The 55,327-nt window shown below is 52.0% G+C and carries 43 protein-coding genes and 2 tRNA genes; 39 read left to right on the top strand and 6 right to left on the bottom strand.

What is annotated here, in order from left to right; genetic code table 11:
* Positions 1-352: 352 nt before the first annotated feature.
* Positions 353-428, bottom strand: a tRNA-Lys gene (locus tag PUE40_RS03205).
* Positions 429-783: 355 nt separating this feature from the next.
* Here PUE40_RS03205 and PUE40_RS03200 point away from each other — a divergent pair.
* The 24 genes from PUE40_RS03200 (at position 784) to PUE40_RS03085 (ending at position 32,330) form a co-directional block, all read left to right on the top strand.
* Positions 784-3,471, top strand: coding sequence for a zinc ribbon domain-containing protein (locus tag PUE40_RS03200; RefSeq protein ID WP_277671884.1), 2,688 nt, complete (start codon positions 784-786; stop codon positions 3,469-3,471).
* A 149-nt stretch (positions 3,472-3,620) separates the two neighbouring features.
* Entirely contained in the window at positions 3,621-6,470 is a 2,850-nt protein-coding gene (locus PUE40_RS03195) for a UPF0182 family membrane protein (RefSeq protein WP_277671883.1), read from the top strand.
* A gap of 44 nt (positions 6,471-6,514) precedes the next feature.
* The gene (locus PUE40_RS03190; protein WP_277671882.1) at positions 6,515-8,434 is read left to right on the top strand and encodes a glutamine synthetase; all 1,920 of its coding nucleotides are present in this window, start codon (positions 6,515-6,517) and stop codon (positions 8,432-8,434) included.
* Positions 8,435-8,477: 43 nt separating this feature from the next.
* The gene (gene serS / locus PUE40_RS03185) at positions 8,478-9,749 is read left to right on the top strand and encodes a serine--tRNA ligase (protein ID WP_154554563.1); all 1,272 of its coding nucleotides are present in this window, start codon (positions 8,478-8,480) and stop codon (positions 9,747-9,749) included.
* A gap of 94 nt (positions 9,750-9,843) precedes the next feature.
* The gene (locus PUE40_RS03180; protein ID WP_154554562.1) at positions 9,844-11,259 is read left to right on the top strand and encodes an aminotransferase class I/II-fold pyridoxal phosphate-dependent enzyme; all 1,416 of its coding nucleotides are present in this window, start codon (positions 9,844-9,846) and stop codon (positions 11,257-11,259) included.
* 181 nt (positions 11,260-11,440) lie between these two features.
* Complete coding sequence (gene rsxC, locus PUE40_RS03175) at positions 11,441-12,754, top strand: electron transport complex subunit RsxC (RefSeq protein WP_154554561.1); 1,314 nt, start codon at positions 11,441-11,443, stop codon at positions 12,752-12,754.
* Positions 12,754-13,728, top strand: a complete 975-nt coding sequence (locus PUE40_RS03170; protein WP_154554560.1) for an RnfABCDGE type electron transport complex subunit D — start codon at positions 12,754-12,756, stop codon at positions 13,726-13,728. Before rsxC ends, PUE40_RS03170 begins: the two co-directional genes overlap by 1 nt.
* Complete coding sequence (locus PUE40_RS03165; protein ID WP_277671881.1) at positions 13,718-14,296, top strand: RnfABCDGE type electron transport complex subunit G; 579 nt, start codon at positions 13,718-13,720, stop codon at positions 14,294-14,296. Before PUE40_RS03170 ends, PUE40_RS03165 begins: the two co-directional genes overlap by 11 nt.
* Positions 14,296-15,012 carry an electron transport complex subunit RsxE gene (gene rsxE / locus PUE40_RS03160; protein WP_277671880.1) on the top strand — a complete coding sequence of 239 codons (717 nt, stop codon included), beginning with the start codon at positions 14,296-14,298 and terminating at the stop codon, positions 15,010-15,012. The genes PUE40_RS03165 and rsxE overlap by 1 nt, the downstream gene beginning before the upstream one ends.
* The gene (locus PUE40_RS03155) at positions 15,012-15,593 is read left to right on the top strand and encodes an electron transport complex protein RnfA (RefSeq protein WP_154554557.1); all 582 of its coding nucleotides are present in this window, start codon (positions 15,012-15,014) and stop codon (positions 15,591-15,593) included. The genes rsxE and PUE40_RS03155 overlap by 1 nt, the downstream gene beginning before the upstream one ends.
* 12 nt (positions 15,594-15,605) lie before the next feature.
* Positions 15,606-16,514: an RnfABCDGE type electron transport complex subunit B gene (locus tag PUE40_RS03150; protein ID WP_154554556.1), complete on the top strand. Its 909-nt coding sequence runs from the start codon at positions 15,606-15,608 to the stop codon at positions 16,512-16,514.
* Positions 16,515-16,711: 197 nt separating this feature from the next.
* Positions 16,712-17,020 carry a thioredoxin gene (gene trxA, locus PUE40_RS03145; RefSeq protein WP_154554555.1) on the top strand — a complete coding sequence of 103 codons (309 nt, stop codon included), beginning with the start codon at positions 16,712-16,714 and terminating at the stop codon, positions 17,018-17,020.
* A 1,063-nt stretch (positions 17,021-18,083) separates the two neighbouring features.
* A complete protein-coding gene (locus tag PUE40_RS03140; RefSeq protein ID WP_277671879.1) occupies positions 18,084-19,022 on the top strand; it encodes a Ppx/GppA phosphatase family protein in 939 nt (312 codons plus the stop codon).
* 14 nt (positions 19,023-19,036) lie between these two features.
* On the top strand, positions 19,037-21,175 hold the full coding sequence (gene ppk1, locus PUE40_RS03135; RefSeq protein WP_277671878.1) for a polyphosphate kinase 1: 2,139 nt from the start codon (positions 19,037-19,039) through the stop codon (positions 21,173-21,175).
* 334 nt (positions 21,176-21,509) lie between these two features.
* The gene (locus tag PUE40_RS03130; protein ID WP_277671877.1) at positions 21,510-22,358 is read left to right on the top strand and encodes an energy-coupling factor transporter ATPase; all 849 of its coding nucleotides are present in this window, start codon (positions 21,510-21,512) and stop codon (positions 22,356-22,358) included.
* Positions 22,343-23,203, top strand: coding sequence for an energy-coupling factor transporter ATPase (locus PUE40_RS03125; protein WP_277671876.1), 861 nt, complete (start codon positions 22,343-22,345; stop codon positions 23,201-23,203). Before PUE40_RS03130 ends, PUE40_RS03125 begins: the two co-directional genes overlap by 16 nt.
* Positions 23,200-24,006 (top strand): energy-coupling factor transporter transmembrane component T family protein, encoded by an 807-nt coding sequence (locus PUE40_RS03120; protein WP_277671875.1) that lies wholly within the window; start codon positions 23,200-23,202, stop codon positions 24,004-24,006. The genes PUE40_RS03125 and PUE40_RS03120 overlap by 4 nt, the downstream gene beginning before the upstream one ends.
* A 54-nt stretch (positions 24,007-24,060) precedes the next feature.
* Positions 24,061-25,956, top strand: coding sequence for a tRNA (guanosine(46)-N7)-methyltransferase TrmB (gene trmB / locus PUE40_RS03115; RefSeq protein WP_277671874.1), 1,896 nt, complete (start codon positions 24,061-24,063; stop codon positions 25,954-25,956).
* Positions 25,957-26,464: 508 nt separating this feature from the next.
* Positions 26,465-26,538: transfer RNA gene (locus tag PUE40_RS03110), tRNA-Gly, on the top strand.
* Positions 26,539-26,618: 80 nt separating this feature from the next.
* Positions 26,619-27,500 (top strand): EamA family transporter, encoded by an 882-nt coding sequence (locus tag PUE40_RS03105; protein WP_277671873.1) that lies wholly within the window; start codon positions 26,619-26,621, stop codon positions 27,498-27,500.
* 92 nt (positions 27,501-27,592) lie between these two features.
* Positions 27,593-28,471 (top strand): DUF445 domain-containing protein, encoded by an 879-nt coding sequence (locus tag PUE40_RS03100; RefSeq protein WP_277671872.1) that lies wholly within the window; start codon positions 27,593-27,595, stop codon positions 28,469-28,471.
* 38 nt (positions 28,472-28,509) lie between these two features.
* Entirely contained in the window at positions 28,510-28,923 is a 414-nt protein-coding gene (locus tag PUE40_RS03095) for a PaaI family thioesterase (protein ID WP_154554546.1), read from the top strand.
* Positions 28,924-28,984: 61 nt separating this feature from the next.
* Positions 28,985-30,262, top strand: a complete 1,278-nt coding sequence (locus PUE40_RS03090) for an L-cysteine desulfidase family protein (RefSeq protein ID WP_277671871.1) — start codon at positions 28,985-28,987, stop codon at positions 30,260-30,262.
* Between the two features lie 46 nt (positions 30,263-30,308).
* Complete coding sequence (locus PUE40_RS03085; RefSeq protein ID WP_277671870.1) at positions 30,309-32,330, top strand: SulP family inorganic anion transporter; 2,022 nt, start codon at positions 30,309-30,311, stop codon at positions 32,328-32,330.
* A gap of 58 nt (positions 32,331-32,388) precedes the next feature.
* On the opposite strand, the gene alr is transcribed toward PUE40_RS03085, so the two are convergent.
* The gene (alr, locus tag PUE40_RS03080) at positions 32,389-33,558 is read right to left on the bottom strand and encodes an alanine racemase (RefSeq protein WP_154554544.1); all 1,170 of its coding nucleotides are present in this window, start codon (positions 33,556-33,558) and stop codon (positions 32,389-32,391) included.
* Positions 33,559-33,826: 268 nt separating this feature from the next.
* Here alr and feoB point away from each other — a divergent pair, with 268 nt between their 5' ends.
* From feoB to PUE40_RS03055, 5 genes are all read left to right on the top strand, one after another.
* Entirely contained in the window at positions 33,827-36,175 is a 2,349-nt protein-coding gene (feoB, locus tag PUE40_RS03075) for a ferrous iron transport protein B (protein WP_154554543.1), read from the top strand.
* 171 nt (positions 36,176-36,346) lie between these two features.
* Positions 36,347-36,994 (top strand): phosphatase PAP2 family protein, encoded by a 648-nt coding sequence (locus PUE40_RS03070; protein WP_277671869.1) that lies wholly within the window; start codon positions 36,347-36,349, stop codon positions 36,992-36,994.
* Complete coding sequence (locus PUE40_RS03065) at positions 36,991-38,022, top strand: lysylphosphatidylglycerol synthase transmembrane domain-containing protein (protein WP_154554541.1); 1,032 nt, start codon at positions 36,991-36,993, stop codon at positions 38,020-38,022. The genes PUE40_RS03070 and PUE40_RS03065 overlap by 4 nt, the downstream gene beginning before the upstream one ends.
* Positions 38,019-38,720, top strand: coding sequence for a CDP-alcohol phosphatidyltransferase family protein (locus PUE40_RS03060; RefSeq protein ID WP_277671868.1), 702 nt, complete (start codon positions 38,019-38,021; stop codon positions 38,718-38,720). The genes PUE40_RS03065 and PUE40_RS03060 overlap by 4 nt, the downstream gene beginning before the upstream one ends.
* 9 nt (positions 38,721-38,729) lie before the next feature.
* Positions 38,730-39,536 carry a phosphatidylserine decarboxylase gene (locus tag PUE40_RS03055; protein ID WP_154554539.1) on the top strand — a complete coding sequence of 269 codons (807 nt, stop codon included), beginning with the start codon at positions 38,730-38,732 and terminating at the stop codon, positions 39,534-39,536.
* A 64-nt stretch (positions 39,537-39,600) separates the two neighbouring features.
* On the opposite strand, the gene PUE40_RS03050 is transcribed toward PUE40_RS03055, so the two are convergent.
* Positions 39,601-40,290, bottom strand: a complete 690-nt coding sequence (locus tag PUE40_RS03050) for a helix-turn-helix domain-containing protein (protein WP_277671867.1) — start codon at positions 40,288-40,290, stop codon at positions 39,601-39,603.
* 245 nt (positions 40,291-40,535) lie between these two features.
* On the opposite strand from PUE40_RS03050, the gene PUE40_RS03045 reads away from it, so the two are divergent.
* The 3 genes from PUE40_RS03045 to PUE40_RS03035 all read left to right on the top strand — a co-directional run bounded on the left by PUE40_RS03045 (position 40,536) and on the right by PUE40_RS03035 (position 45,439).
* A complete protein-coding gene (locus PUE40_RS03045; protein ID WP_154554537.1) occupies positions 40,536-42,584 on the top strand; it encodes a CocE/NonD family hydrolase in 2,049 nt (682 codons plus the stop codon).
* Between the two features lie 84 nt (positions 42,585-42,668).
* Entirely contained in the window at positions 42,669-44,129 is a 1,461-nt protein-coding gene (locus PUE40_RS03040; RefSeq protein ID WP_154554536.1) for an APC family permease, read from the top strand.
* A gap of 38 nt (positions 44,130-44,167) precedes the next feature.
* Complete coding sequence (locus tag PUE40_RS03035) at positions 44,168-45,439, top strand: MFS transporter (RefSeq protein WP_154554535.1); 1,272 nt, start codon at positions 44,168-44,170, stop codon at positions 45,437-45,439.
* A gap of 97 nt (positions 45,440-45,536) precedes the next feature.
* Here the strand turns inward: PUE40_RS03035 and PUE40_RS03030 are convergent, their stop codons facing one another.
* Positions 45,537-46,226: a helix-turn-helix domain-containing protein gene (locus tag PUE40_RS03030; protein ID WP_206157343.1), complete on the bottom strand. Its 690-nt coding sequence runs from the start codon at positions 46,224-46,226 to the stop codon at positions 45,537-45,539.
* 317 nt (positions 46,227-46,543) lie between these two features.
* Between PUE40_RS03030 and PUE40_RS03025 the strand changes: the two genes are divergently transcribed.
* Positions 46,544-47,725, top strand: a complete 1,182-nt coding sequence (locus PUE40_RS03025; RefSeq protein WP_154554533.1) for a metal-dependent hydrolase family protein — start codon at positions 46,544-46,546, stop codon at positions 47,723-47,725.
* Positions 47,726-47,737: 12 nt separating this feature from the next.
* Complete coding sequence (locus tag PUE40_RS03020; protein ID WP_277671866.1) at positions 47,738-47,992, top strand: hypothetical protein; 255 nt, start codon at positions 47,738-47,740, stop codon at positions 47,990-47,992.
* A gap of 90 nt (positions 47,993-48,082) precedes the next feature.
* Here PUE40_RS03020 and PUE40_RS03015 read toward each other — a convergent pair whose 3' ends face one another.
* Positions 48,083-48,814 (bottom strand): FadR/GntR family transcriptional regulator, encoded by a 732-nt coding sequence (locus PUE40_RS03015; RefSeq protein WP_277671865.1) that lies wholly within the window; start codon positions 48,812-48,814, stop codon positions 48,083-48,085.
* 54 nt (positions 48,815-48,868) lie between these two features.
* Positions 48,869-49,777: an NAD(P)-binding domain-containing protein gene (locus PUE40_RS03010; protein WP_288796568.1), complete on the bottom strand. Its 909-nt coding sequence runs from the start codon at positions 49,775-49,777 to the stop codon at positions 48,869-48,871.
* 344 nt (positions 49,778-50,121) lie between these two features.
* Between PUE40_RS03010 and PUE40_RS03005 the strand changes: the two genes are divergently transcribed.
* From PUE40_RS03005 to PUE40_RS02985, 5 genes are all read left to right on the top strand, one after another.
* The gene (locus tag PUE40_RS03005) at positions 50,122-51,153 is read left to right on the top strand and encodes a DctP family TRAP transporter solute-binding subunit (RefSeq protein WP_277671864.1); all 1,032 of its coding nucleotides are present in this window, start codon (positions 50,122-50,124) and stop codon (positions 51,151-51,153) included.
* Between the two features lie 36 nt (positions 51,154-51,189).
* Positions 51,190-51,678 carry a TRAP transporter small permease gene (locus PUE40_RS03000; protein WP_277671863.1) on the top strand — a complete coding sequence of 163 codons (489 nt, stop codon included), beginning with the start codon at positions 51,190-51,192 and terminating at the stop codon, positions 51,676-51,678.
* A gap of 2 nt (positions 51,679-51,680) precedes the next feature.
* A complete protein-coding gene (locus PUE40_RS02995; protein ID WP_277671862.1) occupies positions 51,681-52,964 on the top strand; it encodes a TRAP transporter large permease in 1,284 nt (427 codons plus the stop codon).
* A 92-nt stretch (positions 52,965-53,056) separates the two neighbouring features.
* A complete protein-coding gene (locus tag PUE40_RS02990) occupies positions 53,057-53,884 on the top strand; it encodes a transketolase (RefSeq protein ID WP_277671861.1) in 828 nt (275 codons plus the stop codon).
* Positions 53,884-54,822 carry a transketolase family protein gene (locus tag PUE40_RS02985; protein ID WP_277671860.1) on the top strand — a complete coding sequence of 313 codons (939 nt, stop codon included), beginning with the start codon at positions 53,884-53,886 and terminating at the stop codon, positions 54,820-54,822. Before PUE40_RS02990 ends, PUE40_RS02985 begins: the two co-directional genes overlap by 1 nt.
* The last annotated feature ends 505 nt before the right edge of the window (positions 54,823-55,327 follow it).

Genomic DNA, 55,327 nt, shown 5'->3' with positions numbered 1-55,327 from the left:
GAGAATCGGCCGGGCATCGCCCATGTTGGCGCCCGTTTGCCGGCAAATCCTTATGCCTCGGTTACGGGGCGCCAACATTTTACCCTGAGAATCGGCCGGGCATCGCCCATGTTGGCGCTCTTTTGCCCGCAAAGCCTTGTGCCTCCGTTACGGGGCGCCAACATTTTACCCTGAGGCTCGGCCGGCAGCCGGCAAAGTTCGCGCTCGGCTGCCCGCAAAGCCAATAAATTCGGTTTTCATGCGCGAACCCCGGTGCCGAGAAGAGCAGAAAGCCGGTCCGGGCGGCACCTGCAGCTCATCCGCCGGCCGCCAAAAAACAATAAAAAAACGAGCAACCTCAGTTGCTCGTCCATGGTGCGCGATCAGGGGTTCGAACCCTGGACACCCTGATTAAGAGTCAGGTGCTCTGCCAGCTGAGCTAATCGCGCATATTCATTTTTTAACCGCTTCATGCGACTCATTTAGTATAACTCAGAAGTCTCAAGAAGTCAAGCACTTTTTTTTAAAAAGTTTTTTCAGTCGCTTCATGCGACTCATTTAGTATAGCCGGAAACGGGGGCAGAGTCAAGCACTTTTTTTATTTTTTTCAAAAAAGTTTTCAAATCTTGCACGGAAAGTTTGCAAAAGCTTTACATGCATATTGCAAACACAATAAAATCAAGCCTTTCAACCACAAATCCTGTAGAAAGCATTGAATTTTCCAAAATGCTGTTGTATAATTTTCAATGAATATTTGTAAGAGCTTATTAATTAGAGCGGATAATACATTTGGGAGGTACAATAGTGTTCTGTAGTAATTGTGGCAACAAAATTGCTGATGGTGCTAAATTCTGCAGCGTCTGTGGAGCTAAAGTGGCATCCACCGGACTGGAATCAGCAACAGAGCATCCCGTAAAAAATAGAAATCAACAGGCTGCCGGCGAAACGAAGACGGCAAAGTCAGCGGATCATGGTTTTAGCATGAATCTGGATTGGGATGACAGCGACACACACGCGCCAAAAAGAAAATCAGAAGTGGCATTCGACTGGAGCTCGGTGGTAGATGACCGAAATTCCAGAAGACGCCCGCGCAAGGAAGTCCGTTCTCCGTGGGAAGATTATTCCGACGAATTTGAAAGCGTGCCAAATCGGTCGGCTTCGTCCGGCACCTCTTCTTATCGTGCGCCGGAAAAGAAGACTTCCTTAGAAGAAGAACTTTTCGGAAAGGAAGAACCGTCCAGAGACCGTAGCCGCACCATGAATTTCATCGATGTCCTGAAGCAGGAAAAAGATGAACAGGAGCGGACGGAATACGAGAACCTGAGAAAGAATGTCCCTGCAGATTCCTTTGAAGACACCGCATATCCGGAACGGAGAGAGTCCGTTCTTCCGGAATATCAGAGAGAGCACACCCAGGGATACACGGATCTGAAGGACGACATCATCGCGGAGATGGACAAGCGGGATGGCGCGGCGACTTTCGAGGAACAGCTGGCAAAAATTCGTGCGGAGAGAGAAGAAGCTCGGAAGCAGGAAGTGGCTCCGGAAAAGCCGCAGAACTTTGTCGAGGACTCCGAGCAGGAGTTTGACCGTATTCTCAGCGGCATGAAGTCCGAGAAGAAGCGCGCACCAAAGCAGGATAATTTGGAATCCATCTTCAGCGGCGGATCCAATATCTTCGAAGACGAAGCGCCGAAGGCCCCGGAAAAAGCAGATCGGAACGCCGTTTTCCACGACTACGAAGATTCTTTTACCAGCGTGGATACACCGTCGGTGGAAGATGAATATGACAACATCCGGCTGAACCACCTGGCAGATGAAGATGAGCAGGAGCCGGAACGGGAAGCGGCAGCGAAGCCGGCGGAAAAAGGTTCCTACGATGATTTCTTCTTCGGGGAGGATGACGTGGAGCTGAATTCGGCCGAACTGGACGATGAATCCGAGGAAGAGGATGTCGCAGCGGGAATCGATCTGTTCGGCGACGACCTGACTCCGGAAGAACCGGCAAAAGAAGAGTCCGACGTGGAAGATGCCTATGCCGGATTTGACGAATATTTGGATTACGTTCCAAAGAGAAGAGCTTCTCGCGCGGCAAGAGTCGAGGAACCGGATGATTTGGATGACGATGATGAGGATTTCTCGCTTGACGACGCTGCGGAAGAGAAGACCCCGGTAAAAGAAACCCCAGCGACCGCTGAGGCGACCGAGGCTCCGGCAGCACCAAGCACCGACGAGAAGGAAGCGGTGGATGATGAAATCGCAGCCCTTCAGAAGAAGCTGGAGATGCTGCTGAAGCAGAAGAGCGGCGAAGCGGCGGAAGAAGCACCGAAGGAACCGACAGTAGAAGTAGAAGCAACTCCGGTAGAGACCGCACCGGAGGAAGTACCGGCAGCAGAGGTTTTGGCCGAGGAAACGGCGGAAGTTGAAGCGGAAACACCGGCAGATGACGCCGGCGTGGATGAATACAACGACGGTGCCATGGACTTCGACTTGGAAGCCGAGCTGGATAACCTGAGCGCGCCGAAGGAACTGGAAGCGCCGCAGGTAGAAGAGAGCTACAGCGATTCCTACATGGATGGAATCGCGGATCAGAATACCGGGGTGCAGAATGATGACGTAACGCCGGTACTGAACATTCAGGATGCAGTGAACAACGATGCGGCGGCGGATTCTGCTTTTGCGGAAAACGAACAGCTGGATTTGGATAAAGAACTGGCACAGCTGGGTTTTGACCTGGGTGTGGATACCACACCGGAAGAACCGAAGGAAGAAGAAATCTTCTTCAATGCGGAAACCATCGATACCGGTGACAACAAGGGAAGCGATACCGTGGTACTGCCTTCCGAGGATATTCTGAATCAGGCGGCAGCGGCGAAAGATCAGAACTCCATGTCCCTGGAGGATTTGGAGAACGACATCTTTGGCGGCGCACCGGATGCAGACGATTTGGAAGCTACCCGCAAAATCGACAAATTCTACACCCTGTATCGTAAGAACGAGGAATTCCAGAAACTTCTGGATGCGGAATACAGCAAGCTGCAGGGCGAGGATATCGACGACGATGTGACCGATGCCATGAACAGCATTCTGGGAACTCAGCCGGAAGCACCGGTACAGGAAGCACCGCAGGCTCCGCAGATGCAGTCTCAGATGCAGGAGGCGGCTCCGCAGGAGAATCCGTCTTCCATGAGCCTCAGCGCTGCGGTAAACGCGGCGGCACCGTCGGCACCGGCGGAAGCCGTACAAGAGACCGGAAAGAAGGCAAAGAAGAAAGCCAAGAAGGTGAAGGAAGAAGCAGATTACGATGAGAAGGGCGGAAGCGTGCTCACCGTTATCGCAATTGTTGTTGCGGTTCTGCTGGTGGTTCTCCTGGGAATCATTCTGATCCTCAACTTCGCTCCGGAGAGCGGCATTGCCCAGACGCTGAACGAGGTGATTGGAAACTACACCAACTTCTTCGCAGACGGCGGCGGTTTCGACGGATTGATGTAATAAAAGCATTTTGCGGCGGTTCACAGAAACTCGCCCCAAAGACAGAGAAAATTTAATAGAATTACATGCAGCGGTGGCGCGCCTATGACGGACGCTGTCGCTGCTTGTTCGTTTTTTTAAAGCGTCCAACGCAGCAATGGAGTGGCGATATGAAGAAAAGAGATAAGAAGCCAAAGGGAATGGACCGAATTCATCGGCCGAAGAAAGGGCTCAGTTTCGTCGTGATGGTAATCGTGGTGATTCTGGTGCTGCTCATCGGCTGCGCCGGTTTTCTCACCAACTGGATGTGGTTTGACAGCCTGGGATTCGAAAAGGTGTTCTGGACGAAGTTCCTGAGCCAACTGGAAATTGGGGTGCCGGTGTTCCTGGCAGCCATGCTTCTAGTGCGCATTTACCTGAAGAGCTTGAAAAAGCATTATTTCATTGAAGTCGAGTCCCACGAGATTCCGGATGAAAAGCGCCTCAATAAGATCTCCTGGGGGATGTCGGTGGTATTCGGCCTCCTGGTGGGACTCTCCGCCGGCGCCAGCACCTGGATGGATTTTCGGCAGTTTGCCAACGCCACATCTTTCGGCCTGAAGGACCCGCTCTTCCATCTGGACATTTCCTTCTACGTGTTTAAATTGGCATTCCTGACTAAAGCCAACAACATCGTGCTGGGAATCGTGGTGGGCATGGTGATCATCACACTGCTGTACTACGGAATCCTGATGACGGTGCGTACCCCGGATGTGTTCGAACGGGAGCCGGAAGAACCGGAGGGCTCGGAAACGCCGGAAGAGAACGCAATTCCTTTTACCCGTAAATACCGGAGTAAGCGCAGCAGCATGCGCACGCTGGATTTGAACAACAGCAATATGAGCCAGCTGCTTCACATCGCGTCGGGGAAACTGACACTGCTGGGAATTATTTTCTACTTGATGGTGGCGATGGATTTCCTGATGCGGCAATTCGATCTGCTGCACGTCCACACGGGTGCGGTGTACGGCGCGGGTTTTACGGATGTAAATGTGAAGCTGTGGGTGTACCGGCTGATTATGGTGCTTTCGATTGTCGGCGCGGTAACACTTTGTCACCACATGCACCGGAAGGAGCCGAAGAAGCTGGTGCGGATTCCGATTGCAATCGTTGTGGTGGGCCTGCTGGGCGGTGTGGTGAGTTTTGCGGTGCAGAATCTGCTGGTGAGCCCGGACGAAATCAATAAAGAAAGCAAATATCTGGAACGGAATATTTCTTATACCCGTCACGCCTATGGGTTGGACAACATCAAGGTGGAGGAATTTCCGGCAGAGCAGAATCTGAATCGGCAGGCGATTCGGAATAACTCTCAGACCATCACCAATATTCGAATCAACGATTATGAGCCGGTGCAGGATTTCTACAATCAGACTCAGAGCATCCGGCAGTACTACGATTTCAACGATGTGGATATCGACCGGTACAACATCGACGGGGAACAGACCCAGACGTATCTGGCAGCCCGGGAAATCAACGAAAGCAAAATCAGTTCCACTTGGATTAACCGCCATCTGAAGTATACCCACGGTTACGGTGCGGCGGTGTCCCGAGTGGATGCGGTTACGGCCAACGGTCAGCCGGATATTATTGTAAAGAATATTCCGCCGGAATCGGAGGCGAAGGATACCGATATTACCCGTCCGGAAATCTATTTCGGCGAATTAACCAACGATTACGTAATCGTGAATACCGATGAGCAGGAATTCGATTATCCGAACGGAAACGAGAACAGCTACAGCACGTACAAGGGGAAAGCGGGAATCAAGCTGAACCTGTTGAATCGGATTCTGTTCTCCGTACGGGAGGGCAGCATGAAACTGCTGGTGTCCTCCAATGTGAACTCCGACTCCCGGATTATCATCAACCGGAACATCAAGGATCGGGTGGAAAAATTGATGCCGTATCTTTCCTACGAGAAGGATCCGTATATGACGGTGGTGAACGGCAAGCTGTACTGGATTGTGGATGCGTACACCACCAGCTCCTATTACCCTTATTCCGAACCGTATTCCGGCGAGGTGGGTTCCACCAACTACATTCGGAATTCCGTAAAGGTTGTGGTAGATGCCTATAACGGAGATACCACCTTCTACGTGGTGGATCAAGACGATCCGGTGGCGCGCACGTATCAGAAAATCTATCCGACTCTGTTCAAGGATGTAAAGGAGATGCCGGAAGGCATCCGGAAGCATATCCGCTATCCGAATTCGCTGCTGAAGATTCAGGCCGGTGTGTACACGAAATACCACATGGATCAGGTGAAGGTATTCTATCAGGATGAAGACCTGTGGGATATCGCACACCAGATCTACGGCACAGAAGAGAAGGAAATGGATCCGAGCTACTTCATCTTTGAACTTCCGGACGAAAAAAAGGCGGAATTCATCAACATGATTCCGTTCACACCGAAGTCCAAACAGAACATGACGGCCATCATGATGGCACGGAACGACGGAAATCGGTACGGCCAGCTGCTGGTATATAAGTTCCCGAAGAACAAGACGGTGTACGGGCCGATGCAGATCGAGGCCCAGATTGACCAGAATACGGAGATTTCCAAGGAATTCTCCCTGTGGAATTCCTCCGGTTCCAAATACCGGAGAGGCGACCTGTTCGTCATTCCAATCAACAACTCCATCATGTACGTGGAACCGGTGTATCTGGAAGCGTCCAACCAGGCGATTCCGGAAATGAAGCGGGTAATCGTAGCCTACGGCGACAAAATCGCGTACGAGTCCACCTTAGAAGATGCGTTGGCGGATCTCTTCGGAGAGGACGAGAACGGCGGACAATCCCAGAGTGCATCCGCGTCTTCCGGTAAAAACAATTCCGAAAAGTCCAACACCAAGGAGTTAATTCAGAAAGCCAACGAAGCCTACGAGAACGCAGTGAACGCCCAGAAAAGCGGAAACTGGAAGAAGTACGGTGATTATCTGGACGAGCTGGAGAAGTATCTGAACCAGTTGGAAGACCGGAATTAATAATATTACGCTATATGTTAAAGAAGGGTTGAGAGGAGAGAAAAATGATAGATTTTGATTTGGACAAAATGCTTTTTACCATCCCGGTAGAGAAACACGATGAGAAGGAGATTGCGGCCATACTGGAGGCCCATCCGGAAGTAAAGTTCGTGTCTCTGACGGGCGTGGATCTGGGAAACCACAACACCGACGAAAAGATTCCGATGAAGGCATTTGTAGAGGACATGGCAAAAATTCTGTGGGACGGCGTTCAGACCGATGGATCCAGCGTAGCGCTTCCGCTGATTGCCGAACTGTCCAATGCCAGAGTGGACATCCTTCCGGACAAGGAAGTGAACTGGTACGTGGAGTACAACTTCATGAACATCGATTACAAAACCGGACTTCCGGTGGGAACACTGAGAATTCCATCCTTCCTGAGACACAACAACGAACGGATGGTAGGTTCCCGAATCTATGCGAGAAGATTGACGAAGAAGTTCCGTCGGGGACTAATGGAACTGATTCAGAACAATCCGTATGTAACGGACTACATCGGCGGATTGGATTCTCCGGAAGATATTGAAGATGTGGTGCTCACCAGCGCCACCGAACTGGAATTCTGGGTAAAGACGCCGGATGACCGGGCGGACCGGGATCAGCTGTACACCTCTCAGGAACTGAAAGAGCAGTATTGGAAGCGCACCATCGGACCGGTGGGAACGGCGATGGAACAGACCCTGGAAATTCTGAACCGCTACGGATTCGAAGTGGAAATGGGACATAAAGAAGTGGGCGGCGTCCGTGCCAAGATGGGCAACAGCGGCGATTTCGACCATATCATGGAACAGCTGGAAATCGACTGGAAGTACTCCAACCCACTCCAGGCAGCGGACAATGAAAGCCAGATTAAACATATCATCCGAGATGTATTCCGGGCCAACAACCTGGAGGTTACCTTCCTGGCAAAACCGATGCAGGGCGTTGCCGGAAACGGGGAACACACCCATCTGGGCGTGATGGCAAAGCTGAAGAACGGCAAGATGATCAACCTGTTTGAACCGATCGACCGGGAAAAGGATTTCATGAGTCCGATCGGATACGGTTCCCTGATGGGAATTCTGCGGAACTATGAAATTCTCAATCCGTTCGTGGCACAGACTCACGATGCCTTCCAGAGACTAAAGCCGGGATACGAAGCGCCGGTATGCGTGGTTACATCCCTGGGAAGAGACTGCGTAACCCCATCCCGGAACAGAACCGTATTGATCGGCGTGGTTCGGGATATGAAAAATCCGATGGCCACCCGTTTCGAACTGCGTTCGCCGAACCCGCATTCCAACACCTATCTGATTATCGGTTCCGCTTACATGCTGATGCTGGATGGAATTCGCTCGGTGCTGGAGAACAAGCGAACACCGCAGGAATTGGAGAAGGCCATCTCCAAAAAGGCGGGGGAAGAGGACATCTATCTGGAAAAGGATCGTCAGTATCGTTCCGAAGAAAACGTATTCACGTATTATACGGAAGAAGAGAGGGAACAGCTTTTCGGCAAGGCACCGGCAACGGTATGGGAGAACTTCAGAGCCTTTGATGAGCAACGAGACGAACTGGTAAAGATTACCGGAGGAGACGACACCATCGCCCTGATCATCCGTTCTTACCGGGATCAGATGACCTTGAAGTGGAGCACGGAATTCCACGATCGGTTGATTCCGAACACCATGAATTTCGTTCGCCAGTGCGTGAAGGCACACACCGAGAACAGTGCAACGGATTACGATATCATGAACTGGAGACAGGTCAACGACCTGAGACACCGTCTGGGAAAGGATTATATCGGAAAGAAATCCATCCTGTCCCAGGCAAAGCTGGCACTGGACGAAGAGAACTTCCAGCTGGCTTCCGACCTGGAATTGGAAATTCAGCATTTGACGGAAGAGCTCCGCGACCTGTATAATGATTACCAGAAGAATCTATTCTAATCACAAATAATTAATTCTGTATCAGAAAGAAGAAGGATAAAAAATGCTAGACGTTAAACGAATCAGACAGAACTTCGATGAAGTGAAAAAAGATGTAGAAAGACGCGGCAAAGGCGATTTCGGCATGGAAGACGTACGGAAGTACGACACCGAGAGAAGAGAATTGCTGGCGGAAGTGGAGCAGTTGAAAAACAGACAGAATACCGCTTCCCGAGAGGTTCCGAAGCTGAAGAAGGCCGGAGAAGATACCACCGCCCTCTTCAAGGAACTGAAGGAGCTTAGCCAGCGCATCAAAGAACTGGACGGTAAGGTCAGCGAGGCGGAGGAAAACCTTCACAATGCCCTTCTGGGCGTGCCGAACACACCGAATAAGGAAGTTCCGGACGGTATCGACGATTCCGACAACGTGGAGATTCGGAAGTGGGGTGAACCAACCGAGTTTTCCTTCGAACCAAAAGCACACTGGGATATTGGTGAGAACCTGGACATCCTGGACTTCGACCGGGCGTCGAAGCTTTCCGGTGCCAGATTCACGGTCTACAAGGGCCTGGGCGCTCGGCTGGAGCGAGCATTGATTAACTTCATGCTGAACCTGCATACCGAGGAACAGGGATACACCGAAATCCTCCCGCCGTTCATGGTAAATGCTGCGGCAATGACCGGAACCGGTCAGCTGCCAAAGTTCGTGGACGATATGTATCACCTGGAAGGTGTGGATGAATACCTGATTCCGACCGCCGAGGTTCCGGTAACCAATCTGAGAGCCGGCGAAATTCTCAGCGGCGACGAACTGCCGGTATACTACACGGCGTATACCCCATGCTTCCGTAAAGAAGCGGGTTCCGCCGGAAGAGATACCCGCGGCCTGATTCGTCAGCACCAGTTCAACAAGGTGGAAATGGTGAAGCTGGTTGCGCCGGAGACTTCCTACGATGAGCTGGAGAAGCTGACCCTGGATGCGGAAGAAGTGCTGAAGCAGCTGAAGATTCCGTACCACGTGGTACGCCTGTCTGCCGGAGATCTGGGATTCTCCTCTGCGATGACTTACGATATCGAAGTGTGGATGCCAAGCTACGGAAGATATGTTGAGATTTCCAGCTGCAGCAACTTCGAGGATTATCAGGCGCGGAGAGCGGATATCCGGTTCAAGAGGGACCGGGATACCAAGCCGGAATTCGTCCATACGTTGAACGGCTCCGGACTGGCAGTGGGCAGAACCGTTGCGGCCGTCCTGGAGAATTACCAGCAGGAAGACGGCTCGGTCATCGTGCCGGAGGTACTGCGCCCGTACGTGGGAACCGACGTAATTCGATAAAAACAACTGAAGTCACCCCGGATATTCCGACTGGTCGGAGGTCCGGGGCCTTTTGATTTTATTTTTAGGAAAACGAAAGAACGAGGGACGGAAAATGAATAGAAGAACGGTGACGGATTTTCTGGTGGAACACAAGCGCCAAGATCCCATATCCTTCCATATGCCGGGGCACAAGGGGCGAAGCCGGCTGTACAAGGAGCTTGGGTACGGCGATTTTCTGAAGAACATCATGGGCAGCGACATTACGGAGATTCCGGGGGCGGATGCGCTGACCCGGCCGGAGTCGGTGATTCGCCGGGTGATGGAGAATTATGCGGCGCTGTACGGCGTGCGACATACGGAGCTTCTGGTGAACGGGAGCAGTACCGGATTGATTGCATCTGTTTTGGCGACGGTGCCTCGGGGCGGCAAGCTGATTATGGGACGAAATTCCCACAAATCGGTGTTTTCGGCCCTTCGCCTGGGGGGCATTGAGCCGGTGTACGTAAAACCCTTGACGGATGAGAAGACCGGGCTGCAGGGGGCGATTTCCCCGCGGGATGTGGCGGCGGCGCTGCGAGAACATCCGGATGCATCGGCGGTGCTGGTGACCAGCCCCAATTATTACGGGGTGCTTTCGGAAATTGAAGATATCGCTCTGGAAGCTCACGCGGCGGGAAAGGTGCTGATCGTGGATCAGGCCCACGGTGCCCATTTGAAATTCTTTGACGAAGGCGCTCGAAAAAAGCGGGCGGCAGAAAACCTGCGGGCGGATCTGGTGGTGAACAGCACGCACAAAACCCTGATGTCTTTTACGGGGACCGCCATCCTCAACGTGTGCAGTGACCGGGTGGACGTTTCCCGAATTTCGGAGACGGTGCGGATGCTCCAGACCACCAGCCCTTCCTACATTCTGATGGGGAGCTTGGATGTGAACGAGAAAATCCTGCGCTGCGGTCGGGAACTTTTTCAGGCGTGGCAGTCCGACCTGCAGTATTTCTATGAGAATTACCGGTCCGTTACCGGCCTTTCGGTTATCGAGAACCGGGAGCTGGACCGGAGCAAAATCAACCTGAACATGAAGCCCTACGGTTTCGGCGGCGAGCGGCTGGCGGCGGAGCTGCAGGAGCAGAACATCTGGGTGGAAATGGTCCACGGGGATTACGCCATGCTGATGACCGGTCTGGGAAACGAGCGCCGGGATTACGAAAAACTGCTGGAGGCCTTGCAGTATATCAGCGGCAAGTACGGGATTACGGAAAACGAGACGGGGCGCAGCGAAGACGTTCTTGCATTTAATCTGGAGCAAGGCCCGATTCCGTCAATAAAAGAACGAATTCCGCTGGCGGAGGCGGCCGGCCGCCGTCTGTACGATTCCCTGATTCCGTATCCGCCGGGGATTCCTCTGGCCTGCCCCGGTGAAATTCTGACAAAAGAAGCGGTTCAATACCTGCAGGAGCGGGTTCGCCGGAACGAAACGGTAATCGGCGTAGATGAAACCGGATATGTGTGCGTCGCACCGGAAGTGTAAGCGGGCGAAAAGCTGCTTTTGGGGGAGAAAAATGAAGAAAAATCTTGAAAAGTGTGACAGAAACTAAACATACAAAAGTGATTTTTCCGTGAAATTTCAAGTGATTTTTGTGAAAGAGTAGTGTATAATAGTTCAGTGAATATTGTTATTACATTTTGTAGGAAAGGAAGGTTGCTTAAGGATGAGCCAAGGTAAACACTTACCTAGCATTCTGGTACCGCACCACAAGAATACCTCGAATCTCGAGACCGTGGTTATGCCGGTTCCGGATGTTGTAAAAATCTGCATGTCGCAGAGCATCGGTGCTCCTTGTAAACCTCTCGTTGCAAAGGGTGACCACGTAAAAGTCGGACAGAGAATCGGTGACACCGATGCTTTTGTCAGCGCACCGGTACACTCCAGTGTTTCCGGAACGGTTACGGATATCGTTCAGTCCCGTGGAGGCATGGGCGGAATGGAAACCCTGATTGTAATCGAGACAGACAAGAAACAGGAAGTGAGCGAGGAAGTTCAGATTCCGCACGTTACGAATCATGCAGAATTCGTTAAAGCAGTAAGAGACAGCGGCGTCGTTGGTCTCGGAGGGGCTTCGTTCCCAACACATATCAAACTGAATCCGAAGAACCTGGATGAGTGTGACGTTCTGGTTGTAAACGCAGCAGAATGTGAACCGTACATCACCGGGGATAATCGTATGATGCTTGAACAGGGTCAGGATGTTCTGGACGGAATGAAACTGATCATGAAATACCTGAATTTGAAGAAGGGTATTATCGGAATCGAAGAGAACAAGCCGGAAGCGATTGAAAACATGAACAATCTGATTCAGCAGAACGGATTTGATGACATTGAGGTGCTTGCGCTTCAGTCCAGATATCCGAAGGGTGCTGAGCGTGTTCTGGTGTATGAAGCGACCGGTAAGGTGATGGATGCAGGAGTTCTCCCGGCACAGCTGGGCGTAATTCTGGACAACGTATCCACCGTCGCAATCATTGCCGAGTTCTTCAAGACCGGAATGCCAATCGTTCGCAGAAGAATTACCGTAGACGGGGATGCGGTAGCAGAGCCGAAGAACGTATTCGTTCCAATCGGTACTCAGATTGCGGATGTAATGGAATTCTGCGGCGGATACAAGAAAGAGCCGAAGAAGATCGTAATGGGCGGACCGATGATGGGTCGTGCGACCAACTCGGACGAGAACGTTACCATGAAGAATACCGGATCCCTGCTGGCATTCGGTAAGGAAGCTGCAGAAGTAAAGGTTGAGACCGGCTGCATCAACTGCGGACGTTGTATCAGCGCATGTCCGTTCAAGCTGATGCCGGTTATTTTTGCGGAGGCATATAATAGAAAAGACGTGGAGAGACTTCAGAAGTTCAACGTTATGCAGTGCATGGGCTGCGGAAGCTGCTCCTACATCTGCCCGGCAAGAAGACCTCTCAGCTTCGTGAATACACTGGCAAAGGGTATGGTAAAGGAGGCGACAAGTAAGTAATGGAAAAACAGAAATTTCACTCTAACCTGATCGTGTCCAATGCGCCGCATATCGTTACGGATGCGGATACGACGAAACTGATGGGATCCGTTCTGCTTGCACTGGCACCGGCCTTTGTTGCGGGAGTATATGTGTTCGGAGCAAGAGTAATCCTGCTCTGCGCAGTATGCATCATCGCCAGTGTCGGTTTTGAATGGCTCTACAATTATCTTGCAAAGAAGCCACAGACGGTAGGCGACCTGAGTGCGGCTGTTACCGGTCTTCTGATCGCGTACAACGTACCGGCAAACTTCCCGCTGTGGATGGCTGTAATCGGTTGCTTCGTTGCCATTGTAGTTGTTAAACAGCTCTACGGCGGAATCGGAAAGAACTTCGTAAACCCGGCAATTACAGCAAGAATTTTCCTGTTCATCTCCTTCGCGGCAAACATGTCCACATGGCCGCTGCCAAGAATGGCGGAGACAACAGATGCGACCACCGGTGCGACTCCGCTTGGAATCCTGGCAGAAGGCGGCGCAGGTGCAAAACTGCCGTCCAACATGGATATGTTCCTGGGCTTCATCGGCGGTTCTGTTGGTGAAGTGAGTGCACTGGCACTGCTCATCGGCGGTGCATATCTGATTTGGAAGAAAGTCATTTCTCCAATCATTCCGTGTGCATTCATCGGAACTGTATTCGTCATTGCTCTGATTTACACCAAGTCCTTCCACATGGCTGTATTCCATATTCTGGCCGGTGGTGTTATGCTGGGTGCAATCTTCATGGCAACGGACTATGTTACAACTCCAAAGCTCCCATCCGGACAGATTATGTTTGGTATCGGCTGCGGAATCATCACAATGGCAATCCGTCTTTTCGGAAGCTATCCGGAAGGCGTATCCTTCTCCATCCTGCTGATGAACATCTGCACACCGCTGATCAACAGATGGAGCTTCAAGCGTTATTGTGCAGGAGGTGCGAACAGTGGAAAATAAGACAAACACATTCCAGGAATTCGTTAAACCGATCCTCGTACTGGTATGCATCTGCTTTGTGGTTACACTGGCACTTGCATTTACATATGGTGTAACCAAGCCGGTTATCGATGAAAACACTCTGAAGGCGGCAAACGAAGCCAGAAATGAACTTCTGCCGGCAGCAAAGGGTGAATTCAAGCAGTATAACGGCGACATGTACGTTCTGGAAGCAAAGAAGGTATATGTAACAGAAGTATTTGATGCAACCAACGGATCCGGCATGGTGGTAACCGCTATGTCCAACTCCTACGGCGGCATGCTGACCGCAATGATCGGTATCGACAAAGACGGTGCCATCACCAACGTGAAGGTTACCAACCACTCCGATACCGCCGGTGTAGGTACAAAGGCACAGACGCCGGAGCACCTGGGTCAGTATAAGAGCCTGAAAGCACTTGGAAATGAGAACATCAAGAGCGACAACACGGTAAAATACGTAACCGGTGCGTCCGTATCTTCCGGTGCAATCCACAAGGCTGTATACGCAGCTCTGGAACAGTATAAGAGTATGGGAGGTGTTCAGTAATGGCAAAAAAGAGCAAACTTTCCATATTGACAAATGGAATTATTAAGGAGAACCCGGTACTGGTACTTCTGATCGGTACCTGCCCGACGCTGGCAACATCTTCTTCCCTGTCCAATGGTCTGGGAATGGGTCTCTCCGCAACAGCAGTACTGATCTGCTCGAACATCGTAATTTCCCTTCTTCGGAAGATTATTCCGGATAAGGTAAGAATCCCTTGCTACATCGTAGTTATTGCCGGATTCGTAACATTGGTACAGTTCGTACTTCAGGCATATGTACCGTCCCTGTATCAGTCTCTGGGACTGTTCCTGCCGCTGATCGTAGTTAACTGTATCATCCTGGGAAGAGCGGAAGCATTCGCAAACAAGAACAACATCATCGATTCCGCACTGGACGGTGTTGGAATGGGTCTTGGATTCACTCTGACACTGGGCCTGATGGGTGCCATCAGAGAACTTCTGGGTGCCGGAACTCTCCTGGGCTACACCGTATTCGGTTCCTGGTTCACACCAATCGGATTCTTCAATCTGGCTCCGGGCGGATTCTTCGTATACGGATTCCTGATTGCAATGCTGAACCTGGCTACAAAGGGCAAAGCACTGAAGAAACAGTCCTTCAGCTGTGGCGGATGCCCGATGTACAATTCCTGCAACTTGGCAGAAGTAAAGGACGAAGTCGCAGCAGCGGCACCTGTCCAGAAAGGAGCTGAAGCATAATGGTTAATCTGATTATTATCTTTATGTCGATCGTACTGGTCAACAACTTCCTGTTGTCTCAGTTCCTGGGTATCTGCTCGTTCCTGGGTGTATCCAACAAGATGGATTCCGCTGTAGGTATGAGTGGCGCCGTTATCTTCGTAATGGTTCTTGCTGAACTGGTTACATGGCCGATTCAGCAGGTACTGAACAAGTTCGATATCGGATATCTGCAGACAGTTGTATTCATTCTGGTCATCGCAGCTCTGGTACAGTTCGTAGAGATGTTCATGAAGAAGTTCATGCCGGCACTTCAGAAGGCGCTGGGTATCTTCCTTCCTCTGATCACCACCAACTGTGCGATCCTGGGTGCGACCATCAATGCAATCAACTATGATTATACGTTTATTCAGTCTATCGTATACGCACTGGGTGCAGGCGTTGGTTACGGATTAGCCATGGTTCTGTTCGCAGGTGTACGTGAAGAAAAGCTCTGGGATGAGAGCGGCGTACCGGCTGCTTTCAAGGGTGTGCCGATGGTTCTCGTAAGTGCAACCATCCTGTCCCTGTCCTTCATGGGCTTCTCGGGATTATTCCAGTAAGGGGGCGGCAGAATGAGTAGTGCAATTTTAACACCAGTCGTTATTGTTGTAGTTGCCGGTTTCATCGCAGCACTTCTTCTGACCATTGCATCCAAAGCATTCTACGTAAAAGTAGATGAGCGTGTCACACAGGTAAGAGCGATTCTGCCGGGTGCAAACTGCGGTGGATGCGGATTTGCAGGTTGTGATGACTATGCAAATGCAGTAGTTACAGACGAAAATCAGAGCTGTTCTGCATGTACCGTTGGCGGAGCTGCATGTGCAGAGCAGATTGCAGAACTGCTGGGCAGAAATGCCGGTGCCGGCGAGAAGCAGGTAGCAAGAGTAACTTGTAACGGTTCCTGCGACGCAACCGGAAAGATTGCAGAATATCAGGGCCTGATGTCCTGTAAGGCTGCAAAGACCTATTTCAGCGGAAACGGACAGTGCCAGTTCGGTTGTATCGGACTGGGAGACTGTGCGGCAGTATGTGATTTCAACGCAATCGGCGTAATCGACGGAGTTGCCATTGTGAACAGAGACAACTGCGTTGCCTGCGGCAAGTGCGTAAAGGAATGCCCGCAGCACATCATCCATCTGGTACCGGAAAAACAGCAGGTAAACGTACTCTGCTCCTCCAAGGACAAGGGTGCTCTCACCAGAAAGAACTGCTCCAACGGATGTATCGGATGCGGTAAGTGTGCAAAGGTCTGCAAGTTTGATGCCATCACCGTTGAGGACAATCTGGCAAGCATCGATCCGGAGAAGTGCAAGAACTGCGGTATGTGCATGAGAGTGTGCCCGACCGGCGCAATCAACAGCTTCAGCCTGAAGCATGCAAAAGTAGCAATCAAAATGAACGAAAAGGAAGCAGCGGAGAAGGCAGCAAAGGTTGCTGCTGCAAAAGCTGCAAAGGAAGCAGCGGAAGCTCCGCAGGCATAAGGTCTGAAGTCACGCCCTCCGATTTTTCGGGATTAAGAAACAGAACCCATTAGATGTGCATGACGCGTCTAATGGGTTTTTTCATATGCATCCCCGTTTGAATTTGTTGTCTCTTTAAATATATGGGTAGACACCTTGAACTTTGTCCGGAATTAAGGTATAATTTCGATACTAGGGACCACAAGGAGGTTAGTGATATGGCTATTTTGAATCTTACAAAGGAAAATTTCGCACAGGAGGTGCTTCAGTCAGATAAAACAGTTTTGGTTGATTTCTATGCTGACTGGTGCGGACCGTGCAAGATGCAGGGACCGGTTCTGGAGGAGCTGGCCAATGATCGTGACGATGTAAAGGTGTGCAAGCTCAACATCGATGAACAGCGGGACCTGGCAATCGAGTACGGTGTAATGAGCATCCCGACCCTGATGATTGTAAAGGGCGGAGAAGTGACTTACAAAGAAGTGGGTTTGACTCAGAGAAGAGAATTGGACAAGATTCTTGGATAGAGAGAATCCGAAGATGAAGTAAGTATTTTGCCGGAGTAGAGGCCGGTAAAAAATGAAAAGAAATGAAAAGAAACGAAAAGGGCGCAGGATGAGGAATTCATCCGGCGCCCTTCTCTCTTGGGTGTCCACGAATATTCGTGAAGGCCTCTCTAATATGGTCGGTTTTCGGGAAATCGGAAGAAATTGACGACGGAACGCTCTCCCCCGAGGTTCCGTCGTCAATTTCCTCGCGGCCGTCGGGTAGATTAGAGTGGAATGCTAAGGGGAGAAGGTGGAATGAGGTCTTGAAAGCAGGAAATTCGTGTGAAATGAAGTGATTTTGATATTGGCGTGAAAACGGATTAGAGTAAAAAATATAAGAAAACATTAGATTGACGACAGACTATTGGAAATCGAGGATCTGTCGTCAATTTTTATGATGCAGAATGTATATTAGAGCAGAATACAGAAAGCAATGATTGGAGTTGGCGCCGTGCATTCGGCAAAGTCTTATATCACCGTTTAGGGGCGCCAACAATTTGAGCGGAGCCAGAGAGGCGGCCGGCCGAGTTGGCGCCATGCAGGCGGCAAAGCCTTATGTCACCGTTTCGGGGCACCAACAATATGAGGCGGAGCCAGAGAGGCGGCCGGCCGAGTTGGCGCCATGCAGTCGGCAAAGGCTTATGTCACCGTTTAGGGGCGCCAACAATATGAGGCGGAGCCCGTGAAGCGGCCGGCCGAGTTGGCGCCGTGCAGTCGGCAAAGGCTTATGACACCGTATAGGGGCGCCAACAATATGAGGCGGAGCCCGAGAGGCGGCCGGCCGAGTTGGCGCCGTGCAGTCGGCAAAGGCTTATGTCACCGCTTCGGGGCGCCAACAATATGAGGCGGAGCCAGAGAGGCGGCCGGCCGAGTTGGCGCCGTACAGGCGGCAAAGCCTTATGTCACAGCTTAGAGGCGCCAACACCGGCTCCGATTCCCGGGTCCGAGGCCGGTTTCGCACTCGTTTTACCTGTTCTTTACGTTTATTTGATAGTGAATATTACATTGCGGGCGTATCATTTTTATATAAAAGGAGAGAAGTATGTACGGAGTTATAGATATTGGATCAAATACGATTCGGCTGGTGGTGTTCGATTACGACGGAACATCCATTCGCCGGGTGCTGAACAAGAAGATTACCGCCGGGCTGGCCGGATACATCAATAAGGACCATGAAATGCGCAAGAGAGGCGTTCAGGTGGCGGTAGAATCGCTGATGGAATTGAAGACGGTTACCGACCAGTTCAGTTTGGATGAAATCGGCGTGTTTGCCACGGCACCACTTCGGAACATCATCAACACGGAAGAGGTTCTGGTCGAGATTGAGAAGGAAACCGGTTTCTCGGTGAAAGTGCTGAGCGGACAGCAGGAAGCGAGCTACGGTTTTGCCGGGCTGCGTCAACAGATTTCCATGGACGAAGGCGTCATGATTGATGTGGGCGGCGGAAGCAGCGAAGTGGTGGCCTTCCGAAATGACGAAGCGCAGCTCACCACCTCTATCCCGTGGGGATCTCTAAACCTGTATCGGAAATACGTAAAGGAAATCATTCCGGAGCCGAAAGAACTTAAGGAAATCGACCGTCTCATGCGGAAGCATTTCGAGAAAATCCAACTTCCGAAGCGCAGCTACCACCTGCCTCTCTGCGTGGAAGGCGGTGCCGGCCGAGCTTTTGTGAAGGTGCTTCAGCGGAAATATCCGGAAGCTGTGCATGACGGAAAGTATGGCCGAAAGTATTTACAGAAGATGCTGGATTTCTACAAAGAGAATCCGTCCCAGTTCTCGGACCTGATTCTTCGGTCCGCACCGGAGCGGATACACACTTTGCTTCCGGGAATGGCGGCGCTGAATGCGGCAGCCGATGTTTTCGGGGTAAAAGAAATCGTTACTGTGGAATACGGCGTCCGAGAGGGTTTCCTGATGGAAGAAATCCTGAAGAAAAAGGAAAACAAACCAAAATTAGAAGAGGAAACTGCAAAATAGGGGGATAGAGTAAAATGTTAAGTTGTACGCAGGAAGACCATGAAAGCGGAAGATACATGCAGAACCGGGAACTGTCCTGGCTTCAGTTCAACGAGCGATGCATGCGCCAGGCAAAGGATTCGAGCAATCCGTTGCTGGAACGGCTCCGCTTCCTATCGATTTTTACGTCTAATCTGGACGAATTCTTTATGGTCCGGGTGGGCAGCCTAATCGATATGCTGCCGCTGGGAAAGAAATACACCGATGATAAAACCGGAGAGACCGCGGAGGAGCAGCTGACAAAGATCTACGACCGGGTACGGATTCTGTACGCACAGCGAGATGCCATCTACCAGGAACTGGAGAAGGAATTCCGAATCAAAGGCGTTTTCCGTCTGAAGTATGAAGAAATGACCGCCTCCGAACAGGAATACGTGGAGAACTACTTCAGCAATTCCATCTTGCCGATGCTTTCCCCGATGCTGGTGGATCCCCAGCATCCTTTCCCGCACCTCAGCAACAAGGGCGTTGAAATCTGCGTGCGATTGCGGAAAAAGAAGGGCGAAGAATACTTTGCCTTCTTGCCGGTGCCGGTGGACCTGCCGCAGATCCTGTACCTGCCGGGTCCGGGGGTTCGGTACATCGGCATGGAAGACCTGCTTTTAGAACTGGCGGACGTGGTCTTTGACACCTACACGGTGGAAGAAAAGATTCAAATCTGCATCACCCGAAATGCGGATATCCACGCAGAAGATGAGGACTGCGAGAAAAACGAAGATTTCAGAAAAGTCATGCAGAAGCTGCTGAAGGATCGGCGCCGCTTGGCCCCTCTTCGCCTGGAAATGACCGACCATCCGAGCTCGAAAATGCTGAAGTTCCTGCAGAGCCGCCTGCTCCTCAGCGACAGTCAGATTTTCTATACCGGCGGTCCGTTGCAGATGAAGTACGCCTACGGGCTGGAAAACAAGCTGAACCCGGAGCAGAAGAAGGAGATGCTTTTTGAGCCGTACACTCCGAAAACTCCGGGGGAACTTGCCGGAAAAGAATCCATGTTCGATCGGATTCGTAAGCAGGATCGTCTGCTGTCCTATCCGTACGAAAGCATGAAGCCGTTCCTGCGCCTGCTGGAGGAATCGGCATCGGATCCGGATGTCCGTTCCATCCAGATTACCATTTACCGATTGGCGGGTAAAAGCAAGTTGGTCAAATACCTGTGCCGGGCGGCCGAAAACGGCAAGAAGGTCACGGTATTGATCGAACTCCGCGCTCGTTTCGATGAGCAGAACAACATTGACTGGTCCAAGGAATTTGAAAAATCCGGATGCACCATCATGTACGGCATGGCCAATTTCAAGGTACACTCCAAGCTGTGCCTGATTACCCGAAATGAGCGGGGGACCCTTCGTCGGTACACCCAGATCGGAACCGGCAATTATAACGAAACCACCTCCAAGCTGTACACGGACTTTTCCCTGATGACCGCCGACCCGGGAATCGGAGAGGATGCGGCGTTGTTTTTCCGGAACATGGGAATCGGAAACCTGGAGGGAAGGTACGATCACCTGCTGGTGGCACCGTTAGAGCTGCAGGAGAAAGTCATTGCGGGAATCGAGCGGGAGATGCAGAAAGGCCCGGAGGGATACCTGTTCTTCAAGCTGAATTCCCTGACGGATCGCCGCATCATCGAAAAACTGCGGGACGCTTCCTGCGCCGGCGTGAAGATTCACATGATGGTGCGCGGTATCTGCTGCCTGGTTCCGGGCATTCCGGGGGAGACGGAGAACATCGAGGTTCGAAGCATCGTGGGCCGGTATCTGGAGCATTCACGGATTTATGTTTTTGGAAAGGGTTCGACGGAAAAGATGTACATCGCCTCGGCGGACTTTATGACACGAAATACTCGCCGAAGAGTGGAAGTGGGATGTCCGATTCTGGATCCGAACGTTCGGGCAAAAATATGGGAAGTCATCCATCTTCAGTGGTCCGACAATACGAAGGCCATGAAGCTGCTGCCGGAGTGTAAGTACGAGCCGGTGATTGGTGAGGACGGTGTGAACAGCCAGGAGGAGCAGATGAAGCTGGCAGAGGAATCCCGACGCAAGACAGAAGGCGGCGAGGAAAAGAAAGAGCCGCAGAAAAACCTGTGGCAGCGCATCATCCACTGGGGAAAATAATATGGGAACTGCGGGGGTCCCAATTGCACTTTCATTAAAACAATCAAAAATACCGTAAAAGTTTGTAATTAAATACAAAAGGATTATTGACATCCCATCATGGGATGAATATAATATTACCATCGAGTCGTAAAAGGGGATAATATAGAATCGATAGTCGGGAAAGGGGATTCCCACAAGCAGAGAGGTCGTTTGATCTGAAGTCAAAGAGTCGGAGCATGCTCCGGCTCTTTGTTGTATGATGAAAGTTGGGAATCCCTTGTCGAAAAGGTGCTTTTCTTGAACACTACGGAATATCTGTGATATAATGAGCCGGTTAATGCGAGGAGGAAATATGGAACCGATTATCCGGGTGGAGAACCTGACATTTGAATACCGAAAAGTATCCCCGGAAGGACCGGCGACGTCTTTTCGTGCTGTCGACGGGGTGACTTTTGAGGTGCCGTCCGGTGAATTCGTGGCGGTTCTGGGGATGAACGGCTCCGGAAAGTCCACCTTGGCAAAGCATTTGAACGGCCTTCTCCTTCCCACTGAGGGAGATGTATGGATTGAAGGGATGAATACCCGGGAAGACGATCATATCTGGAATATCCGAAGCACGGTTGGAATGGTTTTTCAGAATCCGGACAATCAGATTGTGTCCTCCGTGGTGGAGGACGACGTGGCTTTCGGCCCGGAGAATTTGGGGGTGGACCCTGCGGAGATTCGTCGGCGGGTGGACGAAGCCCTTCAAGCGGTAGGTATGTATGAGCAGCGGCTGAAAGCGCCCCACATGCTGTCCGGAGGACAGAAGCAGCGAATCGCCATTGCGGGAGCCATCGCCATGCGGCCGAAGTGCATTGTGTTCGATGAACCTACTGCCATGCTGGATCCCAAAGGGCGCCATCAGGTGATGGACATCATTCATCGCTTGCACGAAGCGGGAATCACGGTAATCCTCATCACTCATTTTATGGAAGAGGCGATGCAGGCGGACCGGCTGATTGTCATGAAGGACGGCCGGATTACTGACGATATGCCGCCGAGAGATTTTTTTGCAGATCACGAGAGAATTCAGCGCGCCGGATTGGAAATGCCGGCCATCATTGCGCTGAGAGAAGAATTGATCCGGCTGGGATTGCCGGTGGATGCTTCGGTGCAGACCGAAGAGGAATTGATAGAGGCCATATGTCAATTACAGTAGAGAATCTTACATATACATATTCGAAGGGACTGCCCAACGAGACGCGGGCGCTGGAGGATGTCTCCTTTCAGTTGGAACCGGGGGAGTTTGCGGCGGTGATCGGCCACACCGGTTCCGGAAAATCCACGTTGATGCAGCAGCTGAACGGGTTGCTCCGTCCCGACTCCGGTAAAATCACGGTGGGGGAGGTGTGCATCACCGACCCGTCCACCAAGATGACGGAAGTGCGCCGGAAGGTGGGATTGGTATTTCAGTATCCGGAATACCAGCTGTTCGAGGAAACGGTGGCCAAGGACGTGGCTTTTGGCCCGAAGCAGGTCGGTATGACCGGCGAGAAACTGGACCGGGTGGTGGAGGAATCCATCCGTCTGACGGGACTGGATTACGAAGAAGTGAAAGAACGGTCGCCTTTCGAATTGTCCGGGGGACAGAAGCGGCGAGTGGCCATTGCGGGAGTGCTGGCCATGAAGCCGGAAATCCTGATTCTGGACGAACCCACCGCCGGGTTGGATCCTTCCGCCCATCGGGATGTTCTGGAGTTGATTCGGAGGATACATCGGAAGGAGCGCATGACCATTCTGCTGGTTTCTCATAACATGGGAGATGTTGCGGAGCTGGCGGACCGGGTGCTGGTGATGAATCGGGGGAAGCTGGTGATGAACGGAACGCCGGCGGAGGTGTTTTCTCGAGGAGAACCGCTTTGGGAAATGGGCCTGGGGCTGCCCCCGGCCACGGAATTTATGGAGCGGCTAAAGGATCGGATGCCGGGAATCGATACGGCACAGTTGAGTATTGAAGATGCGGCGAAGGAAATCTGCCGGTATCTGAAAGGCAGGAAGAAATGATTCGGGATATCACGTTAGGACAATATTATCCGGAACAGTCGGTGATTCACCGGCTGGATGCCCGAACGAAGATTCTGGGAACCCTGCTGTATATCATTGAGCTTTTTTTGGTGAATTCCTTTGCGGGGTTTGGCCTGGTGATTCTGGCACTGGGGGTGCTCATCGGAATCTCAAAAGTGCCGGTGCGATTTATTTTCAGGGGATTGAAGGCGGTGGTCTTCATCATTCTGCTGACCTTTTTGCTGAACCTGTTCATGTTCGACGGAACGGTACTGTGGCATTGGAAATTTCTCACCATCACCTATGAAGGGCTGTATCGGTCCTGCTTTATGGCGCTGCGGCTGATCCTTCTGATTATCGGGACCTCCATGCTGACCCTGACCACCAAACCCATGGAACTCACCGACGGTCTGGAGAAATTACTGAAACCGTTTAACCGGTTCGGGTTGCCCAGCCACGAGGTTGCACTGATGATGAGCATCGCCCTGCGTTTTATTCCGACTCTCTTGGAGGAGACGGATAAAATCATGAAGGCCCAGCAGGCCCGGGGGGCGGACTTCGAATCCGGGAATCTGATTCAGCGGGTGAAGAACATGATACCGATTCTGATTCCCCTGTTCGTGGGATCCTTTCGGATTGCACAGGATTTGGCGCTGGCCATGGAGGCACGGTGCTACCATGGGGGTGTCGGACGCACCCGCATGAAGGAAATTGTTTTTAGCCGAAGAGATGGGGTGGCCGGAGTTTTGCTGGCGGTCTTTCTGGGAATCGTAATCGCATCCCGGTGGATGCCGCTGCCTTAGAGGAATGTTATTGTTTTTATTAAAATTTAAATTATAGAATAGAGAGAGAACGGCGTGAGACAGAGAAAAGTTAAAAATCTGGAAGAGAAATATGCAAAGTATGAGGAGTTTCTGGTGTACCATCCGGAGGCTTGCAAGGGAAATTGGCAGGAACGGGTGCGGAAAGCGGGATGCACCGGGTTGTATCTGGAAGTGGGCTGCGGAAAGGGCAAGTTCATTTCGGAGATGGCGGAGCGGCATCCGGAGAATTTCTACATCGCGGTGGAAGGCAACCGCAGCGTGCTTCTTCGGGCCATGGAGAAGATTCGGGAGAAGGGGTTGACCAACGTGGTGTTCGTGCCGGATTTCATCGTGGATCTCACGGACTGGTTCCGGGACGAGGAAGTGGACGGCATCTATCTGAATTTCAGCGATCCGCTGCCGAAGAATTACAGTGCGAAGAAGCGACTGACCCATCGGTCCAAGCTGGTGCAGTACGAGCGAATTCTGAAGGACGACGGCATCGTGACGTTCAAAACCGACAACACCGGGCTATTCGAGTTCACCATTCAGGAGATTCTGGCCAACGACATGAAGATCCATGAGCTGACCCGGGACCTGCATCACTGCGAATACAACGAAGACAACATCATGACAGAGTATGAAGCCAAATTCAGCACTCTGGGTGAAAATATTAAAAGGGTAAAATTCGGAAGAAGAGAAGGGAGAAAGAAAATGGCAGACACGAGTTTTGCAGCGTATAACGGAAGAACGGTTCCGAAGGAGGACAAGATCTTTGGAATCAGCGGAAGAGCGAAGGCGGCCATCGCCGCAAAGGGAAAGGAGAACGTAATCAACGCCACCATCGGCGCCCTGCTGGACGATGAAGGTAAGCTGATTGTGCTCTCTTCGGTGGATGAAGCGGTAAAATCCCTCACCCCGGCGGAGTATGCGGAGTATGCACCGATTGCCGGAACGCCGGCATTTAAGGAGGCTATCGTAAAAGCAGCTCTGGGTGATTATCAGCCGAAGGGTTATGTGGGCGTTGTGGCATCGCCGGGCGGTACCGGCTCCCTGAGAAATGCCATTGCCAACTATTCCTGCCCGGGCGATAAGTTCCTGACCCACGATTGGCACTGGACTACCTACAAGAACATCGCCATGGAAATGGGCCGGGATGAAGAGACCTTCGATATGTTCGACGCAGAAGGAAACTTCAATCTGGAAGACTTCGAATACAAGGTAAATAAACTTCTGCGGATTCAGGACCGCCTGGTAATCATCATCAACACACCGGCCAACAATCCGACGGGATATTCCCTGTCCGACGAAGACTGGGACGGCGTGGTTCGCGTGCTGAACAGCACCGACCCGGCCAAGAAGGTGGCGCTGGTTGCGGACGTGGCCTATATCGATTTCGCAGGAGATGAAAAGGAAGTCCGTTCCTTCCTGCCGAAGCTGGAGGAACTGAACAGCAATATCCTGCCGATGCTGGCCTACAGCGCATCCAAGACCTTCACTTTCTACGGATGCCGCTGTGCAGCAACCATCTGCCTGGCAAAAACCGAGGAAGTTCGGGACGAATTCGTTCGGGTCCTGTCCTTCTCCGCACGGGCAAGCTGGTCCAACTGCCCGAGAGGACCGCAGGAAGTTATCGCAAAAATTTACAATAATCCGGAACTCCTGGCCAGAGTGGACGAGGAGAGAGCCGGGTTCCGGAACATGCTTCTCAGCAGAGGCCACGCTTTCGAGGAAGAAGCGGCAAAGGTGGGACTGAAGATGGTTCCGTTCCGCGGCGGATTCTTCTGCTCCGTTCCTTGTGAGGACCCGGATGCGGTAAGCAAGAAGCTGGAAGAAGCGGATGTCTTCGTAGTACCGTTCACCAAGGGCGTTCGGGTATCCATCGCCTCCATTTCCAAAGCGAAGTGCCGCAAGCTACCAAAGCTGATTCTGGAAGCACTGGAAGCGTAAGGAATTAAAGGCACGCTTATCGGTTGAATGGAATGGTGGGACACTCCGTCAGGTTATTCCATCCGGTTGCTCCGTTAGGTGGTTCTGGCAATTAGAGCTATTTTCACAAAATAAATTAAATATGCCTAGATTCTTCGGGCGACTTCACGCTTATTTGACAATTTTCCCTGATTAGCGTGAATGACTTTTCGGCTAGTTCCGGTTTCGTTGTACGATTACTCGTATGCAAAAAAACTGATGAAAAAAGTTCACGCTTTTTGAAAGGAAAGGCTCTTTCAGCGTGAACGGATGGCGGTAAGTGACGCTGCAAAATTAGAATTCCACAAAAGCGGCGAATTACATTCACGCCAAATCGTCGTTTGCTGGCAAAAAGCGTGAATCGCCTTCGAAATTCTAGGCATATGAGATTTTGTATGAAAGCTGGACGAATTAATTAGACCGGTGCAGCCGTCAAACCAAAAGGTTTGACGGCTGTTCGTAATTGGAGTATAATAAGCGAGTAAGTTTTGCGGGTGTAGTTTAATGGCAAAACTCGAGCTTCCCAAGCTCGCGTCGAGGGTTCGATTCCCTTCACCCGCTCCATAGGAAAAGGCGGTGCGCGGCACCGCCTTTTTAAATAAGCTGACTGAAGCGACGACAGGAAAACAATTTGGAGAAACCCCATGATAAATCTGATTCTGGCGATAATCTGCAGCAGCGGAAATTCGCTGATTATGAAATTCCATGAGAAGCACAGCGAGAACCGGGTGGCACTGTTACTGATGAATTATGTGATGGCGGTGATTTTCGGAGGGGCACTTGTGGTGAAAGAAATTGCCCACCTGAATTTTCACCGGATGGGCATGACGCCACTCCTGGGAATGGTAAACGGATTCTTTTACGTGTCGGCTTTTCTTTTATTGCAGCTGAGCATTCGGAAAAACGGAGCGACGGTGTCCGCGTCACTGAGCCATATGGGCTTGCTGATTCCGGTACTGCTGTCCATCCTGCTTTTTCGGGAGTATCCGGGAAGCACTCAGTGGGGCGGCGTGATTCTGGCGGTGGCTTCCCTGACGGTGGTTTCCATCCCAACCGGCGGATTTTCTGTCGGCAAGGGAAGCCGGGCGATCGGCGCATCGTCCGCAGAGGGTACTTCCTACCGGTGGCTGCTGATTCCCATGCTGGTGTGCAGCGGGATGGCGGATACCATGTCTAAGGTGTTCGAAGCCTTCTGTCCCCATGAGATGGAGGACTTCTTCATTTCCATCACCTTTGCGATGGCGTTGGTTCTGTGCATCCTGGCGTACTTCTTTAGTCACGAGCACATGAATCGGGTGGATCTGGTGTGCGGAATGCTCCTGGGAATCTCCAACTACCTGTCCACCAAATTCCTGATTCGGGCAATCTACGACATCCCGGCATTTATTTCCTACATCGTGTTCGGGCTGGGCGTGGCGCTGTTCATCAACTGCATCAATTGGACAGTGCTGCACGAGAAACTGACTCGCCGGGATTATATCGGAATGGCATTATCCATGGGGGCAATTGTGCTGCTGAATCTGTGACGAGATACTGTTCAGATTAACAATTGAAATTCTCCACCTCATGGAGTATTATACATAGGTGTATTTTGTTAAAGAAAAGGAGACTTATAAATATGTGGCATTACATTATACCGCCGCTGATCGGTGCGGTAATCGGATACTGCACGAATTACATCGCCGTGAAAATGCTTTTCCGGCCGAGAAACGAAATCAAGGTGCTGGGGCACACACTGCCTTTCACCCCGGGTGCCATCCCGAAGAACAAGCCGCGCCTGGCAAAAGCCATCGGTGAAGTGGTGGAAACCACTTTCTTCGGAGAAGAGACCATCTCCGCCCAGTTCCTTTCCGGGGAAGCGGAGGACAACGCGGTGGCGCAGATGGTGCGGGGGATGGACCGCCCTATTTCAGATCTGGGTATCAGTGTTCTGGGTTCCGAAGAGAAATACGAGAAAGGGCTGGATCGGCTGAGTGAAATCCTCTCTCAGCAGCTTCTGCAGAGCCTGCGCAGCGGGGAAACCATTCGAATGGTTTCCGACACCGTCATCGACAAGCTGGTGGACCAGTTCCGGGGCGGCATGCTGGGAATGTTCATCACCGACAGTTTCGTGGAATCGGCGAAACAGATGGTGGAGGCCGGAATCCAAGGTGAAATAGAGGATAAAGGGGAGGAGTTCCTGAATCGGATGGTTCGCAGCCAGATGGATACCTGGAGCCGCGACACACTGTCGGAAATTGCCTTTGAAGCAGGATATTCCGATGAGCGCGTGGAGCGAATTCTGCGGAAGGCCTATCGCGGTGCGGTAAAGTCCGCGGTTCCGGCGCTGATTGACCGCATCAACGTATCGGGAATGATTGAAGAGAAGGTCAACGACATGTCCAACGAACAGCTGGAAGAGTTGGTACTTTCCGTGATGAAACGCGAGCTGAACCTGATTGTCAATCTGGGCGCACTGATCGGATTGATTCTGGGATGCTTGAATCTGCTCTTCTAATAAAAAAAGAAAAACGACAAGGATAAAGGAGACCGAAAATGACATACGAAGAAATAAGGGATTACTTAAACCATAAGAATCCTTTTCCCAACAAGTTGGGTGTGGTGATTACGGAGATTCGGGAAGGATATGCCACCGCAGAGGTGCCGGTACAGGACTATATGACCAACGGCGCATCCTCGGTGCACGGCGGAATGCTTTTCACCCTGTGCGATACCACCTGCGGTGCGGCCGCCGCTTCTTATCAGTATAAGACGACAACCGTGGATACTTCTTTTTATTACCTGCGGCCGGCGCTGCACTGCAGCAAGCTGCGGGCGGTGGCAAAGGAAGTCAAGCACGGAAAGCGGATTATGGTATTCGATTTGGAAGTGTTCGACGACGAGGACACGCTGCTGTGCAAGGGAACTTTCACCATGATGCAGCTGAAGTTCCCAATCGTGAACGAATAGAAGGTTAAAAACTGTAAGGTTAAAAACTGTAAGGTAAGGATTGGATTAATGGTGAATTACAATGAACAGAGAAGACATTAAGTATCAGGCCTATGTGCAGATTCTGAAGGAGGAGCTGGTTCCGGCTATGGGATGTACGGAACCGATTGCGCTGGCCTATGCGGCGGCTAAAGCTCGGGAGGTGCTGGGCAAAATGCCGGAGCGGGTGCGCATCGGTGCCAGCGGCAGCATTATCAAGAACGTAAAGAGCGTCATCGTGCCCCACACCAATCATCTGAAGGGAATCCCGGCAGCGGCTTCCGCCGGCATCGTGGCGGGCGACGCCTCCCGGGAACTGGAAGTGATCGCGGATGTGTCGGAAGAGCAGGCGGCGGAAATTGCGGCATACCTGGGACAGACGGAATTTACGGTGGAGCACGTGGACAACGGATGCGTGTTCGACATCATCGTGGATGTTTTTGCGGGAGAAGATTCCGCCAAGGTTCGAATTGCCAACTACCACACCAATATCGTGCGCATCGAAAAAAATGGCGAAATTCTCCACTACGTACCGGTGGAGGCAGACTCGGAAGAGGGCTTGACGGACCGGACACTGCTGGACGTGCAGTCCATTTGGGATTTTGCCACTACCGTGGACGTGGAGGATATCCGGGAGGTCATCGGCCGGCAGATTGAATACAACACGGCGATTGCCAAGGAAGGTCTGGCGGGAAACTACGGCGCCAACATCGGCAGCGTGCTTTTGGCCTGCTACGGAACAGACGTGCGCACCCGAGCGAAAGCCATGGCGGCGGCGGGTTCCGATGCCCGGATGAACGGCTGTGAACTTCCGGTTGTCATCAATGCGGGAAGCGGAAATCAGGGAATGACCTGTTCCCTTCCGGTGCTGGAATATGCCAAGGAACGAAAGGCGACGGAAGAGGAGACCTACCGCGCGCTGGCGCTGTCCAACCTGATTGCCATCCACCAGAAGACCGGAATCGGCCGACTCTCCGCATACTGCGGTGCGGTGAGTGCCGGAGCGGCAGCGGGTGCGGGAATCGCTTACCTTTGCGGTGGCGGTTACAAGGAAGTAATTCACACCGTGGTCAATGCGCTGGCCATCGTGTCCGGTATCATCTGTGACGGTGCTAAGGCTTCCTGCGCGGCCAAAATCGCATCTGCCGTGGATGCGGGAATCCTGGGATATAACATGTACCTGAATGGGCAGGAATTCTATGCGGGAGACGGAATCGTCAACCGAGGAATCGAGGCCACCATTCACAACGTAGGACGTCTGGGAAGAGACGGCATGCGGGAGACCAATGAAGAAATCATCAAAATGATGATTGACGAATAGTATGAACCCTGAAAAACGAATGGAAGAAGCCGAAAAGGAGGTGGATATGTTCCTGAAAAATTACAACTGGATGAATCTCCGGAAAGATATTCCGGCGGGAATCATTATTGCGCTGGTATCCATCCCGATATCCATGGGCTATTCCCAGATTGCCGGACTGCCGGCCATCTACGGATTGTACGGATCGGTTCTGCCGATTCTCCTTTTCGGATTGTGCTCCTCCTCGCCGCAGTTCGTCTTCGGCGTGGACGCCGCACCGGCCGCACTGGTGGGGGGAATGCTCGCCACCTTCGGAATCGCCGGTGGAACCAAGGAAGCCATGGCCTTCGTGCCGGTGGTCACCCTGATGGTCACCCTGTGGCTCCTGCTGTTCGCACTGCTGCGGGCGGGACGCTTCACCAACTTCATCTCCACTCCGGTTATGGGCGGTTTTATCAGCGGCATCGGCTGCGAAATCATTCTGATGCAAGTCCCAAAACTCTTTGGCGGGACGGCTTCCACCGGAGAGCTGTTCGAGCTGTTGCACCACATCCTCCGGGAAGCGATGCAGCACTTCAACCTGCTGTCCTTCGTTCTGGGGATGTGCGCCATCGCCCTCATCCGTTTTTGCGGAAAGCGCTGGCCCAAAGTCCCGATGCCGGTGATCCTCATGTTTGCCGGAGCGCTGATGTCCTATTTCCTTCCGCTAAAAAAATACGGCGTCACGATGCTGCCGCCGGTGGAGCCGGGGCTTCCGTCCTTCTCCGTTCCGGATTGGGGTGTCCTGATGAGCGTGGACCGGCACATGGTGCTGGCCAGCATGACCATCGCACTGGTGATTGTGGCGGAAACCCTTCTGGCCACCAATAACTTTGCCATGAAAAACAATTACAAGGTGAACAACGACCGGGAATTATGGGCCTACATGCTGGGCAACTTGGCGGCGGCTTTTACCGGCTGCTGCCCGATGAACGGCAGCGTGTCCCGAACGGGAATCGCCGCCCAATTCGGGGGAAAATCTCAGATGATGTCCTTGGCAGCATCGGGAACCATGGTGCTGATTCTCTTGTTCTGCACCGGGTTTATCGGATACCTTCCGGTGCCGATTCTCTGCGCCATCGTCATCTGTGCCCTGATGGGCATCCTGGAATTCGATCTTGCGGCAAAACTTCGGAAAACCAATCGGGCGGAGTTTATTATTTTTATGGCGGCATTCTTAGGCGTACTGCTTCTGGGCACCATTTACGGGGTTGTGATCGGCGTCATCTTGTCCTTTATCGATGTGTTCGTTCGGGCGGTGGTTCCGCCGAGAGCTTACCTGGGGTGCATTCCGGGAAAGGATGGATTCTACGCCTTGGATCGGAACCGGAATGCCCGGCGAATCCAGCACACGGTCATCTATCGGTTCAGCGGAACCCTGTTCTTCGCTAATGTGGGCACCTTCCAGGAGGATATTGAACGGGCGGTAACGCCGGATATTCGGCAGGTTATCGTGGACGGAAGAGGCATTGGCAGCATCGATATCACGGCGGCGGAACGGCTGCCGGTAATCTACCGAAACCTGGAAAAGAAAGGAGTTCGCTTCTACATGACGGAGCATCCCGGCGTGGTGAATGACCTCCTGTATAAATACGATGACGAAAAACTCCTGGAGGCGGGTATGTGCCGCCGCCACGTGGAGGATGCTTTGGCGGAATGCGGGCTGGTGCGCCCGTACCCGATTGTGGCTCATGAAGGGGATGAGCAACGGATTCAGATTCCGTACATCGACGAGAAGGTGGCGGAATACGAGTGGATCTTCGGAGAAGCCGCCAACGGAAAGCTGATTGAGGCGGCGGAAGAAATTGCGGAAGCGATTGTGGAACTGGGCACTTTTGATGAACACCAAATGCTTCGGGGTCTGAGAAAACAGGCGGCGGGAAACTGGGACGAGGTGAACGACCGGGAAATCCTGCACCATGTGGCAGAGGTGCTGCACCGACTGGCAGAGGAGTCCCGGGAAATGCATCGGGATGCCCACGGCATAGAGGAACTTCAGCACGAGGTAGAGGAAAGCCTGGAAGAACACCTGCGTCATCCAAAAGAATAAAAAAACCTGCATCCGGGAGGCAATCTTGGCTTGCCGACCGCATGCAGGTTTTCTTTTTTTACATTCTTAACAGCAGTTCCTTGGAAACCACCTGCCCGTTCTCGATGAAGAGACGGGGAACCCGCTTGCTCACGCTGCAGGTCAGCTCGTACGGGATGGTGCCCGCCATTTCCGCCATGTGCTCCAGGGAATTGTCCGGTCCGAAGATGGTCACCTCGTCGCCCACATCCACACCGGGTGCATCGGAAAGATCGATCATGCACATGTCCATGCAGATTTTGCCCCGTACCGGTGCCGGACCTTCTGCCGTCATCAGAGCGTAGCGGTTGGAAAGGCAGCGCAGGAAGCCGTCCGCATATCCGTAAGGCACCACGCCGATTCGCGTGGAATGGGTAGTCTCGAAAATTCCGCCGTAGCTGATATGGGTGCCGGCCGGGTAGATTTTGATGGTGCTGACAACGGTCTTCAGGGACATTACCGGACGGAGTCCCAGCTGCTTCGCATAGTCTCCGTATCCGTACAGCAGCAGGCCCGGGCGAACCATGTCCAGATAGGTTTCCGGATATTTTGCCGTGGCTCCGGTATTGGCACAGTGGCGAATCCGGAACTCATGCCCCCATTGTTCTTCCGCGCTCCGAATCACATCGGTGAACAGCTGAAACTGGTGCCGGGTGTATTCCAGCTCATCCGCACCTTCTTCATCCGCCACCGCAAAATGAGTAAAGATGCCTTCCGCATCCAGGCCCGGAAGGTTGCAGGCATGAACGATGCCGTTTACGCCGTGCTGAAAATAATCCCCCTCGCAGAGGTATCCCAGCCGGGACATGCCCGTATCCACCTTGATATGAACCTTCAGGGTGCCGCCGTATTTCACCGCCTCCTCGCTGTACTCCAGCGCCTTGGCCTCACAGGTCACCGCCTGGGTGATATTAAAGCAGATCAGCCGATCCACCTGTTCCTTCGGCGTGTGTCCCAGAATCAGAATCGGCATGGTGATGCCGTTGAAGCGAAGCTCCAAAGCCTCGTCGATGCTGCTCACCGCCAGGTAATCCGCCCCCAGCTCCTGTAGCTTTGTGGCCACCTGCAGGGAGCCGTGGCCGTAGGCATCCGCCTTCACCACGCCCAGGAAGCGCACATCCGGCCCAATGTGTTTCCGAATCGTGTGATAATTATATGTGAGGGCGTCCAGATCGATTTCCGCCCACGTCCGTTTCAATGTTGATTTCATATTTTTGCTCCTGTGAATCATATAAAAAAATATTCTTTTCGCCAGGGCACTTCCGATTGTTTCCACAGATCGGGAGCACTCAACAACAAAATATTTTAGCACGGGAATACCGGGGCTTCAAGGGACGTGATGAAAAACCTGCGTCCGGTCCGCAACCGCTTGCCGATAGGAAGAAAAACAAAGTTTCATTGGGATAAAAGACACGATTTGACGGAAAATGTGGTATTATAAGGGAAGTGTTTTTAGTGTAAAGTAGGAGGAAGATTGTATGACGATTTGCGATTTAGAAATCGGACAGTCTGCAGTAATATCGGCTGTGGGAGGCGAAGGAGCCCTTCGGCAGCATTTTTTGGATATGGGATTGATTCCCGGAATTGAAGTCACCCTGATTAAATACGCGCCCATGGGCGATCCTATGGAACTGATGGTATCCGGCTATTCCTTGACCCTGCGTCTGGCGGATGCGGCGCAGATTGACATCACCAACGTGCACGAACATCCCGGCGGCCGGGGAGAAGTGCTGGAACCCATTCAACCCAGCAAGGACATTCCTCACCCGGGAATCGGTGAAGAGGGCAGAGGAAGAGAACGAGACCGAGATGTATCGGAAGATCATATCGTTTTCGCATTGGCGGGAAATCAGAATTGCGGCAAAACCACCCTGTTCAACCAACTGACCGGGTCCAATCAGCACGTCGGAAACTTTCCGGGGGTAACAGTGGATCGAAAGAGCGGGATGATCAAAGGATATCCCGGCACGGAAGTAGTGGATTTGCCGGGCATCTACTCCCTTTCCCCGTACACCAGCGAGGAAATCGTCTCCCGGCAGTTTATTCTGGAAGAGAAACCATCGGCGATCATCAACATCATCGATGCTACCAACATTGAGCGAAACCTGTATCTCACCATGCAGCTGCTGGAGCTGAACGTTCCCATCGTCATCGCCCTGAACATGATGGATGAGATGACGGGAAACGGCGGCTCGGTGCTGATCAATGAGATGGAAGAAATCCTTCAGGTGCCGGTCATTCCAACCTCGGCGGCGAAAAACCAAGGGGTGGAGGAGCTGGCCGAGCACGCCGTGCGCATTGCGCGTCTGGGTGAGACTCACGGCCGGGTGGATTTCTGCAATCCGAAGGATCACAACGGTGCCGTGCACCGGGCGATTCACGGAATCATGAGTCTGGTGGGCGATCACGCAGAGGCGGCCGGCATTCCGGTTCGGTTTGCGGTCACGAAGCTGATTGAAGGGGACCCGCTGGTAACGAAGGCGCTGGCGCTTACAGAGAATGAAGAGGAAATGGTGGAGAAAATCACTTGCCAGATGGAAGAGGAGTGCGGCATGGACCGCAGCGCCGCCATGGCGGATATGCGATATACCTTTATTCGCCGGCTGTGCCATCAGACGGTGATTAAACCGAAGGAAAGTAAGGAGCGGATTCGAAGCCAGAAACTGGACCGCTTCCTCACCGGCAAGTGGACCGCCATTCCGGCTTTCGTGGCCATCATGGGATTGGTGTTCTGGCTCACCTTTAACGTCATCGGGGCCTTCTTCCAGAACCTGCTGGATGAAGGGATCCAAATAATCACCCACTGGACGGATCAGTGGCTCACCGCCATGGACGTGGCGACGCCGATTCATTCGCTGATCATCGATGGCGTTTTTACCGGCGTAGGTTCGGTGTTGTCCTTTGTGCCGATTGTTGTGGTGTTGTACCTGTTCCTGTCCCTGCTGGAAGACAGCGGGTACATGGCGCGGGTAGCATTCTTTATGGATAAACTCCTGCGCCGGGTGGGACTCTCCGGGCGCAGTATCGTGCCGATGCTGGTGGGCTTCGGCTGCAGCGTTCCCGCAATCATGTCTTCCCGCACCCTGCCGTCGGAGCGGGACCGGAAGATGACGCTGCTGCTGATTCCTTTTATGAGCTGTTCCGCAAAGATGCCAATTTACGCATTCTTTGCCAACACGTTCTTCCCGAAGTACGCGGCGCCGGTGATGATTTCGATGTATTTTATCGGAATTCTCATGGCTATATTAATTGCCCTCATCGGCAAAAACACGGTGTTCAAAGGGGAGGCGGTTCCTTTCGTCATGGAGCTGCCGAACTACCGGATGCCGGGGGCGAAGAGCGTTCTGCAGCTCATGTGGGACAAGGCGAAGGACTTCCTGCAGCGGGCGTTCTCCGTCATCTTTATCGGCACCATCGTGGTGTGGTTCCTGCAGAATTTCAACTTCTCCATGAACATGGTTTCGGACCCGCAGTCCAGCATGCTGGCGGCACTGGCGGGATTCCTGGCACCGCTGTTCATCCCGCTGGGCTTCGGAAACTGGCAGATGGTAACTGCCTTGATTTCCGGTTTCCTGGCGAAGGAAAGCGTGGTATCCATGATGGCGGTGGTATACGGCGGAACCGCAGCCGTTCGTTCGGCCATCACTCCGCTGGCGGCGTTCACTTTCATGGTGTTCTGCCTGCTGTACACCCCGTGCATTGCGGCGGTAGCCACCATTCGGAAGGAGCAGGGCCGAGGAGCCGCCATCCTCATGGTCATCTTCCAGTGCATCGTGGCCTGGCTCGTTGCGTGGGCGGTGCACCTGATTGGAAGCATTCTTCTGTAAAAACAAAAAAACACTCACCGGCAGCGTCCGGTGAGTTTTAGATAGTGGGAAAAAACGGAATTTCTTAATAATTATTAAGATTTCTTTAGGATTTGCGGGAATGGTTGAAACAAAAGCGGATTATATATATAATTACATCATTGCGGAAAAGTAATTCTGAAGATATTTGTCATGATAAAAGAGAAACTGAAAAAAATTGCGCCGGAGTACTCTTGGGGATTGCTGACGGCGGTGGTTATTTTAAACTGCATAACGTATTTCGGAACTCGCCTGTTCACCTCCGGGATGAAACACCATTCCATCCAGCTGGCGGTGGATCGAATGATTCCATTCTGCCCGCACTGGATTGTAGTTTACTTTTTGGCGTTCCCCTTCTGGGTCTGTGGATTTATTCTCATTGCCCGGGAGAGCCGGGAGATGTGCCGCATTTATCTGATCGGAGAGATGATTGCGAAAACAATTTGCCTGATCTGTTTCGTGGTGTTTCCCACCACCCTGGTGCGGCCGGTCATCGATGCCGACGGGTCCTTCTGGGAACAGTTGGTGGCGATGCTGTACCGAATCGATTCGCCGGACAATTTGTTTCCGTCCGTCCACTGCCTGGAAAGCTGGATTTGCTTTCGCAGTGCACGGAAGATGAAGAAGGCGCCGCCCCGGTATCGGAATGTGGCGGCGGTGGCAACGATAATGATTTTCGCGTCCACCCAGCTGCTGAAACAGCACGTGCTGCTGGACGTGGCGGGCGCAATTGCCGCAGGAGAAATGGGGCTCCTGCTGGCGCATAAATTGTATGTTCAAAGAGAGGGTGCGACTGTATGAACAAAAAGAAAGCAGTGTGGGGTTTCCTTTCTCTGGGAATTGCCATACTGACGATAATGATGATTGCATCGGGAAGCAAGGAGTTTTCCTTGGATACCATGATGGCGTATCTGAGCCGGGCGAACAAGCTGTGGCTGGCGGCCGGCTTGCTGTGCATGTTCGGCTACATCTGGTTTGAAGGATATGCACTGGTGCACATCTGTCGGACGCTGGGATACCAAAGTGCGAAACGGCAGGGGACGGTGTACGGGGCGGCGGACGTCTTTTTTTCCGCCATCACTCCTTCCGCCTCCGGCGGACAGCCGGCCAGCATGTTCTTTATGCTTCGGGATGGAATGAACATCCCGGCATGTACCACCGCATTGCTGATTAATTTGGTAATGTACACCTTGGCGACGCTGACCATCGGCAGCCTGTCCGTGCTGTTTCACTTCAATCTGTTTCGCAGAATGTCCCTGTTCTCCAGAATTTTAATCGTGGTGGGCTGCTTCATCATGACGGGACTGTCCCTGCTGTTCTACATGCTGCTTCGCCGGGGAGAGATCTTGTACCGGCTCTGTGACCGGGTGATGGAGATGCTGGGAAAGCGAAAGCTCCTGAGCAACCTCACGAAGAAGCAGGCGAAGCTGAAAAAGAAAATGGCGGAATACCAACAGTGTTCCGATGAAATCGCCGGACACGGGTGGATGCTGATTCGTATTTTTATCATCAATCTGCTGCAGCGGCTGTCCCAGATCGGCGTGACATTTACGATTTTTATGGCGCTGGGAGAAGGGCTTCGAACTTCCGTGGAAGGATTTGTGGTTCAGGCCTTTACCGCGCTGGGATCCAACAGCATCCCGATTCCGGGCGGAATGGGCGGTGCGGACTACCTGATGCTGGACGGATTCGGAGAGATTCTGGGTCGGGATGCGGCATCCATCGAGATGCTGTGCCGGGGCTGTTCCTTCTACGTATGCATTATTACCAGTGCACTGATCGTGCTGGCAGGGTATTTTATGGGAAGAAAAAGGAGTTTGAGAAAATGATAGGATTTTACAATTACACGGTGTGGCTGACATACCTGTCCCTGATTTCGGCCGGGACGGGAATTATGATTTCTCTGTACAGCCACGCCCATCCCTTCATCGGCGTGTTCTTTCTGCTGGTCAGCGGACTGTGTGATGCCTTCGACGGAAAGGTGGCTCGGAGCAAGAAGAACCGCACGGAGATGGAGAAGAAATTCGGAATTCAGATTGATTCCCTGGCGGATATGGTGAGCTTCGGCGTGCTTCCGGCCTGCATCGGCAGCGCCATGATGCGCGTCGTGCTGCAGAATTACGAAGCGGGAGATCCCACCGGTGCGGACAAATTGCTGAGTCATCCCTACTTCTTCATCTGCTATGCGGTGATAATTCTGTACATCCTGGCCGCCCTGATTCGGCTGGCTTATTTTAACGTGGCAGAGGAAGAGCGTCAGAAGACGGAGGGGGGCGTTCGCAAATATTACGAAGGTCTTCCGGTTACTTCCGCGGCGCTGATCTTCCCGACGGTGCTGCTGTTCCAGTACGTGCTGCCGAAAGACATCACCTGGATCTATTTCCTGGCCATGGCCGTTACGGGATTCCTGTTCATCTCCAAAATCCCGGTGAAAAAGCCGGATACCAAGGGCATTCTGGCAATGGTAGGAATCGGCGCCATCGAATTCATCATCCTGATTGCTACATGGATGTATTACGAGGGGTAGAGAAGAGATATGCTGAAATTCTTATATCAGACGATGCCGGGACGATGCATCCTGAAGCTGCTGACCCGCCCGGGCTTATCCCGCTTCGTGGGCCGCTTCATGGATTCCGCCATTTCCCGTCCCATCATTCCTCGCTTCATCCGCAAAAATAACATCGATATGAACGATTATCTGGACGAGGAGTACGGCTGTTTCAATGACTTTTTCTGTCGCCGGATCCGTCCGGAGCTTCGGCCCATGGATATGGATGAGGCAGTGCTTCCGTCACCTTGCGACGGGCTCCTTAGCGCCTATCCCATTACGGACTCCCTGGTGATTCCCGTAAAAGGAAGCCGGTATTCCATCCGGGATCTGGTTCGGGACGAGGAGTTGGCACAAAAATACGAGAACGGCACCTGTCTGGTCTTCCGGCTGTGCGTGCATCATTACCACCGCTACGCCTATCCGGACAACGGCCGCAAAACGAAAAATACTTTTATCCCGGGCGTGCTGCATACGGTCCGTCCGGTGGCACTTCGGGAACTTCCCGTATTTACGGAAAATGCGCGGGAGTATACGGTCATCCGCAGCGAGAACTTCGGCGATGTGCTTCAGATGGAAGTGGGCGCCATGCTGGTGGGGAAAATTGACAACTACCATCAGGAGGCGGATGTCCGGAGAGGACAGGAGAAGGGGCGTTTCCTTTACGGCGGCTCTACTATCATCCTGCTCCTGGAGCCGGGAACCGTTGCGGTAACGGAGAAATTCTTCAAAGCCACTCGGGCCGGTGAAGAGACGGAAGTGAAGATGGGGGAAGCCATCGGCAGAAGGGAATAGCCGGAAACGGACAATAAAGCGAAAGCGCACGGGAATCCGAAGAGGGTTCTCGTGCGCTATTTTTCTATTTAATAATCAACATGTTGGTGCGTTTCAACTCCTTGATTTCCTCCGGGGTCATCAGCAGTTCGTTGCGAATCTCGTCGGTGACGGTAAGGGGTTCACGGGAGACCAGAATTTTCAAGGTAATCCCCTGGTAGTATAGGGAGATGCAGGACATGATGCCCTTTTGGCGGCGTCCCTTTTGGAAAAGGAGCGGCATGCGGATGAACACCTTGTCAAAGGGCGGCGCTTCGTTGGTGTAGTAGAAGGTAATGCTGGTATCGGAATAGGATACGGTTCCATGGTAGATGAAATCCGATTGATATTCCGAATTCTCGGCATCCGTCACAAAGTAAATCTTGGATTTCATGGACGGATGGGAGTTTTCAATCATGGCGTTCTTCACCCTCTTCTCCTCTCCGTTGTACCAATAGATGTATAACCGGTCAATCAGATGTTTTTCGTATTTCAGGATATCCGCATTTTTCAGGTCCACGTACGTGGCCGGAAGGAGTTCCGAGATGTCCACATTTAAAGCGGTACAGATTTCCACCAGAGCATCGATGGCGATGTTGACTTCACCGTTTTCGTATTTGGACAGGGACGCGGGGCTGCGATGGACGGCCTCCGCAAGTTCCGCCAATGTAATTCCTTTCATTTTTCGGCTGGCTTTCAGTTTCTGCCCCAGGGTTTCGTAGAATGATTCCTGCATAGATGTCTCCCCTCTTTATTTTAAAAACTGAGACTTTCACTTTTGGAAAGAAAGTCATGAATATTTGTGATACTTTAAAATACTTTTTGGAATATTATACCACAGGACAATATTTTTTTCACACTATGAAAAAAAATACCCGCCAATTTTGAATTTAAAGCGAGTGGGCACATTTGAACCTCCGAAAACATTTTGTTATTCTTTAGACAATCAAGGAAGAGATTATTCATAGGAGGTACATAACTATGGCTAAACAGGAATTTAAACAGAAAAGAGTAATGTCCCGGGAAGAGTTCCCGTATGAGTGGGAAGTCATTGAAAATATCTGGGTACCGATGTCCGACGGATGCAGATGTTCGGCACGTATGTGGAAACCAAAGTCCGACAAACCGCTGCCAACCATCTTCGAAACCCAGCCATACCGTAAGAGAGACGGTATGAGAGGCAGAGACGAACCGATGTACGGATACTTCGCAGGAATGGGATACAACGTTGTCCGCGTGGACATGCGCGGTGCCGGCGAATCCGACGACTGCTTCTACGATGAGTATCTGAAGCAGGAACAGGATGATGCCATCGATGCCATCAACTGGATTGCTGCACAGCCATGGTGCGACGGAAACGTCGGTATGCAGGGCAAGTCCTGGTCCGGATTCAACTCCCTCCAGGTTGCCGCAAGAAGACCGGCGCCGCTGAAGGCCATCATCTGTATCGGCTTCGTAGACGATCGGTACACACAGGATATCCACTACAAGGGCGGATGCCTCCTGAACGACAACTTCTGGTGGGGCAACATCATGCTGGCATATATGTGCCGTCCGATTGATAAAGAAATTAAGCCGGATACATGGTATGAAGAATCCATCAAGAGACTGGAAGAGATGCCGCTGTGGCCGGAAAACTGGCTGAAACATCAGACCAGAGACGACTACTGGAAGCACGGTTCCGTCAGCGTGAACTACGACGACATTCAGGTTCCGGTATTTGCACTGGACGGATATGCCGATTCCTACACCAACAGCGTATGCACTCTGATGGAAGGCCTGTCCGTTCCGAGAAAAGCCATCATCGGACCGTGGGCGCACGTATTCCAGCACGACGGAATGCCGCAGCCGGCAATGGACTACCTGGGCGAAGCAACCAAATGGTGGGATAAGTGGCTGAAGGGCATCGACAACGATACCTTGGATTGCCCACAGATCACCGTATGGATGGAAGACAGCATGAAGCCGGAAACCGTACACCCGATCTCCGACGGACGCTGGGTTGCTGTAGAAAGCTGGCCGTCCGCTGACGTAAACGATAAGACACTGCACATGACCTATGGCCACCTGCAGGATGAGAAGAATGAGAAGGAAGAAATCGTGGACCTCAGCACCGTTCAGAACCACGGACTGTTCGCCAACGAGTGGATGGGCGCCGGCGTTCTGGGTGAAAGCCCGGCAGATATGAGATGCGATGACGGAATGGCAATGACCTTCGATTCCGACGTAATCGAAGAGGACTTTGAGATCTTCGGATATCCGACATTCACCGTAGAGTTCACCGCAGACAAGCCAAACGCATTCCTGTATGCAGAACTGTGCGACATTCATCCGGATGGCGCAGCAACCAGAGTATCTTACGGTCTCATGAACCTGACACACCTGGAAGGACACGAGAAGGTGACATACCTGGAGCCGGGCAAGAAATACAAGGCAACCGTTACACTGGACGTATGCGGACACGTATTCCCGAAGGGACACAGAGTTCGTCTGGCAGTAGCAAACTCCTTCTGGCCGATGATCTGGCCGTCTCCGGAGAAGGTAACTCTGAAGCTGGATCTCTCCACCGCAGAGTTCACACTGCCAATCTTCACCGGTAAGGATACCGAAGGCCCGAACATGGAAGCGAAGTGCGCTCCGCTGACACCGATGACCGTCCTGAAGGAAGGCGTGGTAAACCGTCAGATTACCTACGATCTGCTCACCGACTCCTGGACATCCATCACCGATGGTGTAGGCGGCGTATTCGGCGAAGGAATCTATCGCTTCGATGATATCGGCACCGTAGTAGAGCACAACCTGAAGAGAATCCTGACCGTAAGCAACTCCGATCCGTCGGATGCAAGATACGAAATCATTCAGAAGATGAAGAACGGTCGTCCGGGCTGGGAAATCGACTGCGACATCGATGTGGTACAGACCGCTGACAAAGAGAACTTCTACATTACCGGATTCATGGATGCTTCCATCAACGGAGAGCATGCATTCCACAGGGATTACGATGTAACCGTTCCTCGTAACGGACTCTAGAAAACGGCTTGCATAGGGGGGGCGGACTCCGGCCTCCCCTATGCTTTATAAAGAATAAGAGATAGACAGAAAAGGAGAGGGGCTATGAAAAACAAGAAAATCACATTTTGGGAACTGGTTATGCTGAACATTTCCGCTCTGTACGGAATTCGTTGGATTGCCAGATCCACATCGGATGCGTATCTGGGACTGGGTGCGATTCCGATGTGGGTAATACTGATGTTCCTGTTCTTCGTACCGCAGGCACTGATGTGCGCGGAAATGGCAGCATCCTATCCGCACGATGGCGGGCTGGCCTATTGGGTGAAGGTGGCCTTCGGAACCAAATACGGATTCCTGGTGTCCTGGATGCACTGGACGGCTTTAATTTTCTGGTTTGCATCCTTCCTCACCTTCTTTTCGGTAAATGCCACCTACATGGTGGGACGTCCGGAACTGGCCAACAACAAATTGTTGGTGTTGGTGATGTCCATCGCCATCATTTGGATTCTGTCCATCGCCAGCATGAAAGGCATGGAATTCGGAAAGTATTTTACCAGTGTGGGATCTCTGGGATCTACGGTGCCGACGGTATGCCTGATTGTACTGAGCTTTGTGGCAATCGTTTTCCTGAAGAAGGCGCCGAGTGCTTCCGTATTCACCGTTGCGACGCTGACGCCGAAGCTGAACATGAACTCCCTGGTAGCGATTTCCAGCATTATGTTTGCCTACACCGGTGCTCAGCTGGCCGCCAACTTCATCTCGGAGATGGAGAATCCGCAGAAAAATTATCCGCGGGCAATCTGCACCGCAGCGGCGATTATCGGCGTGCTGTACGCCATCGGTTCCATCGCCATGACCATGCTGCTGCCGACCTCGGAGATTCAGTCTTCTACCGGAACGCTGGATGCACTGCTTCGTGCCTGTGAACTTCTGGGAATTCCAACCTTGTTCGTTCAGGTCATCGCACTGGGAATCGCACTGTCCGTATTGGGGGCATTGGTTCTGTACATCGCACAGCCGACCAAGATGCTCTTCGGGTTCGTGGAACCGGGCGTATTCTCGGAACGGATTACCAAGGTGAATGAGCACGGAATTCCGACCAAAGCGATTGTTTTCCAGGCCACCCTGATCTCCGTCCTGCTGATTGGCGTGTCCTACCTGCCGGGAGTGGAGGCAATCTACAACATGCTGGTGACCATGACAGCGTTGACCACGCTGTTCCCGTACGTATTCCTGTTCTTGGCATACGGAAAGATTAAGCGGGAAAAAGAAGATTTGGATGGGCTTTATGTGATGACGAAGAACAAGAAGCTGGCATCCACCGTTACATATGCCGTAACCGCATTGTGCGTATTTGCCATCATCTGCTCTGCACTTCCGATTATGGGAAACACGCAGGAAAACATCATCTATGAAGCAGAACTGATTGGCGGAAGTATATTGATTATCGTATCCGGCCTGCTGATCTGGAAGAAATCCGGATTGGAGAACAAGGTGATTCCGGTGAGAGACGTGAAACAGACCGTTCCGGAATCGGAGCCGGAAACCTCAGGGGAAAAGTAATTATTTTTAGCGACAATTAAATAAATGAGGAGAGTATTATGGGAACACAATCAAAACTGAAGAAAAACATGCTCCGGCTAATCCTGATTTCCATCGCCGGAACCATGATCTACGGATTGCCGTATTTTAGATCGTACTACTACGATGCGTATTTGCAGACCTACGGATTGACCAACGCTCAGATGGGTATGTTCGGTTCCATTTTCGGAATCATGGGCGCCTGCTCCTATCTGTTCGGCGGCGTGGTGGCGGATATTTTCACACCGAAAAAACTGATGTCCGTCTCCATGGTCCTCACCGGCTTGGGTGGTTTGCTGCACTTGCTGCACCCGAATTATCTGATGCTGGTATTCATCTATCTGCTCTGGGGCTTCACCTCCCTGTTCGCATTCTGGCCGGCACTGCTGAAGGTGCTGCGTTCTCTGGCGAATGAGGATGAGCAGAGCAAGGCATACGGCTTTATGGATGCGACAAGAGGTGTCACCAATGCGGTTCAGCTGGCGGTAACTCTGGCCATCTTCAATGCGCTGAGCAAGAAAGCCAGCGACCTGGCAGGCCTGAACGGCGTGGTAATTTTCTACTCCGCCATCTGCATCGTAATGGGCATTGGATTGTACTTCGTACTGGATGAAAGAAAGTTCGAAACCGAAAAGAAAGATGATGTCAAAGCGGAAGACGAAGAGAGCAAGTTCTCCTTTGCCATTGTAAAACAGGTGCTGAAGATGCCGGTGGTATGGATGCTGTCCCTGGTAGTATGCTGTTCTTACACCATGAACATCCTGTTCTACTACTTCACTCCGTATGCAACCGCAAACCTGAGCATGACTGCCGCTGCCGGCGCCATGGTTACCATGCTGGCGCAGTACGTTCGTCCGGTGGCTTGCGTGGTCGGCGGCGTGGCGGCAGACCGAATCGGAAGAGCAAACGTAATGTACGGAACGCTGGGCATCATGCTGGCGTCCACGCTGGTGCTGATCTTTGCGGGCTCTATGACCAGCAAGGTGTTCATCGGTATCTGCGTATGCATCTACTTCGGCATGTATGCGGCATATTCTCTGGCGTTCTCCATGTTTGATGAATGCGGAATTCCGAAGCACATGTCCGGAACCGCCATCGGTTTGATCTGCACCATCGGTTATATGCCGGAATTCATCTGCCCACTGCTGGCCGGAAAAGTTCTGGATTCGTACGGGAATGCGGGATACCATATCCTGTTCGTATTCTTAGCAGTCATGATGGTAATCGGTCTGGTGATTCTCACCGTTTACAAGCGCTACATCAAGAAGATGCACGCAAAGGGTGCGCTTTAATTCAGACAATTATATTTGAATATTCTAAGTGACCATATCAGAATATAAGCCGAAAGGACCCCGTCGATTTTCGACGGGGTCCTTTCATTCGGTGTTTCTATTTTATAATCAGCATGTTGCTGCGTTTCAGTTCCTTAATTTCTTCCGGAGAGATGAAGAGCTCCTTCGTAAGCTCCGGGGTAAAGGTGAGGGGTTTCTTGGATACCATGATTTTGGCGGTAACCCCCTGGTAGAACAGGGAGATGCAGGACATGATTCCCATTTGAGGATGGTCCTTATGGAAGAGAAGAGGCATCCGAATAAAGATCTTATCAAACGGCGGTTCCTCATTGGTGTAGTAGAACATGATGCAGGTATCGGAGTAAGTGACCTCACCGTGATAGATGAAATCCGACTGATACTCCATATGCTTCGTATCCGTGTCGAAATACAGCACGGACTTCATGGACGGATGAGAGTTCTCGATGAGTGCACTCTTTACCTTTTTTGCGTCTCCGCTGTACCAGTAGATGTACAGTTGATCCACAAAATGCTTTTTGTACTTCAGGATATCCACATTGTCCGGATCGCTGTAGGTGGCCGGCAGAAATTCCGCAATATCTACATTTAACGCGGTGCAGATTTCCACCAGAGCGTCGAGGGCGATGTTCACATTCCCGCTCTCATATTTGGAAAGGGAGGCGGGACTCCGATGAATGGTGTCCGCCAATTCCGTCAATGTGATGCCCTTCGCCTTCCGGCAGGCTTTTATTTTTTGACCGAGGGTTCTGTAAAATGATGGCTGCATAGATGTCTCCCTTCTGATGTCGATCCAAACTTTCGCTTTTGGAAAGAATTTCATGAATAAATGTGATGTATGCAAATTACTAAGGACAACTATAACACATTTGCAAATTTTTTTCATCATATGAAAAAAATAATCGAAGCATTTTTGAAAACCGTGAATGCGACCGAATTTGAGCCGGGATTTTCTCTTTGTTATTATATAGACAAGTTAAGGCGAGAGTGCTTGTTTAGGAGGTAAGGATATTATTCCGGTGACAGAAGCCGGAAACCTTAGACCGCAGAGCAAATTGATTTTACGGAAGAAAGGAGCCGACAAAGATGCTTGTATTGAGAAACGCGAGAATCATCCCGGAGCTGACCGAGGGATACGATTCGGATAGAGCGGATATCGTTATAGATAATGAAATTATTCAGGAAATTAAAGCACCGAAAACTGCAGATGCCGGTGAGGTTTTGGACATGACCGATATGACCGTGATTCCGGGATTAATCGAAGCGCATCTGCACTTAGACCTGAAGGGTACCAACACCTTCGAGGAAAACGTTCAGCCGGATGCATACCGCAGCATGACCGCGCTGAAGCTGGCACAGGATAACCTGCGTCAGGGATACACCACCGTTCGGGATGTGGGCGACCGAAACAATATTGTAATCGACATCGCCAGAGCGGTTCGGGAAGGCGCGGTGGTAGCACCGGACATCCTGGCCAGCGGAAAGATCATCTCGCCGACAGAGAAGGGAAACGACTTCTTCGGTACCATGTATCTGGAAGCGGATTCTCCGGAAGAGTTCCGGAAAGCGATTCGAAAACAGTACCAGAGAGGCGCCGACTGGATTAAGATTATGGGCACCGGAGCAATTATGAATCCGGGTGCGGAGCCGGGGCTTCCGATTATTACCGAAGAGGAATTGAAGGCTGCTTGCGATATGGCAGACTTCTTGAAGATGCCGGTATCCGTGCACTGCCACGGAACGGACGGCATCAAGATGTGCATTCGCAATGGCGTTCGTACCATTGAGCATTCCACTATTTTGGACGATGAGTGCTTGCGGATGTACAAGGCATCGAATCGGAGCTTTATGATGCCGACACTGAGCGCACCGCACTCCTTCCTGGATTGGCCGGAAGGAATGCCGAAGCACTACGTGGAGAAATCCAAGAAAATCGTCAAGGTTCTGGATGAAGGAATGAGAGAGGCCTACCTGCAGGGAATCAAGATGGGTTGGGCGACCGATGCGGGTGTCTACGAGGGCAGCCACGGCAACGGAATCTACGAGTTCCGGATTCGTGTGAACAAGCTGGGAATGGACCCGAAGGATACGTTGATTCAGGCGACCAAGTACAATGCGGAAATCCTGATGATCGACGATCGGGTGGGCACCATAAAAGCAGGAAAGAAAGCGAATTTGGCAGTATTCCGGGGAAATCCGGATGAAGATATTGAAAAATTGAATGATGTTGCACTGGTCATCAAGGACGGCAAGAAGGTTCTTGTATAACCGGGAAGAGTTATGGATGCAACCAGAGGTGTCACCAACGCAGTGTTGCTGGCTGTAACCCTGGCCATCTTCAATGCACTGAGCAAGAAGGCCAGCGATCTGGCAGGTCTGAACGGCGCAGTTATCTTCTGCCCGCTGCTGGCCGGAAAAGTTCTGGATATATACGGAAATGCGGGATACCACATCCTGTTTATCTTCTTGGCTGTTATGATGGTAATTGGTCTCATTCTTCTGACCTTCTACAAGCGTCTCGTGAAAAAGATGTAATATGCCAAGTGATAATATAATAATATAATTACCCAAAAAACCCCATCGAAATCGATGGGGCTTTTCATGTACGGTTGTATTTGTTTGGTGTTATTCTTCTTCCATTTGCAGGTTGGCCCAGTAGCTGTAGCTTCGCTTCAGGGTGTGGGCGATGGCATCCGTGTCCCGCTCTTCCAGAATCTTTAAGATTTCAAAATGGATGTCCACCAGATACTTCCGGTCATGCTCCCGAATGCACTGCTCGATGGTGCGGATTCGGGATCCGTAGGTCAGCTTGGACAGCATTTCGTTCACGGTGACAATCAGGTCGTTTCGGGTCGCTTTCGCGATGGCATCGTGGAAGGCGATGTCCGTCCGGCAGATTAATTTCGGATCCGGATTGGGTTCGTCCAGTTCCCGCTCGATGGAGACCGCAATTTGTCGCAGGTTCTCCGCATCCTCCGTATTGAGACCTTGATCCATGATAACCTGCAAGGTACCGAACTCGATGCATTGCCGGAGACCGATAAGGTCTTGGTAAGATTCTTTTTTCTGGAGAATCATACTGTAGATCAACGGATTGATGGTCTGCGGTTTGAAGGTTCGACATACAAAAGTACCTTCGGGACGGCGAATCTCCAGAATGCCGTACGCAACCAGGGTTCGTACCGCCTCCCGTACCGTGTTCCGTCCGACGCAGAAGCTGGAGGCCAGCTCCGGCTCAGTGGGAATCTTGTCTCCCGGATTAATCTGCCCGTCGATGATGGCTTCCGTCAATCGTTCCACCACGATATCGGAAGCGGATTTCATGCGAATGGGCTTCATAAAATCTGAAGCAGTCATTAATTTTCCTTTCTGTGCAGCAGTGCTGCGTTTCGCGGCAGAGGGAGAAAGAAATTAATTCTTCTTCTCTACGATGGTGTCTGCCAGCGTCTCAAAATATTTAACGTAAGCGGCGTGGTCTTCTTCCATGTGACCGTGCGCCTTCATGGTCTGCTGGATTTCATAGAGCTGAGCGGTGTAAGGAATCGGGCAATCAATGGCGTGGGCCGTGTTGATTACGTTGGTGATATCCTTGTGGTTGACTTTGATGGTTCCGCCCGGGGTGAAGTTCCGTTCCACCATCATCGGCGCCTTATCTTCCAGAGCGTAGCTTCGCGCAGCACCGCCTTCGATGGCTTTGTATACCTTCTCCGGATCCACGCCGGCTTTGGCCGCAAAGGTGAGGGCTTCCGCTACGATGGCGATGTTGTTGTTTACGATAATCTGATTGGCCAGCTTGCAGATGCTTCCGGAGCCGGAATCGCCAATCAGGGTTGCCTGAGAACTGTAGGTGTCAAAGATCGGCGCGCAGGTGTTGAAATTCTTCTCGTCGCCGCCCACCATGATGGCCAGCGTGCCGGCCTTGGCGCCGCTCTCTCCGCCGGATACCGGCGCATCTAAGAATCCGATGCCTTTCTCCTGCAGCTTCTCATAGCATTCTCTGGAATCGTTTGCGGTGACGGAGCTGTGATCTACCACAATCTGTCCGGCCTTCATGTAATCCATCAGACCGCCTTCGCCGAAAATGACGTTCTTAACGATGGATGCGTTCGGGAGAATCATCTCCACCACATCGCACTGTTCCGCCAGATCCTTATTGCTTCCGGCGGTCGCACCTTCGGCCACCAGTTCCGCAACGATCTTCTCGTTCAGGTCGGATACCATGACATCCAGACCTGCTTTTACCATGTGTTCTGCCATGGGACGTCCCATGATTCCCAGTCCAATAAATCCTACTTTCATTGTGTGTTTCCTCCTGTTGATGTTTCGTGTTTTGGATTAAAAAAACAGTACCGCCTGCAGCCATAAACCGAATTGTGTTCAACATAGGATGTTTAACACTTCAATACTAATGAAAAATTCATGCAAAGTCAATTGGAATTCTGCTTTATTTTAGAAGATGGGTTTGTTGCCTGAAACAAATTTTTCGACCAAATTATGTTTATTGTTGACTTTAGCGTAAAATGTTCGTAAAATAAAATCAACATCCTATGATAGTATGAACTAATGATGGGGTGATATCCGGATTCGTCCGGGGAAAAAACTATACCGCTTGTAGTTAATGTTGTTGGGATATCGCAGGCATCCGGCTTGCGAAGGAGGAAAAATTGAAGAGAAGAAAACTGATTGCAGTTGCCTTGATGTTGACCTTGCTCTGCACGATTTCCCTGTCCGGCTGTGCGAAGCAGAACAGCGGAGAGGTAGCAGAGAACGGATACAATCAGGTAACGCTGCTGCTCAACTGTAACGGAACAGAGATCGCCAATGATACCAGAATGGCGCTCCTGTTCAAGAAGTACGTGGAAGAGCGTTCCGATGGCGTGGTTCGGATTAAAGTATTCCCGAACGATCAGCTGGCCAGCGGAAACATGAACAAGGGTCTGGAGATGATTACCAGCGGAACTACGGATTTGGACATCCATTCCACCAGTATCATTTCCAATCTGGATAACCGTCTGATGGTATGCACTATGCCGTGGCTGTTCCAGAACTACGACCAGGCGGAGAAGACCTTCTTCGGGGATGGCGGAAAGTTCATCCAGAAGGTGGTATCCAAGAAGGGTCTGACTTACCTGGGCGCGGTTCATAACGGGTTCAAGGCGATTACAAACAGCAAGCGCTCCATCAAGAAGCCGGAAGATCTGAGCGGCCTGAAGATCCGTATTCCGGGTGGTGCGTTCTACACAGCCTTCTACAAGGCATTCGGTGCCAGCCCGCAGGCGATGAGCTGGAGTGAAGTGTTCACCGCACTGCAGCAGGGAACCATCGACGGACAGGACAACAGCTTGAGTACCTGCAATTCCGGAAACATTCAGGAAGTGCAGAAGTATATCACTATCGCAAAGTATACCTATGAAGCTTTTACTTTTACCGCGAACTCCGAGAAGTTTAACTCGCTGAACTCCAAGACCCAGAAGCTGCTGAAAGAGTGTGCGAAAGATGCGTGCCACGAAGTGGATCAGCAGATTGTGGAAGGAGAAGGAGATATCCTGCAGAAGTTCAAAGACACCGGCTGTGTAATCAATGAACTGTCTCCGGCAGACATTGAGGAATTCCGCAAGGTTGTAGAACCGGTGAAGCAGGAATACATGAAGAAGTACGGCGAAGAGGCCTGCAAGGCATTCGGCGTGACGAAGTAGTGAAACTCAGATAGAAAGTGAGGCAAGGTATATCCTATGAAAAAATTCTGGAATGAATTGGAAGACAATATATGCGGCATCCTGCTTCTGGTGATGATGCTGCTCACATGCGTCAATGTATTTGCGCGCTATGTCCTGCTCAGCTCCATGCCTTTCGTCGAAGAGCTGACCAATGCCGGCCTGATTCTCCTCAGTATTGCCGGCGCAGCGGTGGCTGCGAAAAGAGGAGCCCATTTGGGCCTGACGGTCCTGACGGAGAGATTTTCTCCGGCGGGACAGAAGGCTTGCGCTCTGTTGGGCGATGCCCTCGGCATCATCTTTGGACTGGTCATCCTGTACTTCGGTATTCGGATGTCCGGTCACGAATTCGCGCTGGGACTGAAGACCAGCGGCATGCAGTGGCCGGAAGGTGCCTTTGGTGCCATGATTCCGGTAGGCGGTGCGTTCCTGGCGATTCGCTACTGCCAGCTGTTTATCCGTACGCTGAAAAGCGATGCAACGAACTCGGAAGATAAGGAGGCATAAGAATGAGTGCAGGCTTAGTAGTATTTGGAAGCTTTGCGGTCCTCCTGTTCCTGGGAGTTCCGATTGCGTTATCTTTGGGAATGGCCAGTGTCATCACACTGCTGTATGAAAATCTGCCACTTTCCATTATTCCGGCGAATCTCTATTCGTCCACCGGCAAATTCGTTTTGCTGGCAATTCCGTTCTTCATACTGGGCGGAAATATCATGGAGAAGAGTGGAATCTCTTCCCGCTTGATTGATTTTGCGAAAACCTTGGTGGGCCACAAGAAGAGCGGTATGGCGATGGTATGCGTCATCGTTGCCTGCTTCTTCGCCGCAATTTCCGGTTCCGGTCCGGCGACGGTTGCGGCTCTGGGAATGATTATCATCCCGGCAATGACCCAGGTGGGATATGACAAAGCGTCTTCCACCGCATTGATGTCCACCGCCGGTGCCATCGGTATCGTCATCCCGCCGTCCATTACTTTTGTAATCTACGGATCCATCACCGGAAATTCCGTGGGCCAGCTTTTCGCTGCCGGCCTGGTTCCGGGAATCCTCATGGGCGTGGTGCTGGTTGTTGCTATGAAGTTCGTCAGCCGGAAATTGGAAATTGAGACCATTCCGAAGGCGACCGGTGCGGAACGTTGGGCTGCTTTCAAGGATGCATTCTGGGGCATCATGATGCCGGTTATCATCCTGGGCGGAATCTACGGCGGAATCTTCACCCCGACCGAAGCGGCTGCCGTGGCAGCTCTGTACGGTCTGCTGGTTGGATTCTTCATCTATAAGACCTTGAAACTTCAAGATTTGATGACGATTCTCAAGGACTCCGTTTCTCAGACCGCCGTGGTTATGTTCATCGTTGGAACCGCCAGCCTGTTCTCTTGGGTGCTCACGGTTACCGGTGTGGCATCTGCAGCAAGCAATACGCTGATTACCATGGTAGGCGGCAACAAGATTCTGTTCCTGCTGGTAGTGAACATCATCCTGCTGATTGCGGGCTGCTTCATCGATGCCAACTCGGCAATGTATATCATCCTGCCGATTCTCTACCCGGTCGCAACCGCACTGGGCATCGACCCGGTTCATCTGGGTGCCATCATGGTACTGAACATGGCCATCGGTCTGGTAACACCTCCGGTAGGAATCAACCTGTACACCGGATGCGGCATTGCGAACATTTCCCTGAAGGAAATTTCCAAAGCGGTTCTGCCGTTCGTATTCGCATCGCTGCTGGTACTGATTCTGGTAACATACGTTCCGGCAGTATCCACCTGGCTTCCAAGCTTGATTTCGAACTAATCGAGATATAACAGACCTGTGCTGCTTGCCCGCAGGCAGGTCTGTTTCATGGGACACGGGCAATCATTCATGAACAACAAGGAGGTCATATCATGAAGGATATCAGCATAGGGGAGCTGAAAGACCGCGCACAGGATCTGCGCCGAAAGGCTCTGACTATGATATATGAAGCACAATCCGGTCACCCGGGCGGTGCGTTCTCGGCAGCAGAGGTCGTTACATATCTGTATTTCAAGGAAATGAACATCGATCCAAAGAATCCGGAATGGCCGGACCGGGACCGCTTCATCCTTTCCAAGGGTCATGCATGCCCGATTCAGTACGCAGCACTGGGAACTCTGGGATATTTTCCGGAGGAAGAGATGCATAAGCTGAGAAAAGAAGGCTCCATGCTGCAGGGTCACCCGAACATGAGAAAATGCCCGGGCATCGATATTTCCACCGGATCCCTGGGTCAGGGACTTTCTGTAGGCGTGGGAATGGCGGTTGCCGGCAAAAGAGACGGCAAGAACTACCGCGTATATGTGGTAATCGGCGACGGCGAGCTGGATGAAGGTGAGCTGTGGGAAGGCTTTATGGCGGCGAACGCGTGGGGCCTGGACAACCTGGTGGTCATCCTGGACGACAACGGTCTGCAGCTGGACGGCACCACGGATGAAATCATCCCGCACCTGGATGTGGTAAAGAAGATGGACGCGTTCGGCTTTGAGACCTACGACATCGACGGAAACGATATGGAACAGGTAGCGGATGCTTTTGGGAAAATCAATGCGTCCTCTTCCGGAAAGCCGAAATTCATCGACGCTCGCACCGTTAAGGGCAAGGGCGTATCCTACATGGAGAACCAGCTGGGCTGGCACGGCAAAGCACCGAACGATGAAGAATACGAAATCGCAATGAAGGAACTGGGAGGTCGGTAATGAATACAGAACAGAAAATTGCCACTCGTGTCGGTTTCGGCGAAGAAATCGTAGCACTGGGTAAAGAAAACAAGGATATCTACGTTGTGGATATCGATATCGGTAAATCCTGCAAGACTCAGGAGTTTCGTAAGGAGCTGCCGATGCAGCATCTGAACGTGGGTATTGCAGAACAGAACGGCGCCGGCGTTGCGGCGGGACTGGCCACCACGGGAAAAATTCCATTCGTGGTAACCTACGCGGTATTCGGTTCCCTCCGGATGGCGGAACAGATTCGTCAGGAAATTTGCTACACCAACCTGAACGTAAAAATCGCTTGCTCCCACGGCGGCCTGACTCCGGCCAACGACGGCGCCAGCCATCAGGGCATCGAAGACATGGGCGTTCTCCGTACCATTCCGAACATGAGAGTGGTCATGCCGGCGGATTACTATGCGGCCAAAGCCCTGGTTCGCCAGGCGGCAGAAATCTACGGACCGGTGTATCTGCGGTTCACCCGGGATGCGGTTCCGGTAATCTACGATGAGAATCAGAAGTTCGAAATCGGCAAAGCCATCCAGATTCAGGACGGCTCCGACGTGGCGCTGATTGCCAACGGCGATACCGTCATTCTGGCAATCCGGGCGGCAGAAGAACTGGCAAAGGAAGGCATTTCCGCCAGAGTCATTGACATGCACACCATCAAGCCATTGGATGTGGACTGCGTAAAGGCCTGCATCGATGACATCGGCAAAATCATCACTGTCGAGGACCACAATATCATCAACGGTCTGGGCAGTGCCGTATGCGAGGTGGCAGCGGAATCCGGAAAGGGCATCGTAAAGAGAATCGGCATCCAGGATCAGTTCGGAGAATCTGCACCTTATGAACGTCTGCTGGCAAAGAACGGCATCACGGTGGAGAACATCGTGGAGACCGCAAAGGCATTGCAGAAGTAATTGATTACGTCCACTTTTACTCCAAAAGGGAATAACCCTTTATACACGCTGCTGTGGGATTATCCTGCAGCAGCGTGTATCTTTTTGTTCTTCACTTTTCTCATTTCTTTCGGGCCGGGGTTCGCGCCCGGAAACCGAAATCATAGGCTTTGCGGGGAGGCGAGCGCAAACTTTGCCGCTGTCAGGTTCGCCAACCCCCATTTCTTTCGGACCGGGGTTCGCGCCCGGAAACCGAAATCGTAGGCTTTGCGGGGAGGCGAGCGCGAACTTTGCTGTCGTCAGGGGCGCATTTTCCACTTCTTCCGGTCTGGAGTTCGCGCCCGGAAACCGAAATCATTGGCTTTGCGAGGAGGCGAGCGCGAACTTTGCCGCCGTCAGGTTCGCTAATCCCCATTTCTTTCGGGCTGGGGTTCGCGCTCGAAAACCGAAATCGTTGGCTTTGTGGGGAGGCGAGCGCGAACTTTGCCGCCGTCAGGTTCGCCAACCCCCATTCTTTCGGGTCGGG

Origin of the sequence: Mogibacterium kristiansenii (genome assembly GCF_029224645.1) — a bacterium.
In the GTDB taxonomy this organism is placed as follows: Bacteria; Bacillota; Clostridia; order Peptostreptococcales; family Anaerovoracaceae; genus Mogibacterium_A; species Mogibacterium_A kristiansenii.
The sequence above is the reverse complement of the archived record's forward strand: the minus strand, read 5'-3'. Positions and strand labels throughout refer to the sequence as shown.

Coding starts and splice junctions, on each gene's coding strand:
- ppk1 (WP_277671878.1), top strand. CDS start 19,037: ATGTTAAGTTGTACGCAGGAAGACCATGAAAGCGGAAGATACATGCAG.
- PUE40_RS03020 (WP_277671866.1), top strand. CDS start 47,738: ATGGATGCAACCAGAGGTGTCACCAACGCAGTGTTGCTGGCTGTAACC.
- PUE40_RS03105 (WP_277671873.1), top strand. CDS start 26,619: ATGATAAATCTGATTCTGGCGATAATCTGCAGCAGCGGAAATTCGCTG.
- PUE40_RS03130 (WP_277671877.1), top strand. CDS start 21,510: ATGGAACCGATTATCCGGGTGGAGAACCTGACATTTGAATACCGAAAA.
- PUE40_RS03015 (WP_277671865.1), bottom strand. CDS start 48,814: ATGACTGCTTCAGATTTTATGAAGCCCATTCGCATGAAATCCGCTTCC.
- serS (WP_154554563.1), top strand. CDS start 8,478: ATGCTAGACGTTAAACGAATCAGACAGAACTTCGATGAAGTGAAAAAA.
- PUE40_RS03155 (WP_154554557.1), top strand. CDS start 15,012: ATGGTTAATCTGATTATTATCTTTATGTCGATCGTACTGGTCAACAAC.
- PUE40_RS03190 (WP_277671882.1), top strand. CDS start 6,515: ATGATAGATTTTGATTTGGACAAAATGCTTTTTACCATCCCGGTAGAG.
- PUE40_RS03065 (WP_154554541.1), top strand. CDS start 36,991: ATGAACAAAAAGAAAGCAGTGTGGGGTTTCCTTTCTCTGGGAATTGCC.
- trxA (WP_154554555.1), top strand. CDS start 16,712: ATGGCTATTTTGAATCTTACAAAGGAAAATTTCGCACAGGAGGTGCTT.
- PUE40_RS03045 (WP_154554537.1), top strand. CDS start 40,536: ATGGCTAAACAGGAATTTAAACAGAAAAGAGTAATGTCCCGGGAAGAG.
- PUE40_RS03055 (WP_154554539.1), top strand. CDS start 38,730: ATGCTGAAATTCTTATATCAGACGATGCCGGGACGATGCATCCTGAAG.
- PUE40_RS03000 (WP_277671863.1), top strand. CDS start 51,190: ATGAAAAAATTCTGGAATGAATTGGAAGACAATATATGCGGCATCCTG.
- feoB (WP_154554543.1), top strand. CDS start 33,827: ATGACGATTTGCGATTTAGAAATCGGACAGTCTGCAGTAATATCGGCT.
- PUE40_RS03120 (WP_277671875.1), top strand. CDS start 23,200: ATGATTCGGGATATCACGTTAGGACAATATTATCCGGAACAGTCGGTG.
- PUE40_RS02995 (WP_277671862.1), top strand. CDS start 51,681: ATGAGTGCAGGCTTAGTAGTATTTGGAAGCTTTGCGGTCCTCCTGTTC.
- PUE40_RS03085 (WP_277671870.1), top strand. CDS start 30,309: ATGTTCCTGAAAAATTACAACTGGATGAATCTCCGGAAAGATATTCCG.
- PUE40_RS03150 (WP_154554556.1), top strand. CDS start 15,606: ATGAGTAGTGCAATTTTAACACCAGTCGTTATTGTTGTAGTTGCCGGT.
- PUE40_RS03060 (WP_277671868.1), top strand. CDS start 38,019: ATGATAGGATTTTACAATTACACGGTGTGGCTGACATACCTGTCCCTG.
- PUE40_RS03125 (WP_277671876.1), top strand. CDS start 22,343: ATGTCAATTACAGTAGAGAATCTTACATATACATATTCGAAGGGACTG.
- PUE40_RS03100 (WP_277671872.1), top strand. CDS start 27,593: ATGTGGCATTACATTATACCGCCGCTGATCGGTGCGGTAATCGGATAC.
- PUE40_RS03035 (WP_154554535.1), top strand. CDS start 44,168: ATGGGAACACAATCAAAACTGAAGAAAAACATGCTCCGGCTAATCCTG.
- PUE40_RS03070 (WP_277671869.1), top strand. CDS start 36,347: ATGATAAAAGAGAAACTGAAAAAAATTGCGCCGGAGTACTCTTGGGGA.
- PUE40_RS02990 (WP_277671861.1), top strand. CDS start 53,057: ATGAAGGATATCAGCATAGGGGAGCTGAAAGACCGCGCACAGGATCTG.
- alr (WP_154554544.1), bottom strand. CDS start 33,558: ATGAAATCAACATTGAAACGGACGTGGGCGGAAATCGATCTGGACGCC.
- PUE40_RS03195 (WP_277671883.1), top strand. CDS start 3,621: ATGAAGAAAAGAGATAAGAAGCCAAAGGGAATGGACCGAATTCATCGG.
- PUE40_RS03170 (WP_154554560.1), top strand. CDS start 12,754: ATGGAAAAACAGAAATTTCACTCTAACCTGATCGTGTCCAATGCGCCG.
- PUE40_RS03040 (WP_154554536.1), top strand. CDS start 42,669: ATGAAAAACAAGAAAATCACATTTTGGGAACTGGTTATGCTGAACATT.
- rsxE (WP_277671880.1), top strand. CDS start 14,296: ATGGCAAAAAAGAGCAAACTTTCCATATTGACAAATGGAATTATTAAG.
- PUE40_RS03050 (WP_277671867.1), bottom strand. CDS start 40,290: ATGCAGGAATCATTCTACGAAACCCTGGGGCAGAAACTGAAAGCCAGC.
- PUE40_RS02985 (WP_277671860.1), top strand. CDS start 53,884: ATGAATACAGAACAGAAAATTGCCACTCGTGTCGGTTTCGGCGAAGAA.
- PUE40_RS03140 (WP_277671879.1), top strand. CDS start 18,084: ATGTACGGAGTTATAGATATTGGATCAAATACGATTCGGCTGGTGGTG.
- PUE40_RS03025 (WP_154554533.1), top strand. CDS start 46,544: ATGCTTGTATTGAGAAACGCGAGAATCATCCCGGAGCTGACCGAGGGA.
- PUE40_RS03030 (WP_206157343.1), bottom strand. CDS start 46,226: ATGCAGCCATCATTTTACAGAACCCTCGGTCAAAAAATAAAAGCCTGC.
- PUE40_RS03090 (WP_277671871.1), top strand. CDS start 28,985: ATGAACAGAGAAGACATTAAGTATCAGGCCTATGTGCAGATTCTGAAG.
- rsxC (WP_154554561.1), top strand. CDS start 11,441: ATGAGCCAAGGTAAACACTTACCTAGCATTCTGGTACCGCACCACAAG.
- PUE40_RS03095 (WP_154554546.1), top strand. CDS start 28,510: ATGACATACGAAGAAATAAGGGATTACTTAAACCATAAGAATCCTTTT.
- PUE40_RS03180 (WP_154554562.1), top strand. CDS start 9,844: ATGAATAGAAGAACGGTGACGGATTTTCTGGTGGAACACAAGCGCCAA.